Annotated in this window: 46 protein-coding genes and 1 pseudogene (1 of these 47 cut by a window edge); 11 read left to right on the forward strand and 36 right to left on the reverse strand. The window is 45.1% G+C overall.

What is annotated here, in order from left to right; genetic code table 11:
• The 5 genes from OB236_RS04160 to OB236_RS04180 form a co-directional block, all read right to left on the reverse strand.
• A protein-coding gene (locus OB236_RS04160; protein ID WP_262682902.1) for a response regulator transcription factor crosses the window boundary here: on the reverse strand, positions 1–1,583 show its 5' portion. It extends 13 nt beyond the left edge of the window; 1,583 of the gene's 1,596 nt are visible here — the first part of the coding sequence; its start codon is at positions 1,581–1,583; its stop codon lies beyond the left edge, outside the window.
• Positions 1,580–3,301, reverse strand: coding sequence for a histidine kinase (locus OB236_RS04165; protein ID WP_262682903.1), 1,722 nt, complete (start codon positions 3,299–3,301; stop codon positions 1,580–1,582). The genes OB236_RS04160 and OB236_RS04165 overlap by 4 nt, the downstream gene beginning before the upstream one ends.
• A gap of 126 nt (positions 3,302–3,427) precedes the next feature.
• Positions 3,428–4,537, reverse strand: a complete 1,110-nt coding sequence (locus OB236_RS04170; RefSeq protein WP_262682904.1) for a Ger(x)C family spore germination protein — start codon at positions 4,535–4,537, stop codon at positions 3,428–3,430.
• The gene (locus tag OB236_RS04175; RefSeq protein ID WP_262682905.1) at positions 4,534–5,595 is read right to left on the reverse strand and encodes a GerAB/ArcD/ProY family transporter; all 1,062 of its coding nucleotides are present in this window, start codon (positions 5,593–5,595) and stop codon (positions 4,534–4,536) included. The genes OB236_RS04170 and OB236_RS04175 overlap by 4 nt, the downstream gene beginning before the upstream one ends.
• Positions 5,588–6,934, reverse strand: coding sequence for a spore germination protein (locus OB236_RS04180; protein ID WP_262682906.1), 1,347 nt, complete (start codon positions 6,932–6,934; stop codon positions 5,588–5,590). The genes OB236_RS04175 and OB236_RS04180 overlap by 8 nt, the downstream gene beginning before the upstream one ends.
• Positions 6,935–7,151: 217 nt before the next feature.
• Between OB236_RS04180 and OB236_RS04185 the strand changes: the two genes are divergently transcribed.
• From OB236_RS04185 to OB236_RS04200, 4 genes are read left to right on the forward strand one after another with little or no spacing between them, the layout of a single operon-like run.
• On the forward strand, positions 7,152–7,814 hold the full coding sequence (locus OB236_RS04185; protein WP_076229622.1) for a helix-turn-helix transcriptional regulator: 663 nt from the start codon (positions 7,152–7,154) through the stop codon (positions 7,812–7,814).
• The gene (locus OB236_RS04190; RefSeq protein ID WP_262682907.1) at positions 7,811–8,944 is read left to right on the forward strand and encodes an alanine racemase; all 1,134 of its coding nucleotides are present in this window, start codon (positions 7,811–7,813) and stop codon (positions 8,942–8,944) included. Before OB236_RS04185 ends, OB236_RS04190 begins: the two co-directional genes overlap by 4 nt.
• 31 nt (positions 8,945–8,975) lie before the next feature.
• Complete coding sequence (locus OB236_RS04195) at positions 8,976–10,583, forward strand: N-acyl-D-amino-acid deacylase family protein (RefSeq protein ID WP_262682908.1); 1,608 nt, start codon at positions 8,976–8,978, stop codon at positions 10,581–10,583.
• A gap of 25 nt (positions 10,584–10,608) precedes the next feature.
• Complete coding sequence (locus OB236_RS04200) at positions 10,609–11,073, forward strand: RidA family protein (RefSeq protein ID WP_076229358.1); 465 nt, start codon at positions 10,609–10,611, stop codon at positions 11,071–11,073.
• A 127-nt stretch (positions 11,074–11,200) separates the two neighbouring features.
• On the opposite strand, the gene OB236_RS04205 is transcribed toward OB236_RS04200, so the two are convergent.
• The 11 genes from OB236_RS04205 to OB236_RS04255 all read right to left on the reverse strand — a co-directional run bounded on the left by OB236_RS04205 (position 11,201) and on the right by OB236_RS04255 (position 24,914).
• Complete coding sequence (locus OB236_RS04205) at positions 11,201–12,040, reverse strand: sugar phosphate isomerase/epimerase family protein (protein ID WP_262682909.1); 840 nt, start codon at positions 12,038–12,040, stop codon at positions 11,201–11,203.
• A gap of 51 nt (positions 12,041–12,091) precedes the next feature.
• Positions 12,092–13,153 (reverse strand): Gfo/Idh/MocA family protein, encoded by a 1,062-nt coding sequence (locus tag OB236_RS04210; RefSeq protein WP_262682910.1) that lies wholly within the window; start codon positions 13,151–13,153, stop codon positions 12,092–12,094.
• 37 nt (positions 13,154–13,190) lie between these two features.
• The gene (locus OB236_RS04215; RefSeq protein WP_262682911.1) at positions 13,191–14,396 is read right to left on the reverse strand and encodes an MFS transporter; all 1,206 of its coding nucleotides are present in this window, start codon (positions 14,394–14,396) and stop codon (positions 13,191–13,193) included.
• A gap of 18 nt (positions 14,397–14,414) precedes the next feature.
• Positions 14,415–16,028: a response regulator gene (locus tag OB236_RS04220; RefSeq protein ID WP_262682912.1), complete on the reverse strand. Its 1,614-nt coding sequence runs from the start codon at positions 16,026–16,028 to the stop codon at positions 14,415–14,417.
• Positions 16,025–17,815: a sensor histidine kinase gene (locus tag OB236_RS04225; protein WP_262682913.1), complete on the reverse strand. Its 1,791-nt coding sequence runs from the start codon at positions 17,813–17,815 to the stop codon at positions 16,025–16,027. The genes OB236_RS04220 and OB236_RS04225 overlap by 4 nt, the downstream gene beginning before the upstream one ends.
• Before the next feature lie 133 nt (positions 17,816–17,948).
• Positions 17,949–18,776, reverse strand: a complete 828-nt coding sequence (locus OB236_RS04230) for a carbohydrate ABC transporter permease (protein ID WP_076229352.1) — start codon at positions 18,774–18,776, stop codon at positions 17,949–17,951.
• A 34-nt stretch (positions 18,777–18,810) separates the two neighbouring features.
• Positions 18,811–19,683 carry a carbohydrate ABC transporter permease gene (locus tag OB236_RS04235; protein WP_262682914.1) on the reverse strand — a complete coding sequence of 291 codons (873 nt, stop codon included), beginning with the start codon at positions 19,681–19,683 and terminating at the stop codon, positions 18,811–18,813.
• 90 nt (positions 19,684–19,773) lie between these two features.
• Positions 19,774–20,907 carry a Gfo/Idh/MocA family protein gene (locus OB236_RS04240; protein WP_262682915.1) on the reverse strand — a complete coding sequence of 378 codons (1,134 nt, stop codon included), beginning with the start codon at positions 20,905–20,907 and terminating at the stop codon, positions 19,774–19,776.
• Positions 20,908–20,923: 16 nt separating this feature from the next.
• Positions 20,924–21,721, reverse strand: a complete 798-nt coding sequence (locus OB236_RS04245; protein WP_076229349.1) for a sugar phosphate isomerase/epimerase family protein — start codon at positions 21,719–21,721, stop codon at positions 20,924–20,926.
• A 70-nt stretch (positions 21,722–21,791) separates the two neighbouring features.
• Positions 21,792–23,108 (reverse strand): extracellular solute-binding protein, encoded by a 1,317-nt coding sequence (locus tag OB236_RS04250; protein ID WP_262682916.1) that lies wholly within the window; start codon positions 23,106–23,108, stop codon positions 21,792–21,794.
• A gap of 195 nt (positions 23,109–23,303) precedes the next feature.
• Positions 23,304–24,914 carry a gamma-glutamyltransferase family protein gene (locus OB236_RS04255; RefSeq protein WP_262682917.1) on the reverse strand — a complete coding sequence of 537 codons (1,611 nt, stop codon included), beginning with the start codon at positions 24,912–24,914 and terminating at the stop codon, positions 23,304–23,306.
• A 303-nt stretch (positions 24,915–25,217) separates the two neighbouring features.
• Between OB236_RS04255 and OB236_RS04260 the strand changes: the two genes are divergently transcribed.
• The 3 genes from OB236_RS04260 (at position 25,218) to OB236_RS04270 (ending at position 29,762) form a co-directional block, all read left to right on the forward strand.
• Entirely contained in the window at positions 25,218–26,057 is an 840-nt protein-coding gene (locus OB236_RS04260) for an SDR family NAD(P)-dependent oxidoreductase (RefSeq protein WP_262682918.1), read from the forward strand.
• Positions 26,058–26,101: 44 nt separating this feature from the next.
• Complete coding sequence (locus tag OB236_RS04265; protein WP_262682919.1) at positions 26,102–27,076, forward strand: aldo/keto reductase family protein; 975 nt, start codon at positions 26,102–26,104, stop codon at positions 27,074–27,076.
• 178 nt (positions 27,077–27,254) lie between these two features.
• Positions 27,255–29,762 (forward strand): O-antigen ligase family protein, encoded by a 2,508-nt coding sequence (locus tag OB236_RS04270; protein WP_262682920.1) that lies wholly within the window; start codon positions 27,255–27,257, stop codon positions 29,760–29,762.
• Between the two features lie 138 nt (positions 29,763–29,900).
• Here OB236_RS04270 and OB236_RS04275 read toward each other — a convergent pair whose 3' ends face one another.
• The gene (locus OB236_RS04275; RefSeq protein WP_262682921.1) at positions 29,901–30,914 is read right to left on the reverse strand and encodes an alpha/beta fold hydrolase; all 1,014 of its coding nucleotides are present in this window, start codon (positions 30,912–30,914) and stop codon (positions 29,901–29,903) included.
• A gap of 104 nt (positions 30,915–31,018) precedes the next feature.
• Here OB236_RS04275 and OB236_RS04280 point away from each other — a divergent pair, with 104 nt between their 5' ends.
• Complete coding sequence (locus OB236_RS04280) at positions 31,019–31,621, forward strand: TetR/AcrR family transcriptional regulator (RefSeq protein ID WP_262682922.1); 603 nt, start codon at positions 31,019–31,021, stop codon at positions 31,619–31,621.
• A 91-nt stretch (positions 31,622–31,712) separates the two neighbouring features.
• On the opposite strand, the gene OB236_RS04285 is transcribed toward OB236_RS04280, so the two are convergent.
• The 7 genes from OB236_RS04285 to nikA all read right to left on the reverse strand — a co-directional run bounded on the left by OB236_RS04285 (position 31,713) and on the right by nikA (position 38,489).
• Positions 31,713–31,871: a hypothetical protein gene (locus OB236_RS04285; protein ID WP_179097410.1), complete on the reverse strand. Its 159-nt coding sequence runs from the start codon at positions 31,869–31,871 to the stop codon at positions 31,713–31,715.
• Between the two features lie 195 nt (positions 31,872–32,066).
• Positions 32,067–33,251: a staphylopine family metallophore export MFS transporter CntE gene (gene cntE, locus OB236_RS04290; protein WP_262682923.1), complete on the reverse strand. Its 1,185-nt coding sequence runs from the start codon at positions 33,249–33,251 to the stop codon at positions 32,067–32,069.
• Positions 33,252–33,358: 107 nt separating this feature from the next.
• Positions 33,359–34,180, reverse strand: coding sequence for a nickel import ATP-binding protein NikE (nikE, locus tag OB236_RS04295; protein WP_262682924.1), 822 nt, complete (start codon positions 34,178–34,180; stop codon positions 33,359–33,361).
• Between the two features lie 35 nt (positions 34,181–34,215).
• Positions 34,216–35,031 (reverse strand): nickel import ATP-binding protein NikD, encoded by an 816-nt coding sequence (nikD, locus tag OB236_RS04300; RefSeq protein WP_262682925.1) that lies wholly within the window; start codon positions 35,029–35,031, stop codon positions 34,216–34,218.
• An 18-nt stretch (positions 35,032–35,049) separates the two neighbouring features.
• Positions 35,050–35,883: a nickel ABC transporter permease subunit NikC gene (gene nikC, locus OB236_RS04305; protein WP_262682926.1), complete on the reverse strand. Its 834-nt coding sequence runs from the start codon at positions 35,881–35,883 to the stop codon at positions 35,050–35,052.
• On the reverse strand, positions 35,880–36,824 hold the full coding sequence (nikB, locus tag OB236_RS04310) for a nickel ABC transporter permease subunit NikB (RefSeq protein WP_262682927.1): 945 nt from the start codon (positions 36,822–36,824) through the stop codon (positions 35,880–35,882). The genes nikC and nikB overlap by 4 nt, the downstream gene beginning before the upstream one ends.
• A 24-nt stretch (positions 36,825–36,848) precedes the next feature.
• Positions 36,849–38,489, reverse strand: a complete 1,641-nt coding sequence (gene nikA, locus OB236_RS04315; protein ID WP_262682928.1) for a nickel ABC transporter substrate-binding protein — start codon at positions 38,487–38,489, stop codon at positions 36,849–36,851.
• Positions 38,490–38,680: 191 nt separating this feature from the next.
• Between nikA and OB236_RS04320 the strand changes: the two genes are divergently transcribed.
• Positions 38,681–40,339, forward strand: a complete 1,659-nt coding sequence (locus OB236_RS04320; RefSeq protein ID WP_262682929.1) for an AraC family transcriptional regulator — start codon at positions 38,681–38,683, stop codon at positions 40,337–40,339.
• Positions 40,340–40,467: 128 nt separating this feature from the next.
• Here the strand turns inward: OB236_RS04320 and OB236_RS04325 are convergent, their stop codons facing one another.
• The 9 genes and pseudogenes from OB236_RS04325 to OB236_RS04365 form a co-directional block, all read right to left on the reverse strand.
• A complete protein-coding gene (locus OB236_RS04325) occupies positions 40,468–41,232 on the reverse strand; it encodes a sugar phosphate isomerase/epimerase family protein (protein WP_262682930.1) in 765 nt (254 codons plus the stop codon).
• A gap of 13 nt (positions 41,233–41,245) precedes the next feature.
• Complete coding sequence (locus tag OB236_RS04330) at positions 41,246–42,262, reverse strand: zinc-binding alcohol dehydrogenase family protein (protein WP_262682931.1); 1,017 nt, start codon at positions 42,260–42,262, stop codon at positions 41,246–41,248.
• Between the two features lie 39 nt (positions 42,263–42,301).
• Positions 42,302–43,936: a helix-turn-helix domain-containing protein gene (locus tag OB236_RS04335; RefSeq protein ID WP_262682932.1), complete on the reverse strand. Its 1,635-nt coding sequence runs from the start codon at positions 43,934–43,936 to the stop codon at positions 42,302–42,304.
• Complete coding sequence (locus OB236_RS04340) at positions 43,929–45,740, reverse strand: sensor histidine kinase (RefSeq protein ID WP_262682933.1); 1,812 nt, start codon at positions 45,738–45,740, stop codon at positions 43,929–43,931. Before OB236_RS04340 ends, OB236_RS04335 begins: the two co-directional genes overlap by 8 nt.
• Positions 45,741–45,842: 102 nt before the next feature.
• The gene (locus tag OB236_RS04345) at positions 45,843–46,688 is read right to left on the reverse strand and encodes a carbohydrate ABC transporter permease (RefSeq protein ID WP_262682934.1); all 846 of its coding nucleotides are present in this window, start codon (positions 46,686–46,688) and stop codon (positions 45,843–45,845) included.
• 11 nt (positions 46,689–46,699) lie between these two features.
• Positions 46,700–47,584 (reverse strand): carbohydrate ABC transporter permease, encoded by an 885-nt coding sequence (locus tag OB236_RS04350; protein ID WP_262682935.1) that lies wholly within the window; start codon positions 47,582–47,584, stop codon positions 46,700–46,702.
• A gap of 30 nt (positions 47,585–47,614) precedes the next feature.
• Positions 47,615–49,390 (reverse strand): hypothetical protein, encoded by a 1,776-nt coding sequence (locus OB236_RS04355; protein ID WP_262682936.1) that lies wholly within the window; start codon positions 49,388–49,390, stop codon positions 47,615–47,617.
• Positions 49,391–49,444: 54 nt separating this feature from the next.
• Positions 49,445–50,782: an ABC transporter substrate-binding protein gene (locus OB236_RS04360; RefSeq protein WP_262682937.1), complete on the reverse strand. Its 1,338-nt coding sequence runs from the start codon at positions 50,780–50,782 to the stop codon at positions 49,445–49,447.
• Between the two features lie 180 nt (positions 50,783–50,962).
• Positions 50,963–51,250 (reverse strand): annotated as a pseudogene (locus tag OB236_RS04365) (BlaI/MecI/CopY family transcriptional regulator); the annotation flags it as partial.
• 263 nt (positions 51,251–51,513) lie between these two features.
• Here OB236_RS04365 and OB236_RS04370 point away from each other — a divergent pair.
• Both OB236_RS04370 and OB236_RS04375 read left to right on the forward strand, forming a co-directional pair.
• On the forward strand, positions 51,514–52,215 hold the full coding sequence (locus OB236_RS04370; protein WP_262682938.1) for a hypothetical protein: 702 nt from the start codon (positions 51,514–51,516) through the stop codon (positions 52,213–52,215).
• Positions 52,212–52,688, forward strand: coding sequence for a PucR family transcriptional regulator (locus OB236_RS04375; RefSeq protein ID WP_262682939.1), 477 nt, complete (start codon positions 52,212–52,214; stop codon positions 52,686–52,688). The genes OB236_RS04370 and OB236_RS04375 overlap by 4 nt, the downstream gene beginning before the upstream one ends.
• 86 nt (positions 52,689–52,774) lie before the next feature.
• On the opposite strand, the gene OB236_RS04380 is transcribed toward OB236_RS04375, so the two are convergent.
• The 3 genes from OB236_RS04380 to OB236_RS04390 all read right to left on the reverse strand — a co-directional run bounded on the left by OB236_RS04380 (position 52,775) and on the right by OB236_RS04390 (position 57,670).
• Complete coding sequence (locus tag OB236_RS04380; RefSeq protein ID WP_262682940.1) at positions 52,775–55,066, reverse strand: helix-turn-helix domain-containing protein; 2,292 nt, start codon at positions 55,064–55,066, stop codon at positions 52,775–52,777.
• Positions 55,067–55,217: 151 nt separating this feature from the next.
• A complete protein-coding gene (locus OB236_RS04385; protein ID WP_076229330.1) occupies positions 55,218–56,726 on the reverse strand; it encodes an extracellular solute-binding protein in 1,509 nt (502 codons plus the stop codon).
• 62 nt (positions 56,727–56,788) lie between these two features.
• The gene (locus tag OB236_RS04390; protein ID WP_076229621.1) at positions 56,789–57,670 is read right to left on the reverse strand and encodes a carbohydrate ABC transporter permease; all 882 of its coding nucleotides are present in this window, start codon (positions 57,668–57,670) and stop codon (positions 56,789–56,791) included.
• Between the last annotated feature and the right edge of the window lies 1 nt (position 57,671).

Here is a 57,671-nt window from a genome sequence, read left to right on the forward strand (position 1 = left end):
CGCTTGCGATATTCCTGCGGGTAGATCCCTTCAATTTTTTTGAACAACTTGGCAAAATAGTTAGGATCGGAATAGCCGATCGCGTCCGCAATCTCATATATTTTAACATTGGGATCCTTGAGCATTTCCCTCGCTTTTTTCATTCGTATACGGATCATATATTCAATCATCGTTTCGCCGGTTTCTTTCTTGAACAAGGAGCTTAAATACGGTTCCGTAAAATTAACTTCCTTTGCCAAATCGGACATTTTAAAAGAAGTACTGTACTTTTCTTCGATCATTCTTTGCACGGCTTGAATTTCGGGGCGAGGCTGATGGACCGTGGTTGCGCGTACATACTCGAAGAAAACTGCAATCCAGCCACTCAACCAGATGCTGATCTCCTGGAAGGACTCCGAGGTTCTCACTACATGGTGAGGATATTTTCCTTCGTAGGGCATGATGGAATAAAGGTCTCCCCCTTTATGCAGCAGGAACACCTCGAAGAGATGTACAATTTGCAGGAAACGTTCCCTGACCAACTCAGGATAGGGGCGGGATATCTTGTCTTCCAAATAGGCATCCGCCATATTCCTGATGGCATTCTGGAGTGCATGCTGGTCCTGCCGGGCCATCAAATCGAGAAATACTTCCTGCGAAGAAACCGGTAAAGCTTGATCAACAAACATCTGCTCTCTGTAGTGAATGACACGATTCGAGTCATCGTAAAATCTCCCCAAAAGTGCTTCTTCCGCAAATCGGTATGCTTCATGCAGGTCGTATACGCGTTCAACAGGGGAATACGTACCGAAATAGACAGGCAGCTTCAGATAACGCTGGATACATTCCGTCATCTCCAGCAGCATCGGCTCCGCCCCCATACCGGATATCATCCCAAAACGCCCTCCATCCAGTTCCACAATGTGACCTTCCTTATATTTGCGCATAATTTCCCGAAGTATATTCATTACGGAAAAACGCAGCAGCTTTTCACTCTTAAAGCGATTCTCCTCGACAACAAACTCGTATCGGTCAATTTTCATTATCGAAACTGTCCACGGAAAGGGCGGAAGCAGCTTTTCATATTCCTGTGAGAGCTCATCCGCTTCCCGTGTAGAGTAACGAATGGTCATGAGATCACGCAAATGCTTTTCAATCGTTATTTCTTGACGAAATTGAAACGCAGTCCGGTTCAGCTGCAGCGTTTCCTCCTGCTTTTTACGTTCATCCTCAATTTCCACCCGGATCTGCTGCAGCTTGGCTTGAAGCTCCTCTGGCTGCATGGTCAGCTTCAATATATAGTCGGAAGCACCCAGCTGCAAGGCACGTTGAACATATTGAAAATCATTATAATTGGATAAAATTAAAATTTTAATGTGTGGATATCGTTCCTTCACTCGTTCCATCAGCGTGATTCCATCCATATTCGGCATGGAAATGTCGGTAATCAACAGGTCACACGGCTTGTCAGCAAGAATGGTAAGCGCATCCAATCCGTCTACAGCCTCACCGATCAATTCAAACCCGAACTCCTCCCAGGGAATAAATGTCTTGAGTCCGAGCCTCACCAGAAACTCATCTTCCACTAATAAAAGCTTTGTCATGCTGAATCTTCCATCCCCCTCCAAGGCAGCCTGATCACCGTCTCCGCTCCCGCATCCAACCTATTGTGCATAAATAGCCCATACGGTTCGCCAAAATGCATGCGTATCCGACTTTGTACATTCTCAAGCCCGATTCCGCTATATTTCCCTTGCCTGATGGGATCGGATCTCTGAGAATCGTCATCGGCAAGCTTACTCTCAGACAGCCCTTGCCCATTATCTGTAATGGTGACGAACAATAAGTCATCTTCATGATAGGCTGTGATGCGGATGACCAGCGGTATTCGATTCCCATGAATGATGCTGTTCTCCACTATAGGCTGCAGGGTGAATTTAAGCATGCGGGCAGACAACAAATTTTCGTCGACATCAATCGACAACTCTATATTATCATTAAAACGAATTTTTTGGAGTGCAAAATAATGCTGTATAAAATCAAGCTCTGCTTTCAATGTGACAACCTCGCTCTCCTGTTTCATACTGTAGCTCAGCATAATACCAAGGGAGGTAATCATATCCGCGACGTTTTTGGCACCTGAGAATAAGGCCAGCCACTTAATCGAATTGAGTGCATTAAACAGGAAATGAGGTGAAATCTGGGCTTGCAGGGCAAGAAATCTCGCTTCCTCTTTTAGCTGCTGCTCTTCCCGAAGCGTTGCAACCATTTCCTTCAAGCTGGACAGCATACGATTGAAGTGGTGGCTCAGCAGTCCGATTTCATCATTTCCTCCCGCCAGAGCTGGCTTTTCAAAATTTCCGGATGATGCTTTCCCCATGGCCTGCACGAGCGAACGAATAGGCTTCATTAATCGAAGCGTAAAGTAGACATAGATGAATAGGAAGCATGCGAATACAATGATAACACTCCATGTCGTCGTGGAACGTACGTTTTTCAATTGCTGCAGCCATGGTTCCTGCAAGGGGATCCACCGCAGCTGCCAGCCTGTTGCTTTTAAGGTTTGTGTAAATAGGGATTGCTCATTACCCGATTCAATCCGGTTCCACAAATCATCCTGTCCCCACAGCAAACGACTCCTATCGGATATCAGGAACTGGGCACGAAAATCCTCCTCTACACCACTGGACCCGAGAAACATCTCCTTGATGGGAAATGCGATAAAGACCAAGCCGTACCCCTTTGTCGTCTCACCCTTAATTAACCGGACCATGGTAATAAAGCCCCCCTCCTGGTTCCCTTCAAGACCTTTAACTTTCAATGAAGGATTGACGTCCCAGGCAGGAGCACCGTTTTTTTCTTTGGCTTGCTTCACGTAATCCGGCATTACTTTAAGAATCGTTTCATCCTGATTTGTCGCATAAATGCTGCCATCCAACCCATAAACTGCAACAACGGCATGGTTGTCCAGTATATAGGCGATCAGATTGTCCATCTTGCTTTGTAGACCAATGACCCTCTGATAGGTTGGGTAATCATCTAAATTAGACAGCCCCGAGCTTCTAAGCAACTGCAAAACATCATAATCGTTAATGAGCAGATTAGAAACATTTAAAGTACGGTTCAACATATCGTCAGCCCGATCCGTAACCCGCTTCAGCACCTGGGTTTGTGTATCGGTCATCGTTTCCATAAATATTTTGTCAGATTGAACGAAGTATAGGTACATCATCAATAGAACGGGAGCCACAATAAATAAGGTAAAAGCAAGTAAAAACTTCAAACGAAGCGAGAAAAATAACTGTCTCTTGTTTATGGTCATTGTTCTCTCCCCCTTTGAAACCAATGACCTCCTCCAGATTGGCAGCAGGCCCTCTATATTTAATATTATAACGCTCCCATTACAGGTATAACTAGGTGCTGTTTAATGATTTAACACGGTTACATTTCATTTACTTTCTGGTGAAGTACCAGGTCTTGACTTCATTTTATTAGTAGATTTAAAATAAATGTTGTTGAGAATCGTTATATCTACTGTGACTTCGTGCTTCATTTGTGGGAACCATTGCCTTTTCCAATTTTTCATCTGACTCTCCGTCATGATTCTTCGAAAATATTGTCCTATGCCAAGGGCATCGGCTTTATAGGTGTGCAGTCGGTTAATGAGCTTTTCTGCTTTTTTTTCGATATCTTCTTTAAGCAGCTTTGCAATATCATCGTCGGATAGGATATCTCTATTCTCTGCAATGACTACCTCCAATTTCAGCCGACTTTGCATACTGGGACCTACATCCGTCCACTTCACTTTATGGCTAATCGTTGCCTTCTTAATCAAGACACTGCTATTCTTCGAAACCTCTATCGTTCCTCCTGTATACTTTCTTTGAAAGGCATTGTAAATCAAGGTTTCATCCGGAGAAATATCACCCACCATTTTGTCCCTTCGCATAATGGCAGAACCTTCGAAATTATACAGAGTGTCGGTTCCTTTACTAAGAATAGGAATGGCCATATCCTGTGTATACGAATTAATATCACGAAATACTTCCCAGAGCCGCTTGATCGTATTGTCGGGAGTCCACCCCGCCTGTTCACTGAAAAAATCATAGGAAGACAGCTCCGGATTGGATTGGATTTTGTGATGCATCGTCTGCTCGAAATCACCTCTCACAATACCGACTAATCCTTTTACCGAAATATCGTTTGCCTGTACCCCATAATTGACAATGTCATTTATGTTACTTTTTGCCGTCTTTTCGCATATTAGAAATAACCTTAAATGAAGCAGGTCAACACTTTTTTCAGACTTCGTACGTATTTCATCTATTGCCTTGTTAATCGTCTGGGCTTCACCCTCTAAGAATTGAGACCCCTTCTTCTGAGGACTCGGAATCTGTAAAATAATTTTGTAGGGCTGATCGCCATTTTTGCAAACCCCCATGACAACAGGCATGAGTCTTTTGTTAATATCCTTGGTGTCCCAGCAGCTAGTAAGAATTCCGAGGCAACCCAGACAGCACAGAAAGAGTCCTATACGGATCATCAAGCGAGGTATCACGCGGAATTCCTCCTATACTTTGAACTCATCATCCATACCATCATAGGGATTACAAGAATACTGTACAAACAAAAGATCGTATTCCATGAATTCAGTCGATCCAGCCAATCCGTATTGACGATCATCGCACTAAAGACATACGACAAGATGCCTAAACCAATGATCGCCACTCCTCTTTTTCGGAAGGAAAACAGCTTTTGCAATAGGGTTGTCATGATCCAGAAGGATACGGCTGCTTCCACCATAGAGACGGCTATCGTAGAAATAATAAAAAATGTAGGCAGCCAATCAAAGATGACCCATTCCATATCGACTGTATCCGAGGTTAACACGACGGGATATCGCAAATAAATAATCGCTTCAGGACCAAAAATCAATAAGGGTACATAAACAGCGCACAGTCCAAAAAAGGAAAGCATCATTAAGACCGGAATGATATAACGCATGCTTACCTTATCCTTGAGACCTATCATCCCCAGAAACAAAAAACCAGTGTGAGCGAAAAGCGCCGAATAAAATTGTGTTTTACTGAAGAAAGTCATATGGGTATCTAACAAAGGGAAAATTTGTTGAAAACTAAAGTTTTTGATGCCACTCATCAAGGAAAAAAGGATTAATGGCACACCGAAAACACTCACTATTACCGCCCCTCGTGCAATAGATTGAATGCCTTTCCAGGCAGCGTAGAAGGGAATCCCATAAAGTAACAACAGAAATAACATCGGGGTTTTGGGCAGGAGTACAACGTTAACCGAATCCAATTCCATACGATGAGCAACGTTGAAATTTACAAACAGAAAAATGAAATAGGGAACAAGCATGGCTCTTGCTATCCATTTTCCCGAAACTCCAGTGAATATATCGACAATATCCTTACCTGGAAAAGCCGATAATCCCTTAAGATAGACGCCAGTAAGAAGTGCCTCCAACAGAAAACCGACCAGTATAGGTTCCCAGCTGCCTTTCGTTGCCGCTTCGATGATGTTCACCGGATACAGGTAAAAAAACAAAGAAAGGTGAACAAGTAAAAATAAAATTAAAACCAAATTTTTATTCATCAGATTTCCCTCTTTTTGCCGTATAACTCAAATAAGGGACGGAAAAGGTGGTAATACTCCCCAAATAGAAACACAATAGAACGAGGGAGGACATTAAACCCAAAATTCCATATAAAGCACTGAAAAAAATAACTACGTACTTATACAATCGAATCGAGAGTGAATTCATATACGTTCCCAATGAAAAATGCGCAATGGTGGTAGCCGCTACGATGATAATCAAAAAATTACTCATCAGTCTGGCCTGAACTACCGCTTCTCCAAGAATAATACCGCCTACCATCGTGATCGTTGGACCGATGCTTTTGGGAAGCCGAATACTCGCTTCAATGACCATTTCAATGATGATCAGCATGAGCAGGACTTCAACTAATACCGGGTACGGAACCCCTTCCCTGGAATCTGTAATAGACACCGCAAGTTGGATTCGCAGAAGCTCAGGATTGACAGCATTGAGGACCACATACAAGCCGGGCATGGAAATGGCTACTAATAGAGAAATTATACGTATAATTCGATATAAAATCATAAAAGGGACCGGATGGTCCTGATCGGTCTTCACTGCCCAGAAATCCGTTACAATAGCAGGAAACGAAATGGCAAACGGAAAATGATCCAATAAAATCACGACCCGTCCATCCTGCAGGTAGTGCTTTGTCGTTACGGGAAGCTCTGAAGTCACATAGGTTGGAACGAGGCTGAACCGTGGCTGTTTTAATGCTTTCAATAAATGCTGAATATCAGATATGTCCATCATTTTATTCTCATTTAAGCAATCCTGAATAAGCTTGACCATCTTAGGGTCGGCCTGATCCTGTAGATAAAGAACCGCCAATTCACGCGGGTAAGCAGATCCTAAGGAATGTGATTGAATGATTAAATCTTGTGTCATCAGTTTTCTGCGCATCAGACCAACATTCAGTTTCATATCTTCGGTAAAAGCATCCATGGATGTTTGGATGGGATTCTCATTTAGAGCTTCGCCGACGCTCCGGGCAATATTAGGATGTAAAGGTTCAAACACTACATGCTCGATCTCATCCTGTTTAAAAACAATCAACATACCCCGCAATACAGATTTAACCAGTTCATCCAGGGATAGATTCATTCTGACATTATAGGACAATGCTATATACCGAATTGGATCCATACCCTCTTCGGCATCGCTGAGCTGATTAACTAACAAATCCAGCGTTTCTTTAAAATTCACTAATGATTGCAAATAACAAATATGTACGATTGTATGATTCAATACCGTTTCTGCACATATGAAATCGTAGCTATTTTCGAATATTTGGTTAATTTGTAATTGTGGCGTTTTTTCACAGGATAATGACATTGGCCCCACCTCATCCTTATATTGTGGTTTATGCCATTTTTTTATACAGCCCACAAATTGTTCATAGAGCTTTATATGATCGTCAGATAAATCAAATGAATCAAACTTTTATTCATTCTAACTAAATTTATGTTTGAATTTATTTTTGTTTGTGTTACTATTTTTACAGGCGCTACTTTACATGAGTTATTTTCAAATAAGGAGACCGTGATGAATGATGGAGTCTATTCGTGAGGATTTTGAGTTCTTTAACGATCTGATCAAAGGTATTGCCGCTCAATTCGGGGATCAGTGCGAGGTCGTGCTTCATGATTTGACCGGGGATTACGAAAGTACCATTGTAGCGATTGAGAATGGTCATATAACCGGACGGAAGGTCGGCGACCCTGGTACGAATCTGGGATTGGAAATTTTGCGTGGTAGCCAGGTTAATGGAAATCGATTCAATTACATTACCCAAACCAAGGATGGCCGCATCCTTCGTTCCACTTCGTTGTACAAGAAAAACAGCAAGGGCGCAACGATTGCAGCCATATGCATCAATTATGATGTGACTGATCTGATGATGGCAAAGCGAACACTGGATTCACTCACGACTGGTGGGCAGCAGGTAGATGTGAAGGAATCGTTCGTCAGCAATGTGAGCGACCTGCTCGAAGCCCTGCTTCAGGAAGCTCAGGAGCAGGTAGGCAAGCCGGTAGCCGCGATGACGAAAGAGGACAAAATGAAGATGATTCAGCTGTTGGACCTGAAAGGTGCTTTCCTGGTAAAAAAGAGCGGTGAGAAAATATGCAGCTACTTGAACATTTCCAAGTACACGCTGTACAGTTATTTGGAAGAAAGCAAAACTCAAACTGAGAGGAATGAGGACCAGGAATGAGCGAAGCAGCAAGCAAGTCGACCGTAAATAAGGAACCGCAAACCCCTTTTATCCAAATAGATAAAGCGGCAATGGAGCGTAACATTCACAAGATGGCGGAGGTGGCCCGCAGCAATAAGGTTCAGCTTCGTCCCCACGCCAAAACACATAAATTGCCTTGGGTCGCCCATCAGCAGCTGCAAGCCGGAGCTGTAGGCATTACCGTAGCCAAAGTGTCCGAAGCTGAGATCATGGCACAGCATGGGATAACAAATATTTTTATCGCTTATCCGCTTGTGACGACTGACAAGCTCGAACGCGCAATCCGCCTCAGTCAACAAATCACATTGATTACAGCTGTAGATAGCCTGGAGGGTGCTGAACGTATGAACGAAGCAGCCGGCCGCATCGGCCACCAGCTTCAAGTAAGACTGGAGATCGATACCGGTCTGCGTCGAACTGGCGTGCTGTACGATCAGGCACCGGAGCTGGCCACACGTATCCATAGCTTAGAGCATTTGCGGTTGACGGGCATCTATACGTTCCGCGGAGCGATCTACAAGCAGAAGCCAACACTCGATTTGCAAACCGCAGGTGAGGATGAAGGCCACATCATGGCCGATTTGGCTGCGCGGCTGCGCGCGAATGGCATTCCAATCGTCGATGTGAGTGTAGGCTCAACTCCTACTGGCATGTATGCAGCGGCTGTGGAGGGCGTAACCGAAATCCGACCGGGTACTTATGTGTATCAAGATCGCATGCAGGCCCGTCTGGGCGTATGCAGCCTGGATGATTGTGCAGGCAGCGTATGGGTCACAGTCGTGAGCCGACCGTCAGAAGATCTCGCTGTTGTCGACGGCGGCAGCAAAACGTTTGCCACCGATGTACAACCGAATGTCGAACCGCTCATGCTCCAGGGCTTCGGCCATATCGATGGTCTGGACGACGCTGTACTGGAACGGCTCTCGGAAGAGCATGGTATGCTGCGGCTTGGCCCGAACGCGCAGAAAGCCAACCTGCAGGTCGGCAGCCGACTGCGGATCATCCCGAACCATATTTGCAGCACGGTTAATCTGCATAACAAAGTGTATTTCAATGACGGCGCTGCATACGAGGAAATGACCGTGCTTGGGCGCGGGATGTTGGAATAACTACCGAATCCGAACAGAAGGAGACGTTACTATGCTTGATCTCATATTGAAAAACGGTCGCATTGTAGATGGCACGGGCAATCCCTGGTTTTTGGGTGATGTCGGCATTAAGGATGGGCTGATTGCAGCTGTTGGCAAGCTTGATCAGGAAGCTCGCAGCACGATCGATGTTCATAGACAGGTCATCTCCCCCGGATTTATTGACGGACACTGCCATTCCGATCTGATGATACTGGACCATCCCCATAGCGAAATTAAAATCCGGCAAGGTGTGACAACAGAGGTCGTCGGTAACTGTGGACTCGCTCCTGCCCCGTTTTTCAAGCAGAATGCCGACCTGCTGCAAAGCTACGTCCAGCCTGTGCTTGGAAAAACCTCATGGGAATGGCCGTGGGAAACCGTCTCCCAGTATATGGATACGCTCGCACGTTCCGCTCCCTCCGAGAATATCGCGACTTACGTCGCACATGGAGCATTGCGGATTGCCGTGATGGGTTTCGCCAAACGCGATGCGACAGCTCAGGAGCTGCAGCTAATGAAGCAGCTTTTGGAGGAGGGACTTAAAGCAGGTGCTATAGGCTTCTCCATCGGACTGCTCTATGCTCCGGGCAGCTATACCTCCAAGGAGGAGGTTGCTGCGTTATGCTCCATATTGCCCAAGTACAATGGGTTATTCTCGACCCATATTCGCGGCGAAGGCAACAATCTGATCCCATCCGTCAAGGAAGTGATCTGGATTGCCGAGAAAACAGGCGTTGCTCTGCATATCAGTCATTTGAAAGCTGCAGGCAAGCGCAACTGGGGCAAGGTCATGGAAGCGATGGAGCTGATTGAACAGGCCCGTGCCCGCGGACTTGATGTTACCTGCGATGTGTACCCGTATAGCGCAGGCTCCACTACCTTAACGACTGTGCTCCCGCCGTGGTCACTTGAAGGCGGCGTCAATGGCGTTTTGGAGTTATGCAGAGACTTAAGTATGCGTAAACGTATCCGTGAGGAGCTGGGGCGTGAGCATGAGGATTGGGATAACCTGGTCTGCTCCACCGGCTGGCAAAGCATCTACCTGTCAGCTGTTCATTCCGAGAAGAACAAGGCACTTGAAGGCAAGCATATTGAGGAAATTAGCGAAATCAGAGGTCAGCATCCGGTTGATTGTATGCTTGATTTACTGCTTGAAGAGGACGGACGAATTTCAATTGTGTATTTCCATATGGCTGACGAGGATGTCAAGCAGGTAGTCGGCTATGAACGGTCGCTTATTGCATCGGATAGCCTGACGTGTGAAACTGGCAAACCGCATCCGCGACTTTACGGCACCTTCCCACGGGTATTTGCCAAATATGTACGTGACGAGAAGGTGCTGACTCTTGAGCAGGCAGTACGCAAGCTGACTTCCTTCCCTGTACAGCGTTTCAAGCTCGGCAAGCGTGGCTTGCTCGTTCCGGGATATGCCGCCGATCTGGCTGTGTTCGATCCGGAAACCATCCAGGATTATGCCACCTTTGAGGACCCCAGACAATATCCTCAAGGTATCACTCAGGTTATCGTTAATGGCAAGCCAACCTTTGATCAGGATCAGCATACACACGCAAGAGAAGGCCAATTGATTCGGGCGCAGCACTGCTGCACCCATCACTAATATACATTTATGGAGGTTCATAACAATGGCAAAAATTGAACAAAGACTACTCGAGCTTGGTATCGTACTCCCCCCATCACCTGAACCGCGATTTACTTATGTTCCCTGCGTTCAAACCGGTAATCTGATCTATTTGTCCGGCCAGGATTGCCGCATTAACGGTGAATTGATGTATGAGGGCAAGCTGGGCACAGATCTTACCATAGAACAAGGACAAGAGGCAGCCCGCCAGACGATCATCAACTGTCTAGCTGTAATGAAAGGCTATCTGGGAGATTTGGACCGTGTCGTGAAAATTGTCAAGATGCTGGGCCTTGTCAACAGCGCACCTGGTTTCGCCGATCAGCCTTACGTGATCAACGGTGCGTCTAATTTATTGGTAGACGTGTTTGGTGATAACGGCAGACATGCAAGATCAGCTATTGGAACAAACGAGCTGCCTTTCCATACACCAGTCGAGATCGAGATTATTGCAGAAATACGTGATTAATAGAAGCTAATAGCAAAGAGTAGAGCGTTGTACCACATGCTCTACTCTTGTTTTTATTTACATGTTCATGTTCGTGCTACACAAATAAAGCAGCGCTATCTGCGCTGCTTTAACATGAATCTTCCGCTTATTGTTCGTCCAAAAGCTGCTTCAAATGATCGATAGATTGAATGCTGCCTGCCTTCTGTTCCTCATTTCCTTCAAATTCGACGGTTAACCAGCCATCATAACCGTTCTCCTTAAGACGACTCAACAGGTGCCGCAAATCCACGTTGCCTTCTCCTATAATAGTACCGGCATACTTGTCTCCGGATAAGGAAGCATAGCTTTCGCCCTGAAAGTCTTCTCCAACCTTTATAAAATCCTTGCAATGAACATGCGCAACGACAGATTGAAGCTGTTCAAAAGCATCATTCGGATTCTCGTCAACCAGCATGAAATTCCCCATGTCGAACGTGCTGCGAAGAGCAGAGGAATCCACTTCCCGAATGATCGAACGCACCTGCTCCGATTTTCCTGCGAATAACCCATGGTTTTCCAGACATAAAACGACGTTCTTACTGCTGGCATAGTCGGCCGCTGCTTTCAGTCCCTCGATGATCCAGTGCCTGGCGTCATCGTACGCAACACCCTCCTGCTGATTGCCGGAAAATACCCTGATAACCTTTGCACCAAATCGGGCAGCAATATCGACTGATTCGATGATGTGATTCAATTGCTCCTGACGGTTTGCCGGGTCTGGTAAGGCAAAGTTATTACTGGCCCCAACGCATGCTACTTCCAGTCCTTCCTGCTGCAATGCTTTTTCAACCTGCGAGGTATCCGTTTCCGGGTCCCAAAAACGATGCAGCAGCTCGATCCCGTCCGCCTTCGTCTGTTGACCGACAAAATGAATGAAATCCGCATTTGTCCATGTTTTATCATAAAAATACTTGTGGCAGCTCCACACACTCAAGCTCGTTTTCATCCGTATCCTCCACTTAACTCAGATTATTAAATCCCATACGATCTTGCCATTCTAGTCGAAACGAACTTCTTTCCCTGTTTTCGCCGACTCGTAGACAGCACATAAGATTTTCATAATTTCCACACCATCCTCAACGGGGCTAAGAGTTTCATCCGTTCCCAGGCAGCAGCGAACAAAATGATTGATCTCATTCTGGAAACCGGCAACAAAATCGAACGTAAGCGTGTCAGCCTGAGGCAAAAGATTTAGCATCATGTCATGCTTTTCCGTTGCAATTTGCAGCTCCGGTTCCACCTGTGCCCCGCCCTTGGTTCCGTAGATGCTGATGGTGCCATCATTTTTGATGCCATGCAGGGTAAAGCTGACATCGACCATGATCGATGCACCATTCTCGAAGCAAATGAGCGCATTGGCCAGATCCTCAACATCATTCTGGGTTGCATCATAATCAGCAGCCTGATAAAACGATAGATGCTGTACATTTGCGCGGTTGCCCAGCTTGCGATACGTATTACCTTTTACCGATTGAACCTTCGGCTTGCCCATCAAGTACCAGCACAAATCGATCACATGCACACCAAGGTCGATTAGTGGTCCGCCGCCGGAGCGCTTGCTGTCAGAGAACCAGCCGCCGGGATTGCCCAGTCTACGCAAATAGCTGGCTTTGGCATAATAGATTTCACCCAAATCTCCAGCATCGATAAAGCGCCGCAGCATTTGTGTCGTATTCCCATATCGTCTGACAAAGCCTACCTGAAACACTTTGCCGCTGCTTTGGACAGCAGACTGAACTTCCAATGCTTGCTCAACCGTTTGACATAGCGGCTTTTCGCAAAGCACATGCTTGCCCGCGTTCACAGCGGCGATACTGAATTCGGCATGCGTATTGTTCCAGGTGCATATACTTACAGCTTCCACCTCGGGATTGGCCAATAGCTCCTGAACGTTCGAATATACGTGGGGAATCCCGTATTTGTCCGCTTTTTCCTGGGCTCTTTCCACATTCATATCACAAATGGCATACAGCTCAACTTCATTATTGTTCGCGTAAGCATCCATATGTAAGCTTGAGATACTGCCAGCCCCGATAATACCAATCTTCAACTTTTTCATGAATAAATCCTCCCTATAATTTCTTTAATAGTAAAAATTAAGTATGATGATGTGTTGTTGACTTGAAGGCATACATGTACATGGTGGCAAATCCGGCTGCACCCAGCAAAGCCATTAAGGTACAAATGCGATACATCGTAGGCGCCCCCAGATCCTGAAACATCCATCCTCCGATAATGCCCGCAATAATGCCTGCCAAGCCTCCCCAGCTTAAAGCATATACAGCCTGCCCGGAAGCCCGAAATTGCTGAGGAATCAAATAAGCGGTTAATTGGGTACCGACATAATAATAGCCTGCAAAGGTAAGGCAATGAAGCGTTTGCGTGAAAATGATCTGATAGGGCGTTACCGCCATCGACATCAGCAGCCACCGCAGTGCATACAGCAGACTGACGACAATCAGGCAGGCGATCATCGTCTTGTTGTTTCTGCGTAAATAGCGATCAAGCAGCAAATAAACCGGAATTTCAAAGATAGAGGAAAGGAATGCTGACCAGCCAATCAAGGCATTGCTTCCTCCCATATCCGATATATAGATCGATACAAAAATATTATTCATCGAATTGGGAATGGAGATCAGGATTCCGATAATAATCAAGGACAGGAATAGCTTGTTTCCGAGAATCTTACCGTAGCCGCCAGCAGATATCTTTTTAGCACTTACGGTAGGAACCTGACGCGGAAGCATACAACCGAGCACGATGGAAATCACGATCATCAAGCCGTATACGATCCAGAACTCCCGAATACCGAGCCATTCGAGAATAGGCCCCGTTACCACCGCCATGATTGCCCACCCTAATGCCCCCCATAGTCGAAAAGCGCCAAATTTGTGGCCTGTCCTTTCGACGACATCCAGTATCAGACTGTTACTTTGTGAAAATAATGGACTTTGGAAAAAAAAGTAGATCAGCATTAAGCCATAAATAAAGTAGGTGGAATGGACTGCAAAAACAGCTTGCATGACTAACCCGTTACCTACTAACAGCAGGATCAGAATACGTCTGCCATTTTGCAGCCTATCGCTCCAATAACCCCAAAAAGGATTGGACAGCAGTGAAATGAAGGGACCTCCAGCGAGCAGAAGACCGATCATAAAGTTCGACATCCCTATTGCTTTCAAATATAGTGGAAAAAAAGAACTGTAAATCGCAATAGCCCCATAAATAAAAAAGTTGAACCCTTTGATGACGCCAAAAGAACGTACGTTCACTGAAGAAGCTTCCGACATCTTTGTTGCCACTCCCTGCTTTCCTGCCTGCTAACGCTTACGCACCACCAAGGTTTCGGGAGAGCCTGATGGCGCTTGCGCAAGCTTCCGGTATTGGGTTGGTGTGATTCCTGTGTATGTTTTGAAAATCGAACAAAAATATTTGTATTCACGATATCCGACTTTTTCGGCAATCTCAAATACGCGCTCCTCTGACTCAACGAGGATGGATTTGGCGTGATTGATACGGACTTCATTCAAATATTCGGCAAATCCTTTGCCAAAATTTTGTTTAAAAATAATACTGAAATAATTCGGTGTAATTTTGAGCCAGGCTGCGACCTCCGAAGCCTTCAAATCCGTGGTGTGCCTGGAATCGATATAGGTGATGACCCGTTCGGTAATCCAGTGATGCTTGCCTTCGAGAGAGGAATGAATAATCGAAAACATCGACCACAGCTCACGACGGAGCAGCGATTCCAATGCCCGACTGGAGTTGTGCACCAGCAGGTCGATTTCATGGGCATTAAATAAATCGGTATGCCGCGATAAATCTATCCCGTTGGTACGCAGCTTACGCTGCAAAATGATGCTCAATTCCTTGATGGCCTGCAAAATTTCCTTTAGCAGATACCCTTGCTCGCGAAGCTCCTGCATAATCCTTTCGATAACATCATCCAATTCCTCATAGCTTCCATAAAAAAGCACTTGCATCAGCTGCTTTTCCAGCTCTAAAGGGGCAAATTGCTGAGGTCTCCTCTTCAGAACCTGTTCCTCATCGTAGAATCTGAAGCTTCCGAAGCCCGGAATCGCATCTAGCTGCAATACCGACATCGCTTCGGTATAACTGGCATACAGCTGCTTCAATGAGGTATAACCCGATGAAATTCCAAAATGCAGACGCGGACAATCCGACATCTGACCTTGTACCTCCGACAAGGCTACAGTCAAATCTACACCGCTTACTTGATGCGCCCCCATGCATAACGTTAACAGCAAATTGGGATGATGAAAGAAGGAGATAACCTCCTGATCGCAGCTCTTTAATGCAGCTGCAACCGCTGCCTCCCATTGACTTCTTGCAGATCGCCGAAGCTCCTCGGAAGCGTGCTCGGCCCAGCCTGCATAATCCGTAATTTGGCTGGCGATAAATCGGAAGGAATGAACATCACGAGATATAAAGGATGGCGTATCCGTATCCTGCTGTATGGTCCCTCCGCCTTGTATGAGCTCGGTGAACCACTTCAACTGGAGCTCCTGCTTGCGCTCATGCGCCTGCTCAGCTTCCAGTACGATTTCCTGACCGATTCTTTGAACCATCGCCATGAGCTCTTCAATGTCGACAGGCTTAAGCAAATAATCCTCGATGCCAAGGCGCAGAGCCCGACGTGCATACTCAAAGTCATCATAACCGCTAAGAATAATGATACGGATATGCGGCATCCGTTCCTTGAGTGTTTTGGCCAGCTCGAGTCCGTCCATTCCGTCCATGTTAATGTCCGTCAATACCAAATCAATCGGCTCCTTGGCTGCGAATTGTAAAGCCTCCAGGCCGTCATAGGCTTCACCCGCTACCTCCACATCGATGGTATCCCAGGCAATGGTCTCTCTCAGCCCTTGACAAATGATCGGCTCGTCATCCACAATCAACATTCTGATGGTCATGCTTCCGCCTCCTGTTCATTCATCCATAGAGGGATTCTTAGCCTTACGCATGCTCCAGCTTCCTGCTGTTGATCAGGTAGCTCGACTCCATATCCACTGCCGTAAACCAGCAAGGTGCGCTCATGAATGTTACAGATTGCATGATCCATTACAGCAGGGTCATCGCTTCTTTCAACAAGCGCCTGACGAATCTGTTCAATTTTATCCTTCGTAAACCCGACCCCTGTATCAAGGACTTCCATGATCATATCTTGTCCATCGCGATAGCAGCGTACATGAATCTGGCCGCCCCGTCGCCTGAACCCGTGCTTAATGCTGTTTTCTACAAGCGGCTGAATCACCTTTTTCAGCAGGACGGCACCCTCAAGCGACGCTTCCATATAGAGACTGAATTGCAGCTTGCTGCCCATCCGCTTCTGCTGCAAATTCAGATAAGAACGAACAAAATCCATCTCTCCAGCCAATGTGGTAAAACGCTTCTCACTGTTCAGACCCATTCGAAAAAATCGCGATAACGTCTCGATGAGCTGGCTCGTCTCGGGCGCCTTCTCCAGTCTGGCTGTCCAGCGGATCATGTCGAGCGTATTATACAGAAAATGCGGGTCCATCTGACTTTGCAGGATGCGCAGCTCTGATTCCTTTTGCCGAATTTCCAGCTTGTACTTGTTATCGATCAATTCCCTCATCGTGGTTACCATGATATTGAATTGCCTGCCGAGCTCCCCAACCTCATCACGGGATCGAATTTCCACCTGTGCGGAAAAATCGCCCTGCTTCAGACGGTGCGTCTCTTTCCTTAAGGCAAGGATCGGTCGGATAATCGTCAGTTCAAAGCCAATTAAAGCAAACAATCCAAAAACGAGGAAAACGAACAGCAATATTTGCAAGGATGCCTTGATCGCCCTTGTTTTTTCAACAATGGTCTTTTCCTTGATCATCGTTACTATGTTCCAGCCTGTCGCTTTCATTTGTTGGTTGAACACCACGTAGGAAATGCCATTTTCCTTCAACGAAAACACTTTGTTAATCGGCTTTGCCACCTTTTGCAGCAAGGCTGCATCGGGATAAGGTTGACCTACCAGCGTCGCATCCAGGTGAAGCTGAACGGTACCGTCAGCACGAACAATAAAAATCGAGCCCTGATCCTTGGGAACAGCATTTGATAATAAGTCTGTTATTTCCGATTCATCCAAACGTACGATGACCTCACCCACCGGACGTGAAGGATTTTCAAAGGAGTTAATGACACGAATCATCGAGACGACTCGTTTGCCGCCAGTCCAACCGCTCTCCAGCGGATAGGAATCCGTCCAGACAATACGACCTTTATTCGCTTTCGCCTGATCAGTCCAATTCGTTTCCAATCCCGTCACAGGCTCACCTATTTGCAGCGCGTTGCCGCCAATCCCCTGTAAGGACATTGATTTAATATATCGTTTTGACATCGTTTGGAAGGCAATAAAGCCTTCAATTGCGGTCCTATCCTTATTGACTTGCTCTCTGTACGCCGGAGTCGCCGGAGTTTCCATGAAATTACGAAAGTTATCCTGATAGATCATATAGTCGGATATATCTTCAACAGCCTTGATTTTTTCAGTCAGATTCAGCTCGATGGTGTTCAGGTTCTTTTCCATGGAGTCTATGAATTGCTGCCTTAATATTTCGTCATACCAGCTCAAGATCACGTAACCTACCAGAATAGAAGGAAGAGTGACCAGCAGCAAAAAGATCGCTACCGACTTCCTTCTTAAGCTGAAATTCCATAATTGCGTTCCGTTAGCTCTCATCTCGATCCTGCTCCCCCTGTCCGCAATACGCTTCCTCTCTACATTAAAGGAAAACCAGGGTTCGATGCTACCTAAATATTAAATCCATGTTATAAATAACCAGTTATGCAGGTAAAACGATCTTTATTGACGATTATCCTTTTACCGCGCCCGCTGTCATGCCTTGTATTAATTGCTTCTCCATCGCCAGGTAAAAGCCGACAAGCGGTACAAGAGCCATCGTTAATGCCGCCATCTGCAGCGTCTGGAAGCGGGTCTCGGTTCCGGCGAAGTTAGCCAATCCCAGAGGCAACGTCTTCAGAGCCGCTTTATTAATCAGAACAAGCGCGAACAAAAATTCATTCCAATTGTAAATAAAGTTAATAATAATGACAGTAGCCAGAGCAGGTCGGGTCATCGGAAGAATGATCGACCAGAATATTCGGTACAATCCAGCTCCGTCCATAATAGCGGATTCCTCAACATCCTTCGGAAATCCTCTCATGAAGCCTGCGAGAATAAAGATCGTAATCGAGAGATGAAAGGCCGTATAAGGAAGAACCAAAGAAAGGTGGGTGTTCAACAATCCGATTTTTTTCATCACGATAAAGATCGGAACGAGCGTAGCGTGAATCGGAATCGTCATCCCTATAATAAACAACCCGTATAGCCATCCGCGCATCCGAAATTCAAATCTGGATAAAAAGTAGGAGGCCAGTGCGCCGAGCAACACCGTCAGCAAAATCGAAGCTGCTGTCACGAGCACGCTGTTCCAGAAATAAGTACCCAGATGGGCAACCTTCCAGGCGCTCGTGTAATTGCTGAAATTCCAAGTCTTAGGCAGTCCCAAGGGATTCGTTGCAAAGTCTGCCTCAGATTTAAAAGAGCTGACGACCATCCAGACGATCGGGAGTATATTGATGGCGGACAATACTGCCAACAGGATATGAATAATTGTTTTTTTGCCAAGTGATGTTTGCATAGCTACTCGCTCCTCCTTCTGCAGCTTGCCTGGATTAATCGTTTCTACGGGTAATTAATTTGGCTGCATATATAGCAATCAGACTGAATATCAGAATCAGAATGGATACGGCGCTTCCAAGCCCAAAGTACATGTTCGAAAATGCATTGGTATACATATAAATGCTCATGACCTCGGTATTATGCGCAGGTCCTCCAGCCGTCATGACATAGATCAGGTCAAATACCCGGAAGCTGTTGCTGATCGAGAAGATGAGCGTTACCCAGATCGTTTCCTTCAGCATCGGGAGCGTAATAAACCACAACCGCGTCCACCCGGTCGCCCCATCCATAACTGCCGCTTCTTTGACCTCTTCCGAAATATTTTGCAAACCAGCCAAAAAGATAACCATAAAAAATCCGTAGTTCTGCCACAAATAAGTGATACTTACCGATAACATGCCCCAACGCGGGCTGCCCAGCCAGTTTTGCTTCCATGAATCCAGACCCGATGAGCTAAGGATACTATTGAGCAAGCCGGATTCCGTTCCGTACACCATGTTCCATACAAGGGAAACGATAACCGCCGATATAATAACCGGAAGAAATAAAACGGAGCGATATAGCTTGAGACCCCTCAACGACCGATTTAACAGCAGCGCGAAAAACAACCCCGCTGGCAATTGTCCCACAATTCCGCTTATCATCATGTAAATATTATTTTGAAACCCTTTCCAGAATATGCTGTCCTTCAAGGCGGTAACATAATTATCGAAGCCTACAAAAGTCATGGAAGACAAGCCATTCCAATCGAAAAATGAATAGTACAATGACATCGCAACCGGAACCAATGCAATGCCGATATAAATAATCAAGGCGGGCAGCATTCCGACAAATATAGTGATTCCCATCCGCTTCGTTACATTCATATTTAGCCTTCCTTCACTCTGAATTTAATGAGAGGATTACCAGGGACGAAGAGCAAGCTCCCCGTTCCCGGCAGGATGAAACGACAAGGCTTACATCCGAATCGCAAGTGACTGCGAGTTCGCGATAATTTCAGCCGCCGTCGTTTCGCGTCCCAGCGTATCCGAGAGGTAAAGCCCCTCGCTGATCAGCATGGTCGCCAGAGCGATATCAGCCGTCGGCAGCAGCTCTACCCTGCCCTGCAGAGCGGCAATCCAGTGCTGCTGTGACGAATCGTACGCATCCTCATTCTCTCTCATTCTGTGCCAACGGATATCCATCCGGTTTAAATCAATCCTGCTGTCCAGATCCATGTCGGCAACCGTTGTATGAAAGCTGAAGTCAGCCGTTTGTTCGGCTGAATGATAGGACGGAAGGCGAATTCCGCCCTTGGACCCAATAATACTGCTTCCTTCTACGCCACCCAAATGGACGGCCCAGGCTTCAAAAATATCCAATGTAAGTCCGCCCTCGAACGTAACGAAGCCGAGAGCCAATTCTTCCACGTCAAACCCGCTGTCCGCTTGTCGCTGCGGGTCCATTTCCATCTCCTGAATCAGCTTGCCGGTTACTCTTTGAACGGAGGTGACACCGAGCAAGTACAACATTTGCGCAATATGATAGACGCCCATGTCCAGCAGCGCTCCGCCGCCTGCACTTTGTTTTCGCGTGAAATTGGAGGTACCAAAGCCATCGACATAGGGTCTGCCCCGACGTCGAAACCCGGATGAGCGCGCATGAAACAGCTTGCCTAATTGCCCGGCGTCGATCAGTGCCTTCGCAGCCTTCGTTTCTTTTTTATACAGCAGGCCTAACTGGATATGCAGCATTTTTCCGCATTCCCTTGCTGCTTCGAGCATCTTTTGACCGTCATAATAAGATCCGGCTATCGGCTTCTCGCAGTACACATGCTTCCCTGCCTGTAGGGCAGCAATAGTCAAAGGAGCATGAAAATTATTGTGAAGACAGACATCAACCGCATCGATATCATCGCGTGCCAGCAGCTTCTTGTAATCGGTATACACATGGGCAATTCCATACTTCTCTGCGACCTGCAGAGCCTCACGCTCATTAATGTCACAGATGGCAACCACTTCAGCACCGTCGATTCCGGCGTAATTATCCAGATGTGCTTTTCCAATAATCCCAACGCCGATAACGCCAATTCTGATCTTTTTCCGTTCCATTGCTTACGCCTCCAGCTTAGCTTGTTAATCCTGCCGATACGAGCACTCTCTTCATGGAGCCGAGCGCCCACCCGAGCTCCGTATAAGGGTTCTGTGGCGCATTGTACTCCACAGCCCAATATCCGGTATAGCCGAGGTTGTTCAGAAGCTTGACCGTTTCTTCCGCTCTTGCCGAACCCACTGTACGTGCATCAAAGTGAGTATGGTTTACCCACGGAGCGACCATCAGATCGCCCTGCTGGTTCCCATCTTCCCAGCGTCCAATATGAAGCAAGATGCCGTAGCCTGGATGGTCTATCTCTTCGGCAATCAGCTTCATCCAGTATGGATTCAATGAAGCACCTGTATGATTCTCAGGACCTACCGTGAATCCGTAGTCGGAAGCAATCTGTGCATATTCCCGAAAACGCCCGACTGTATAATCAAACCGCTCCTCTGTCATGGCGCCCGGGCCCCGGCTCGTATCAATACGGACCGACTTCGCTCCCAGAATATGTGCTGCACGCAGATGCAGCAGCGCATTTTGATGTAATTGTTCTCTGACATCAGGATCGGGGTCCCATAAGTGGGCCCGATCCACAGCCAAATTGGCAACCGTCAGCTGTTTCTCATCCAGCGCTTTTCTTATTTTTCTCAGATAATCTTCGTCTGCCAAAGTCCAAATAGGAACATTGCGGTCACAGAAAAAACCATTCCACAAATCTACTGCATCCAATCCATAACGGAATTTGACGGTTTCGAGATATCCGAAGATGTCCATTTCACCTTCGCTTAACAGCTGATAGAAGGAAAATCCCCCGATTGAGGCTTTCACTGCTATTCCTCCCTACCCAACATGATTCTTAAAGAAGCTGTGCAAGTACTCCCCTATTCACCACGAGCATTTACTTTTTTATTTTTTCAATTGCAGCCTGCATATCCTGAGCAACCTGCTCTGGTGTCTTTTGTCCCATCGTAATGGCTTGCAGGCCATTCTCGATAACATCCTTAACAGGTGCGGGCATCACACTGTCAAATACAAGCGCATCGCCATTTTTCGTCAGCTCCAGCATTTCCTTCAGGTACTTGCTGGTATCTGCAGGCATATCAACTTTGGCCGGAACCACAATTCCTTTGCTCATCAATTCTTGATACAGCTCAGGTGCGTAGAAATATTTCAGGAATTTGAAAGCAGCTTCCTTCTTGGCTCCTTTTAATTCTTTACTGAGCCCGATTCCATATTGAACGACGCCTGCGCTTTTGCCTGCTGTTCCTTTTCCGCCATCAATAGTTGGGAAGAGTGCAACACCTATATTGTCTCCGCCTTCAGGATTGCTGACACGGAATTTGGTATCAATGGTTGAGCTTGTCATGGTGATCGCGGCTTTCTTTTGCAGGAAGTAATCCTGCTGCTGCACTTCATCCATCGTGTTCAAATCGGCGTTGAACGCCTCCAGCTTGTTCAGTTCGTCAAAGACCGTGAGCGATTTAATAAAATCGGGATCTGTAAATTTGGCTTGGCCCTGCTTCACCTTGGTGAGGAATTCCGTTCCTGCAATCCGATCCTCAACAGTCGAGAGAACGGTCGATTGCAATGGCCATCTGTTCTTATTACCGATGCCAATCGGTACCACACCGGATGCTTTCAGCTTTTTCACCAAATCAAGTAATTCCGTATAGGTTTTCGGGAACTGATTGTAGCCAACCTTGGCAAGCATATCCTTATGGTAATAAACAATATCAACAAAGGTCATTTTCGTTGGGATCGCATACTGCTTACCGTCTACGTTATAGCCAGCCAACGCCTGAGCGGGTAAAATGTTTTTCCAGGTATCCATAATCTCATCCAGAGGCATAAGCACCTTGGCATCGATGTACGGGTCCATTTCTATTCCCGGAAATAAGATAAACATATCCGGCATGCTGTTGCCTGCCGCTTCCGTACGCAGCTTGGTTCGATATTGGGCCGAGGGGATATCCTGCGCCTCAATCTTGATATCCGGATTCGCAGCCATAAACTTCTGGATCCGTTCCTTGTACAGCTGGTTGTCAGCATTCGGGCTTGACCAGTTGTACTCCATCGTAAGGGTCACATTTTCCTTTACTGCAGTCCCGGGAGTTGGGGTTGCTTCTTTGGTGTCAGCATTCCCACAAGCTGTAGCAGTAACAAGAGCGGCAGAGGCAACGACTAGTAATGATTTTTGGATGAAAGCATTTTTCATATAATCCCCTCTTTTCATGTTATTTAATTTAACATTCACCTTACAACAATATTATATAATGATGTTATGTGTTAGGGGTATCCAGCCAATTAATATAACATCCAAATTTTTAATGCAGTTATTATAAGCTTAATAATCCATCTTTTCGAAGATACATCCCCTATCCCTTAGAAATAAAACGGATGTTGTCGTCACTCACCACGCAGCTACTTCTCCATCAGCTCTTGGTTCCGTTCCACCTGCCAACACTCCGGTTACCGAATCTCGCCAAATAATCTGCCCCCTGCCAAACATGCCGGAATCGAGTGCCCGCTGCACGATATGACCCCGTCTTGCCAAGGCCTGAGCAATATGATCGGGAAACTGTGGCTCGACTTCGATCACTTTTTCTTTCACCCAACGCCATCTCGGTGCATCCAGAGCCGCCTGTGGATTCAAATGAAAATCAATCGTATTCATCACCAGCTGTACATGTGCCTGAGGCTGTATGGAACCGCACATCACACCAAAGGGTCCAACGGCCATGCCGTCCTTCGTAATAAATCCCGGAATAATCGTATGCCGTGTTTTTTTCGCAGGTTCAAGGACATTATGATGCTCTGGATCGAGCGAAAATCCCGCTCCCCTGTTCTGCATGCATATTCCGGTCCCTGGAATCACAACTCCGGAGCCAAAATCGCCTGAATGGCTCTGAATGAACGATACCATGTTGCCCTCTTCATCCGCAGTGGCCATATAAACAGTTCCACCTTTGGGCGGCTCCCCGGCCAATGGCAATATCGCCTCCGCACCGATTAATTCCCTTCTTTCCCGGGCATAATCGTCGGACAACAGCTGCTGAGTAGTAACCTTCATCTTGGTCGCATCCGTAATATATTTCAGACCGTCCACATACGCCAGCTTTACAGCCTCGATCTGTTTATGATAAGTATCCACCGTATCCTTGGCGTCAAAACCCATTCCTTTGAGAATATTTAATGCCATAAGAGCAACCAGCCCCTGGCCGTTCGGAGGAATTTCCCAGACATCGTAGCCTCTGTAGTTGACCTGGATCGGATCCACCCATTCCGGCTTATACGCGGCCAGATCCTCTTTGGTCAGGAATCCTCCGTGCTTACGGAAAAAACGATCCATCTCTTCAGCCAGTGCCCCTCTATAAAACGATTCCGCCTGCGTTTCCGCGATCGAACGAAGTGTGCGGGCATGTCCCTCGGAACGCCATATTTCTCCGGCATAGGGTGCGCGTCCATTTGCAGCAAAGGTTTCCATCCAAGGATCGTATAGACTGCTGTTCAAAGCGCTGATCGCCTCGAAGCCATGCTTCCAGTATTTCGCAATGGTCGGTGATACCGGGAACCCCTGTTCCGCATATTCGATAGCGGGCTGCAGCACTTCCGCCAGAGGCAACCGGCCGAATCGCTCTGACATCGCCGCCCAAGCTGCTGGCGTTCCCGGAACTGTGACTGGTATCATTCCATAAGTCGGCATAGCGCTGTGTCCAGCCTGCCTGACCTTGTCGACAGTAATCGCCGCTGGAGAAGGGCCGCTTGAATTGAGGCCATGCAGCTTCCCATCCACCCATATCAGAGCAAAGCAATCGCCGCCAATGCTGTTGGAATTGGGTTCAACCACCGTTAAGCAGGCAGCTGTAGCAATTGCGGCATCAATCGCATTCCCGCCTTTTTTCAGTATATCCAATCCTGCTTGTGCAGCTAAGGGCTGTGTCGTCGCGACCATACCTTTTCTGCCATAGGTCACCATTCTTTGAGAAGGGTATGGGTTAAATAACGAATCATAATTCAGCATAGTAGGATTCTCCTTGTTCATTCAAATTGAACATCAGGCCCTCATTGGAACCTGACTGTTCTTAGATGTTAATTATTATGCCACTAATGAATATCTGTCAATGTTAGCTTTATGGAACGAAATGGCTTTTGGACAAGCCAAAAGTGCTGACATCGCAGCTTCATTCTTCGGAATATCCCATCGTGGTTACTTCAAGGTAACTAATTGCATAATAAGTCAGTTCTTAAATAATTTCTTCTAATCCTGTATCATGAGGATCAGGAACGAGCTTTATTAACTTGTTCTTCAAGGAGGTATTCCATTATGGGAGATTCGGACAAGGTAGTCGTCATCACAGGTGCTACGAGAGGAATCGGAAAAAATACAGCCCTTTATTTTGCTGAGCGTGGGTATACCGTTGTGGGAACCGGCAGAAACGAACAGCTTCTGAATGAACTTGATCAGCAGCTGAGGGAGCTGTCACCTCGAAGCCACTGTCTGCATCTGGATGTTCAACAACGCAGTTCTGTGCAAAAAGCAATCGGTCAAATTCGAAATATCGTTAGCAATGTGGATGTGTGGATCAACAACGCTGGCGCGTTTGCCGCTATCGGACCCACATGGGAGGTAGACCCTGAGGTGTGGATCAACGATGTAAGCACCAATCTGTTCGGGGTGTTTCACTGTGTGCAGGGCGCTGTCCCCCTTATGCTTGAACAAGGCGCAGGAAGAATTATTAATGTCGTAGGCGGCGGCACCACTCGGGAGTTTAAATACGGCAATGGCTACGGTACCTCAAAAACGGCTATTGCCCGGTTTACAGAAAATCTGAATGCCGAGCTGCAGGATACAGGAGTGATGGCTTTTGCCTTAGATCCTGGCTTGAACGATACGGATATGACTAAATATCAAAGAGAAACAGAGGCTGGGCAAACCTATTTTCCGCGTATTACCCAGGCCTTTGCGGAGCATAGAGACGCTCCTGCCCACCTAGCTCCGACACTGGCTTATTTGGTGGGTGAAGGCAAGCTGGATGCCTATCAAGGGCGAATTGTTTCTATTCATGAGGATGCGGATAAACTGCAAGAGAAAGCCAATGAGCTGCAAAACGAGGATTACTTCAAGTTAAGGATGAAAAAAATCGAAAATATCGGCCGCCGCTAGTCTTGCTATTGAGCAGGTTGATGGATCAAACAGGAGGAACATACATGAAATATCGGAATTTAGGCAGAAGCGGATTAAAAGTCAGTGAGATTTCGTTGGGGAGCTGGTTAACCTACGGTACCGCGGTGGAGAAGCAGACAGCGATCGATTGTATCAAATACGCTTACGATAACGGCGTTAATTTCTTTGATACAGCCAACGCGTACAACCGCGGTGCTTCGGAAATCGTCGTCGGTGAAGCGCTTAAAGATTATGCACGTGAAAGCTATGTCATTGCGACAAAGCTGTATTTTCCAATGGGTGATGGACCCAACGATAAAGGACTGTCGCGCAAGCATATCGTTGAACAGTGCGAAGCCAGCCTGAAGAGGCTTGGAGCGGATTATATCGACTTGTATCAATGCCACCGGTTCGATCCGGAGGTGCCGTTAGAGGAAACGCTGCGCGCTCTGGACGATTTGGTCAGTCAGGGAAAGGTCCTCTATGCCGGAGTGAGCGAATGGTCAGCGGCACAGATTACTGATGCGGTCCATATAGGCAAAAGGTTGAACCTTAGACCGTTAATTTCAAACCAGCCTATCTATAACATGCTTGTCCGTTATATTGAGAAAGAAGTGCTGCCAACCTCCGTCAAAGAAGGCTTGGGACAAATCGTGTTTTCTCCACTGGCACAAGGCATATTGAGCGGCAAATACAAGGCAGGCCAGCCGATTCCATCCGAAAGCCGCGCGGCCAACAGCGATATCAACCGCTGGATCAGCAGCTATTTGCAGGACGATGTTCTTGGGTGCGTTGGCAAGCTGGATGTCATCGCCAAAGATCAGGGATTAACCTTGTCGCAGCTCGCAATCGCCTGGATATTAAGACAGCCGGGTGTCAGCTCAGCGATTGTGGGAGCCAGCCGATTAACGCAAATCGAAGAAAATATCCAAGCAAGCGGCGTTACCTTGTCTCCTGATGTGGTACAGGCCATCGATGCCGTTCTGGACGAAATTAACGGTTTCGTGCCTATCTGGTAGAAAGTAGTAAAAAACTCGTCTTGAGCCGATGAAGCCAAAGACGAGTTTTTTTTCGTTATTTAAGAATATAAATATTCCAGAAAATGAAACAAATGTAGGACTTGCTACGTCTAATGAAGTGGAAAATATTAGCTTATATGTGAATGAAAAAGTTGATTTTACAGGAAAGAGGTTAGGTATGGCAACATCATCAATACCCCATTCATACAAAAAAGACAGGGAGCGTGGAAACAAGGGCGATAAGGACAGGTCTCTCCTGTATTGGCTTTCACTCGCACTGATTACTGTTTTTTTATTCGTATGGTTGTTTCAAACCGGGCTTTTTTATGGTTACACGGTACAATATGAATATGCATTGAATTCTGCGTTATTTTGGGCGGGGATCATGCTGTTTGTACTTAGCATTTATCAAGCTTATCATTGGCAATTAACGGATGTCAGTGATGTCCTCGGGTTATGGATATGGACGATCCCCGCTGCTTACATCCTTGCATCTGTCCATGCGGTTTCAAGCCATTATGCTTCCAGTATGATTATGTTAAATGTGATGTACAGTATCTTTTTTGTCCTAGCCGTAGCTTTTGCCAAAAACAAACTCGGTGCACGAATTATCCAAAACGGTATCGTATTAGCTGGTTACGTCGCTGTCATTTATTGTTTTATGAATATGTTTGGCAATGTCTATTTTAGGGATGCGGTGATGCTATCCGATCAAGGACTGAGGTTAACTTCGGTTTTTCAATATGCCAATGCGTATGCTGCTTATTTGCTTGCCATTCTACTATCTGCTTTGTGGTTGTTAATGAATGAGCGTAAATGGTATGTTATATCGATTCATGCGGTTATGATAGTGCCGCTGCTTGTGTCGTTCCTACTCACACTTTCCAGAGGTGGACTGGTCGTATTGCCTCTGATTGCGTTGGCCATTTTACCTTTTTTCAGATTCGCACAGCAAATTTGTTTTTTTGTGTACGCGATGATCGGAGCCGTCGGTGCGCTGCTGATACTTGAGCCTGTCAGAAGTATTACGACCCGTATCTTTCAGCAAGTAACGGCAGGTGACCCCCTTCAACCCGCTCTACTCAGCCTGTTTGATACTGAGTCGTTAAAGGGCTGGCTGATTGTAGGCTCCGTATCGATACTAGCGGGTCTGATCATTACGGTCATCCAACGATATGTGGTGCCGAAGCTGGAGCAGCGAACGCTTGCGATTAACAAGTATCGTATAGCCAATCTTTTTATTCCGATCATTCTGATTGTAGCGGGTTTGTTCGGGGCTATACTGCTGTCGGGAAACAATTTTGTTTCCAGGCTCCTGCCTGTGGAATTACAGACTCGCCTGCAATCGATTAATTTCCAGCAGCATAGTGTTCTGGAACGATTGACGATGTACAAGGATTCTATGAAATTGGTGGGTGATTACCCGATTATTGGAGCTGGGGGTGGCGCATGGACGATTTTATATCAACAGTATCAAAATAATCCCTACATCGTTAAACAGGTACATAATTTTTTCCTCCAATATTGGGTTGAAACCGGCTTGATTGGATTACTCGTACTGACGGCCCTGCTCATTACTATTTATTATTTATATATCAGGCAATACTTCAAACAAAACATTGAAGATCGAGGCAGCTATCAGGTTTTCTATATCGTGTCGGTATCGATTTTGATCCATAGCCTACTTGATTTTGAAATGAGCTATGCATATCTGGCTTCGGTTGTTTTTCTTTCCCTTGGTGGTTTGGCTGCAGGTTTGAGGTTCGTCCCATCCTTAATTAAGGAAAAGACTTGGATCGGGCGAATAAATCAAGGAAAAACACGCTTGATATACCCGTTAGTGATCGGTGTTGTCTCGATTGTTGTCATGATATCTGGACTTAAAGAATTAAATGGTAATCGGCAGTACATGGCTACACTAGAAAAGCTGCAGAGCAGCGAACAGGTTCGTTTTGAAGATGTTATGAAACCGATGAATGCAGCCCTGGCAGCGACACCTGCTCATCCGGATTATGTGAATCTAAAGCTAAGCCTGCTGTATCAAGCTTATAATCAATCTAAAAATGCTAACCTGTACGAAGAGGCCAAAACCTATTTGGAGCTGTTGAAACAGAAGGAGCCTTATAATAAAGAAAGCCTTGAGACCGAGTATAACCAATACATTACGGAAGGGAAGTTAAACGAGGCTTTAGCAGTGACAGAGAGAAACCTGCGTAATAATAGCTGGGGTATTAATATCCGGCAAGGCGGACAGAACTGGTATGAACGTGCGATTGGTCTTTATGCTGAGCTGGGTGATCGTGCGAGAACGGACAGTAACAAGGAATTGAATGTCAAGCTATGGAACCAAGCTATGGAGACTTACCAGCAGATGCTGACCCGTAAGGAGTCTTTAAAAAGCCTGCCCAAAGGACAGATGCAAGGGGAGCCATTTGATGTTACTCCTGGCATATCATTGGCCATAGGAAAAATTTTCGCGGAACGGCAGGATTACAAAGGGGCGGTAGATGTACTGCGAGTGAATGCTGGCCTTCAATCGGATGCTCCCATTTCACGTATGATCGTGAGATGGTACTTGGCAGCCTTACAAAAATTAGGACAAAATGATCAACAAATCTATGATTCCTTTACCGCTAAGTTCCCGGAGGAGAAATCAGAGATTGCCAAATTGGCAGCTTCGGTATGATACTTGAACCCAGTTGCCGCGGTGGCAGCTGGGTTATTTTTGTGCCTCGTCTATAGCCGTAGTCTTTCAGATAAACCACAGCAAGTACCGTCAATAGTACATGGAATTCATTTTCCACTTCTCCTTGGTGTCATAATTCTAACGCTCCAATAAACTGAGAATGGTCTCTACCACAAGGGAGGGCTCATCGTGAATGACCATATGACCGCTCTTCTTTGCTACGATAAGCTGACTGGAGGTGGAAATTTTCAGTAGTTCTCGCTGTCCGGCTTGCCAGATCTCCTCAAGCCTTTTACCGTTATCTTCCGAAACGCCAGCTTTGGCATAGTCTTGAGGTACCCCTCTGGCAATAATTCTCACAGGTAGCGTATCCAAGTTCTGTCCTCGAATTGCGTCTTCTGTGCTGTTCGCCAGCTTGCCCTCTTCTTCTTTGGCTTCAAAAAAACTGGGTTTGGCCATGACATTAATAAACGAATCCCTGTCTTCCTTCGCAACCAGACCTTCTAGCAGAACATCCTGGAACAGTCGCAAGCTTCCTGACATCTTCAACAGCTTTAAAACAGTCGCTGGTGGGTTTCCTGCAAATTTCTCCTGCTCGTAAATCGCCCTTGTATCCCGTTCATCGTTTTCGGGTCTCGCGTCAACAAGCACTAAGCCAGTGACTTCATCTCGATAGGCTTGTGCAAATAACCGGGTATACATCCCTCCAAGCGAATGACCGACAAGTATATAGGGCCCGTCGATACCCTCTTTCTTCAAAGCGGAATGCAGCTCTGAAACGATATTGGCTCCTGTCCGTTCTCTATTCGCTTTCTCGCTCCACGCGTATCCCGCGCGATCATAACTCACAACGGTTGCGGATTTGGCCAACTGATCAGGAATATCTCTCCAGGATAAACTCGTTTCTCCGCTTCCCGCTTCAAGAATAATCGTGGGGGAACCGGTGCCGATTTTGTGGATGTGCAGACGGTATCCGCCCACATCAACTAGCTTACCCTGCGGTGGAAAATTCGCTTCAGCTTGCTTAGATGAAATCCATTCATAAATAAATCCTGATCCAATGATAAATATAATGGCAGATACAAAGATCAGTAGTATCCTTTTCCACTTTATGATTTTGGATGATTTCTTTCGTAAACTAACTCTACTCATTTGGCAATATTTCCTCTCATGGTTATCTTTTATTTAATACATTGTATTATTTAAATGATTATAGCACACTGTATTATAAAAAAGAAACCATGTATAATGGAGCTATGCCAAAAATCGTAGATCATGAAAAACAGAGACATATCGTCGCCGAAGCAGCTTTAAGAGTCATCGAAAGATCGGGCCTTGAACAGGCCACCGTACGCAATATCGCAGAGGAAGCCGGGTTATCCGTAGGATCAATGAGACATTACTTCTCCACACAGGTGGAGCTGTTTGCCTTCTGTATGAGCATTTTTGTTCATCGTATTCAGACGCGCATTGAAGCATGGGATTTTGAAGGACCGATTCTGTTGGATTTAAAACGTTTGCTTTTGCAGTTTTTACCCGTGGACAAGGAAAGAATAATGGAAATGGAGGTTTGGTTTTCATTTAATGCCAAAGCATTGATTTATCCGGAATTGAAAAGATTGAGCGAGGACATGCAGGATGGCTTGTACAAAGCTTCGAAGTTTGTGATCGATACGCTGGTGGAGCAGCAGCTGATAAGGCCTGGGTTGGATGCGGAATTGGAAACGGAGAAATTGTACGCGTTAGTCGACGGATTAGCCGTACACCAGCTTATGCAGCCAAAACGGCTGACAGCAGACCGCCTTGAAGCTATCATAGACCAACACTTGGCTGCGTTATGCAAAAATGAGAACCCCTGACCCTATCAAATATGGGAAATATCTGATAGAATCAGGGGTTCAAACTCACTAAATTGATTGTTCAAGACTCATCTATTAGGTATCATTTTCTTCAATTTACGGGTCCTCCAGATACCAGTGGCACATTGCCAAGCGCCCAGCTAATTAGAAAATAAATCAACGGGCCGAACGTAATTACACCCATCAGGAAAATAACAAGGCCAAGTCCGCTAAATTGGTTTTTCGGTTCTGAATTTTTCATTAATTCCATAAATCATACCTCCACCTATTCATTATTAACTTTAGCTGCTTATAGTAATGATTATAAGTCGTTAGGTTAAGAACGTAAGTGATATAAATCATAGAAAATTAATAAAAACGCTGATATTGAAGCGTTTCGAGAAGCCGCTTGTCCTTGAGGAAAATCTAACCCTAAATGGCAAGCTCCATCCAAATTCGCAGATTGTCAATATCTATTCAAGCGACGGCCACTTACGTACACAACTCCAGCAGCGGCAAGCAGCATGCTGGCACAAACGCTATACATCAACGAATATGACCAATGGTCAGCGATGGGTCCCATTGCCATATTGCCGAGCACGACGCCGAAGTCTGACACCGCAATAAATACACCGATAAGCGTATTGCGGGAAGCTGCTGGTAGCACAAAGGTTAAATACGTCATCAACGTTGGATACAGCAGTGCCATACCAAACCCGTTTAATACAGCCGACGCATACATAAGGGCAGCTCCATAATGTATAGACATGGCTAATAGCTGAATGCCTACAGTTAAGCACAGCAGCAGGCCGATAACTAAAGGCGCATGCCAATTCCCTTCTGAAGGCACTTTTTTGCGAAGAGCAAATCTGGATAATACGATGACGCCAGCCTGAACCATGAGATAGAGGCCAGCATTGCCGACTCCGCTTTGTTGTGTATACAGCACAATGAACGTTACAACAGCGCCAAAGCCTGCGGAAGCAATGAGCATAGCCATACTACATACAAGAAAGGCGCGATTACTCCATAATTGGCTGAGCTGGGCCATCATGGAGCTTTTTGGCTTCATGTCATCGTTGCTGATCAAACGGGACGGAAGCGGCGAATGGTATCCTATAATGCTGGCTGCAAGGCCAATAATGAGCATGGCAGAAGCGAACGCCTTCATCCCGCCCCAATCCCACAAATATAAAGCGGCTATGGGTCCGATTACGGTAGGCAGCATGCCTGCTAACAAATACAGCGAGATGCCTTGCGAACGTTCTTTTTCAGGTAACGTGTCGACAATGCCCATTTGCAAGGCTAAGGAGAAAAAAGCTGTCGTAATGCCTTGCAGCGCACGAAGAACGAAATACCACTCCAGACTGAATTGTGCATACAGAACCAAAATAACAAAGTTTGCAATTAACAAAATACGCAGCACGAATAGTGGGCCAAAGCGGTGGACAACGTTGCCCGCCCATGGGCGGAACAGCATGCTGGTCATCATATAAGCGCCCATCATGATACCAATTTCGGTATTGCTTGCCCCTTCGGCTTCGCCGCGCAGCGGAACAACAATATTAATAATGGGATTTGCACTGAAAAACAAAAACGTAATGACATAAAGTCTAATAAAAGGCGAGGATACGGACATATTTGTGCTCATTGCAGGATATTGGCTCCTTTCAAATACGGAATAGTGGCTAGAGGCATTCACGTAAAAAAAGTGTGGGCCCCCCACGTTGAATCGCCTCGTGGTTATGCCTCACACACTTAAGTAAATTGCTGCACGTTTCTCACTTTCCGATTGCCAGGATGGTCAGCTAGAACAGATTGCAGCAGACTTTGTACAGTAGGATGTGGCGATGTTAAGATTTGTTCCTTTTCCTCAAACATTTCAACTAGCTCGCCACGGTCTAACACGGCTAACCGATCTGACAGAAAATAGGCGGCTTCCAAATTATGTGTTATAAATAAATAAGAAAGCCCGAATGAACGTTTTAAATCGTTTAACAAAGCTAAAATTTGGGTTTGAGTAACCATATCGAGGCTGCTTACCGACTCATCAAGCACGATAAGCTTCGGCTTTAAGGCAATCGCTCGGGCAATATTAATTCTTTGCAGCTGTCCACCACTGAATTGATTCGGATATTTGGCCATATCCTCCGCTTTTAAACCGACCATTTCCAACAGCTCACCAATTACATGCTTTTGTTTACTGGGTGACCTGATTTCGTAGTTATCGAGCGGCTCTCCAATGATCTGTTCTATGGTCATTCGTGGATTTACCGAGGAGTAACAATCCTGAAAAACGACTTGCAAATCTCTTCTGGCCTGCTTTCGATCAGAAGCACTCATGTTGTAAAGATCTTGTCCTTGAAAAATAATTTGGCCGTGTGATGGCTTCTCTAAGCCCAAAATAACTTTGCCGAGTGTACTTTTCCCTGCACCGCTGCTTCCAAGCAAACCGAGACAAACGCCCTCATCAATCGTTAGTGAGACATTGGAGAGGACAGGAATGAGTCGACGCGGCAAGCCGAACAGTCCGGTTTTTCCATAGGCAAGGGTGATTTCTTTTACATGCAGCAAGCTCATATGGTTCTACCCCGTTTGCTAAATTACATTTACGGTCATGTCCTCATTGTCAATGAAGCAGGCAGCTTCAGCCTGGCGTTTAACAATGTTTTCGTATACTCATTCTTGGGAGCATCGAACAGTTCAAATACATCGGCTTGTTCAACGATTGACCCTTGATGCATGACGATAACTTCATCCGCCATCTCCGCAATGACGCCCAAATCATGGGTAATTAATAAAATCGTTGTACCACATTCCGATCTCAGCCGTTCAAGCTGCTTTAACACCTGAAGCTGGTTGACCACATCCAAAGCAGTCGTTGGCTCATCGGCGATTACGACGGCAGGCTTCAGACACATGGATAGGGCAATCATGACCCGCTGAAGCATTCCCCCGCTCAGTTGAAAAGGATACAGCTTCATGAGCCTTGAAGGATCAGGCAAGTTTACATTTTCCAGACAAACCGCTACCAGCTCGAATGCCTGCTTTTTGCTCATTTTGCAATGCACACGGATAGTTTCCATAAATTGATGGCCTATCGTATACACGGGGGTGAAGGCATTCATCGGATTTTGCATAATAAAGCCAATCTCTTTGCCTCGAATGCGCTGCATCTCTTGCTGAGGCAAGCCGTTCAGCTCACGTCCGTTTAATTGAATGCTTCCTTCCCTGATAGCTTGTTGACTTGGCAATTGCAGCAAGGAACTGCAGGTTACGGTTTTGCCGCTGCCGCTTTCACCGACAAGACCAAGCACCTGACCTTGCTTTAAATCAATATGAATATTTTGAATGAGCGGGAGCAAGCCCTGCTTCGTTTTCATTGTGACGTTCAAACCGCTTACCTGCATCACTTTGCGAGGCTCTTCCATCGTAGGTCTCATTCCTGTTCAAAAATGTTTTTTTACCCCAAAATGACTGGATAAAGCTTCTCCCAGCAAATTGAAATTAATGACAACAAGCAAAATAAGCAGTCCTGGATACAGCATTAATTCGGGATGGCTGCGAATAAAAGCTTTGCCTTCATGAATCATGGCTCCCCACTCGGGTGTAGGTGCTTGAATGCCCAGTCCGAGAAAGGATAGAGCAGAGATATCCATAATCGCCCAGCCCATTTCCAGAGTGCCGATGACGATAATAGGTGGCAGTACATTTGGAATTATATGTAATCTGATAATCTTCCATGAAGAGGAGCCGTTAATTCGGGCAGCGGTTATAAACTGGCGTTCTCTCAAGCTGACAACGAGTCCACGAAACATTCGCGCATAATATACCCATTGCACAAACAGGAGGGCTAGCACGACTTGCATAATTCCAGGGCCAAAAATACCAACAATACCCAATACCAGCACAAGATTTGGAAAAGCCATAACCCCATCGCAAAACCGCATGACAGCATAATCGATCCAGCCGCCTCTGTAGCCTGCCGCCGTTCCAACGAGAAGACCCATTCCTAATGAAGCCATAAAGACCATGAAAACAAGACCCAATGATATTCGGGCTCCAAACAGAAGACGAGATAAATTGTCGCGTCCTAAGTGATCGGTTCCTAATAAATAGTCGGATGAAGGCGGCTGCAGCTTAAGCTCCAGATTGACCTTAACTGGATCATGCGGCGAGATCCATGGCGCTAGAATCGTAATAAGAAAGCAAAGCAGCAGTACAGCGGAGCATACCGCAATTGTCTTCCTTCCTTTGAAGGTATTGTGAATGGTTGCAATCAATGAACGCTTCTTCCCTTCAACGAAATTCTCGGGTCCATATACATTTGCACCAAATCAACGAGCAGATTGCTTATAAGGAACAGACAGGCTGCGAGAACTACGTAGCATTGAATAACGGGAATGTCCCGATTAAAAATGGCCTCTACGAAATACCGTCCAAATCCGGGCCATGAAAACAACTGTTCTACGATAATCGTTCCTGTCAGCAATTTGCCTAAATTCATGCCAAGACCGGTAATGACGGGGGAAATCGCAATTTTCATAACATGCTTCAAAATAATCGTTTTTTCCTTCATTCCCCTTGTCCGGGCGTACAGCACATAAGATTCCTGCAATTGCTCCAATATGCTTTCCCGCAGCAGTCGAGTATAGATGGCGATGAGTCCCAAAGACAACGTTAAGGAAGGCAGAACGAGATGTTTCCAAGTGCCGATTCCGTCTACAGGCAGCCAATCCAGCTGAACAGAGAAGAAGAAAATCAACAAATACCCAAGCCAAAACTGTGGGATCGAAGCACCGAAATACGAAAGCAATCTGCTCAAATAGTCCACCCAGCTATTTTTATAAATAGCCGATCCATACCCAAGCAGGACGCTGACCACAATCGTTAAGCACATACTGCTTAAGGCAAGCTGCAGCGTAGCGGGCAAGCGAAGCCTCACTTCTTGCCAGACAGGTTTACCCGAAAGATACGATGTGCCAAAATCAAGCTGGGCTATACGTGCCACAGCATGCCCATATTGCACAAACAGCGGCATATCCAGCCCCATCTCATGTCGTTTCTCGGATAGCAGCTCTTCGGTCGGTTTAATATGTGCTGCGGAAAAATAAGCTTCCGCCGGATCGACCGGCGAAAGATGAATGAGTATAAACGTGATGAGTGTCGCAAAAAGAACCATGGGGATAATTGCCAGAAATCGCTTCCCGATATAGCTGCTCATAAAATGGAAGGGACCTCCTGTTCGTTACGGTTTGATTGTAATTCCATCAAAGGGATGATCCCAACGGCTTGCCGGAAATTTAAAGTTTTTGATTTTTTTCTGGTAAACTACCGTTTGTTTAATATAAGAAATAGGCAGGATAACCGACTGCTCATGCAATGTTTTCAAAATAGACGTGTACAGCTCCTGGCGTTTGGTCTCATCAGTTGAAGCCAGTGCCGCATGAATTTGCTGATCCAGCTCTGCCTTCATCGGGATACGGCTGTGAGCTTCGGAAATGCCGAAATTCGGCTCACTTACAGAATTGATCAACGAGTGCGGATCATATGGTACACCATAATTGAACCAGAAGTGGATGTCGAATTGGCCCTCTCTCAACCGTTTGGGTATAACGGCTAACTCAACGCTTGAGAGGTTCAGCTTAACCCCAATTTCTCCCCATTGAGACTGAATCGTTTCTGCCATCGTTTTTTGAATGAGATCGCCCTTATCATACATTAACTCTAGTTCCAGCCTTTGTCCGTCCCTTTCCCTTACGGTTTGGCCCGCCTTCAGCTTCCATCCGGCTTCTTCCAGATAGGCCTTAGCTTTATCAACATTATAGTTGATCGGCTGGGCGTTGATATTGGAGTAAGGATAGTTTTTGGACAAAATGTTGTCTGCCTTTTCCTCTACGTCTCCCGTTATCCCTTTCACCATGGCTGCTTTGTTGAAGCCGTGCTGAAGAGCAAGCCGCACCCGGTGGTCTGCCAGCTTTTCATTTAATGTATTTAGCAGCAGGCTTCTTGTACCTACAGGCTCGGATAATTCGGTTTCATATTTGCCCGAAGCTTTCAATTGCTGGAAGGCATCCATGCTAATGACCCCTTCGCCAAAAATCAGATCCAGCTCTCCCTTCTCAAAAGCCAGCACTCGCGTTTCGCCATCCGGTATGATTTTAACGGTTATCTTGTCAATTTTGGGAGCCTCTCCCCAATAATTCGGATTTCTGGTGAATACCGCATATTGATCTTGCTTATAATCGGCAAGCAGCCACGGTCCAGTACCTATTGGTTTCTTTATGTCTTTGGTAGTGTTCCCATCATCCGGGAATCCAGCTTCGGCAAGAAAACGGAAAGGCCGCACGATCGCCAAATCCTGCAAGGTCGGATAGTAAGGATCAGTCAAAGTTATTTTAAACGTATGTTCGTCCACAGCTTCCGTCTGTTTAAGCACTTTTACTAATCCAACCCAGCTATGAACGCTTTTGTTTACCATGATTGCATCGAAATTCTTCTTTACAAGGAAAGCATTAAATGGCGTTCCATCTGAAAATTTGACATCTTGGCGGAGCTTGAAGGTGTATTCTTTGCCGTCTGCTGAAATGGTCCATGACTCAGCCAAATAGGGCTTAAGCTGACCGCCTTCTTTATAGCTGACCAGTGGCTCGTACAGCATGGATTGGGCAAATAATTGCGATGGATAGTAAACATGAGGATTCAAGGGTCCTATATCTCTCAGCCACGCAACGGTGATCGCTTTATTCGTTTGGGCTGTATCGCTTGTTACCGTCTCCTTGGTGTCGGTCGAAGCAGCATTTTGCTGTGTGCATCCCATTGCCAGCATAAGTAAGGCTAGAAGGATGGCTATCTTAGGGATGAATGTGTTTCCTTTTATTCTGAACATTTAAGTAGGTACCCCTTTTTCTATTGAGAATGATTATTATCATCAATAATACTATGAATTCTCTTCGATAATAACAATAGAGAAATGTCTGATTTTTTTTTGGACAAAATGAAGAACAAGGCTAATTTCTTGATAGGCTATTTATATTCCGATATACTATTATAATCATGATGATAAAAAGGGGTCCGCTGATGAATGACTATCCATTGTTAGAACCATATGAAACATCGGCTTCCCCGCTACTTCCTTATTTGTACGTTCCTGTGAAAGTTCATATAATAGATTCAGCACTCAGTTCGTCCGCCAAGTCTTTACAGCGGTCGGGCCATCGTATCGTCGCCTTTGTCCAGAGCGAAGGCAAGCTTCATCTAGAGGGCCATTCCATCCATGTCGATAAAGGAGTGTGCCTTCTGCTCGCACCAGATGCGAAAGCAGAAATTGAATTGAGCGGCAAAAGTGATTATTTGGATGTGGTGTACGTCATTTCATTCGATGCCTACCGTCTGGGAGAGCAGCAACCGGCTAATGAGATCGGATTAAAGCTGCCTTATGAGACGAAGATCGATGTGACTTCCATGTCCCGTTTTGTTGATTTGCTGGAACAAATGGCAGAGGTGGCTTCAACCGATCAAAGCCATCAAGAAGTAGAGAAGCTCAAGCAGCAAATTCGCCTGCAAGAGCTGCTTGTTATGCTTATGGACAATGTCACAGCTTCGACTTCCGCATCAGATGCGACACTGGCTGTTGAGCACACCGTAGCCTATATGGCTCAGCACTACCGAGAGGAAATTACCGTTGAACAGCTATCCAGAATGTCCGGCGTAGCCCGCTGGCAATATAGCGCTTTATTTCAGTCTTTGACAGGCAAGAAGCCTCTCGATTATTTGACAGAGCTGCGAATGAATCGTGCGAAGGAACTATTGCTGCTGACCGACGATCCTTTGCGGGAAATTTCCCGCAGGGTCGGTTATAAGGATGAATATTATTTTGCACGCAGGTTCCGGCATACGATGGGCTTGACGCCGAAGCAATATGCGAGGACTAGAAGCTACAATCAACCGGTGAATGACCAGGGCGCTAATCCCTTCTCAAGAGTAGTTGCGGTTGGTTATGTACTTGGGGATTTGCTTGCTCTGGGCATCAGACCCGTTGGTGCGGATATGACCGTTATCGGTAAGAAGGTTGTTTATCGCAATGAACTGCACAACATTTCAGATATTGGCTTATTAGGGGAACCAGGCAAAATAAAGGCGCTGAACCCGGATTTGATCCTATACAGCAGCTTTCGGCAGGATGAGATGGAGGATCTGTCCAAAATTGCGCCTACTGTTTCTATTGACAGAAATGAACCGACTTATACTCGGATTCTCCAGGTAGCTAAGCTATTCGGCAAGCAAAACCTTGCTCAGCAGTGGATTGAGAGTCATAAGCGGAAATCCGAGGAAATGTGGCGTCATCTTGCTGCCCATAAAGGAACAAGGGAAACAGCTGCAATTTTCGTCTATGCGGAAGGCAGATTATTTGTGATGGGGATGAAAGGAGTCGCTTTGACGCTCTATCACCCAATGGCGTTTGAGCCTGCTGACAAGGTGAGGAGGATGATCGAATCGGGAATTCCCTTTCATGGAATAGAATTAGAGCAAATGAGCGATTATGATGCTGATCGTTTGTTTCTGCTAGTGGATGAGAGCGAGCGTTCCAGAAAAGAAGTAATGCGTGTAATGAATAGCGCCTACTGGAATTCGTTTGACAGTCAATACGTTTATGTGACGGAAGCCAAATGGAATTTCGACGATCCTATTACAATGGACAAGCTTCTCCCGGCATTACCGCGTATTTTTCGAATGTAATGATGTGTGAAAACAAAAACGGAGCTTCGCGCAGTTACGCGAGCTCCATTTTGGAATCTCCAATGGCTTGCCATATCGAAAAACATAAAGCTATGAAACTGACCTGGTTTCTCGACAAGTATCCCCATTCAGGCTTTCATCCCTAACTGATGAAGCTTATGCCAACTCCGCTGCAGACATTCAAAAGGGTTGCTTCCATAGCATTGATCCTGCTCTACAGCTCCCCATTCCACACCAATTTCCTTACATGCATCCAAAATACGAACAAAATCCATATTGCCTTCTCCAATTTCAGCATACCGCTGCTCACGATCACTTGTGACCGTCATGTCTTTGAGATGGACAACTTTCATGCGGCCATTCACTTTTCGTATCCATTCAACCGGATCTGCACCACCCGCCTGCACCCAATATACATCCAACTCAAAATCAACCGACGGATCTGTCTCTTCGATCAGAATCTCCATGCCTGTTGTGCCGTTAAATTTGGCAAACTCAAAATTATGGTTATGATATATAAACTTCAAGCCTGCGCTTTGCAGCTGCTGTCCGACGTTGGAAGCCCACTTTGCAAAAGTAAGGTAACCTTCCTTGGTGTAACGAAGCTCCTGCGGCATCGCGCCGATTCCAACATATTTGCAGTCCCATAGGAGATGTTTCTCTATAACATCATCGAGCTTTTCTGCCAAATCATCATAATGGATGTGGGTTGCACATATTTCCAAGTCTTCCCTGTCCGTCATTTCTTTTAAAGCTCCAGGGTCAATAGGACCTAATCCCGAAACCTGGACTGCGTTGTATCCCATTTGTTTTACTTTTCGAAGTGTCGTTTCTATATCCGCAGGAGTTTGAAGAAACTCGCGAAGCGTGTATAACTGTACAGCCATTTTCATATGGTAATTCCTCTCAATCCAGATTGACTATTGCTTTAATTACGCCAGTCTCAGGCTTCAGCCACGAGTCATAGCTTTCTATCATTTGCGCAAAATCTACGCGGTGGGTAATATAGGAGTCGGTATCAATGTGCCCGTTACGGATATTGTCCATAACTTGCTGGAAATCTTCTCGCGTCGCGTTACGGCTGCTAAGAATGCTCATTTCCTTTTTGTGAAACTCAGGATCATCAAATGAAATTCTCGATTTGACCAAACCCACATATATCAACCGTCCTGTATGAGCAACATATTGAGCCGCCGATTCCATAGATGCTGCATTGCCAGTTGCATCAAACACAACTGTTGGCAAATTCCCTTGTGTAATCTGCTCAATAGCCTGAATAGGATTGTTCATGGCATTAACGGCTTCATCGACAGGAACCCATTGCTTGCAATACGCAAGACGTTCATCATTAATGTCCATCGCTATTACTTTGGCACCGGCTAATTGAGCAAATTTCATGACACCCAGACCAATAGGCCCGGCACCGATGACAAGAACGAATTCGCCAGGAACTATAGTTGCTCTGCGCACTGCATGTGCACCGATACATAGACATTCCGTAATCGCTGCTTGCTCTGCGGTTAATCCGTCTGCTTTGATCAGCAAATTATGAGGTACGACAATATATTCACGCATTCCCCCATCTTCATGTACACCAAGCAGCTTCAAATTCGTGCAGCAATTCGTTTTACCTTGTTGACAAGCTATACAACTGCCGCAATAACGGTATGGAGATATAATCGTCAGATCACCTTTAGACAATCCCATATCGTTCGACCCGATCTCTACAATCTCACCAGACATTTCATGACCCAGAATACGAGGATAGGTGAAAAAAGGCTGATTGCCTTTATAGGCATGAAGATCGGTGCCGCATATCCCGATTCGCTTGATTTTTATCAGGGCTTCGCCTTCCTTCGGTACCGGTATTTCGGTCTCTGTTACTGCGAAACGATACGGTTCCTCACAAACGATGGTTTTCATCACAGCCCACTCCTTGTAAAAAGTCTGATTTATTTTGCTTTACAGGGCACTGTTGTCCCTTAATCTGTGCTTATAATCGGATGGCAGCATTCCAGTAATTTTTTTGAAGGTTCGAATAAAGTAGCTTTTGCTGTCAAAACCTAATAGCTCGCTGATTTGCTCCATATTTTTGCTGCTGTGATCCAAATATTCACAAGCTTTTTCCATCTTGAGTCGGATGACATGATCAACAAAATTTTCGTTTGTTTCTTTTTTAAACAGCCTGCTAAAATAAGCTGCATTAAGGTTAAGATGATCGGCAATCTCGGACAACGTTATTTTTTGGTGCAAATGATGAAGGATATACCGCTGAGCTTCAATAATTTCATATCGCTTGGAGCTCGCGTTCACATTATGGATGACCTGCAGCAGCTCTGACAGATTGTCCCACATCATATCTTTGAAATGCTCAATGGTTTCGGCATGCAGCAAATTTTGATGAACGACTTCTTCAGAAAATTTGGTCTCAAAATGCAGCAGTGACTTTATTTTCACACGCAGGTCGAGCAATATTTTTAAACCCCATTCTTTAATCACTCGCGGCCTATATTTCTCTTGCCCCAGGGTATATATCCATTGGTCCAAAGCGTCCTTGAGATCGGTCTCATTTTCTCTGAGAATAATGTCCTGAAATTGTTGGGTGGCTTCTATATATTTGGCAAAAAGATCTTCCCTTGAGAATGAGTATGTCACACTTGGCAGCTTAATAATGGAGCCTTCCTCCAGATAAAAACTATGCTCGTTATACTCCAGCAGCTGTTTCATATAGGATTTCAGTTCCAGAGAATTCCGGGCGATCTGTCCGACCAGAACGGTTATAGAGAACTTCAAATACATGGTTAACGATGTGTTGATGGTTTCCAGTATTCTATTCATCGTCTCATACACATTCGTTTTCAAAAAGTCCTGGATTGGAAAAAGCAGTACGGTTTCTTTGCCATTATAGGTAAATTGTAAAATCCCTTGATTATTTTCCATGGCCACAATTTCTTCGATCACATTTTGAACCAGAAAAGAAATCAAATGATCCGTTATATATCTTTTTTGGGCATCGTGATACCTGTTAATGTAACAAAGGACCGGAATATAGCTGTTGTCTTGAAAATCCAAGCCTATGGAGCCGGCCTGCTGAACCCAGGTATCTTCATCCAGGAGTGGATTATTCATTAACGATGAAATCCATTCTTTTTTTAGCCTGTTATTTTTGTCATTTGCAAACGATGCCGCTTCCTGGATCTGCTGTTTGATCTTGTGATCCTCATCCAGATTGTGAATAATCTTTTGCAGTATTTCGATCAGCATCTGGGGGTCCAGGGTCTCTTTCAAAATATACTCCACAACATTCAACTTAATAGCATGCATAGCGAACGCAAATTCATCGTGGCATGACAGAATAACGGATCGCAGGTTATCCTTCTGTGCCGTCAAACTGTCAATCAGCTTTAATCCATCCATGACTGGCATGCCGATATCCGTGATCAAAATATCCGGCATCTCCGTCATAGCCTTGTTATGTGCCTTCTGTCCGTTATCAAATCTGCCGATCAATTGCAGGTTCAGGCTATCCCAAGGTATAACTTTCTGCAAATATTCCAGCACAGGGAAATCATCATCCACCAACATAACCTTATACATATGGATCTCCCCCTTTGTGCAATGGAATGCTCAGCTTAATACGTGTACCTTCGCCTACGGCGCTTTGGATATCTACCCGAAGCAGAGGTCCATAGACCAGCTTCATACGTGCATATACATTTTGCAGTCCGATACCGGATAAACCGCTGCTGTTCTTTTCTATCTCATATTCATTTTTCACCATGTGCTCAACTAGCAGCCGACATTGCTCTTCCGTCATCCCCTTGCCGTTATCCTCTATGCTAACGATCAAATGGTTGAGAGCCTGATCCAGCTGAGAGGAAATCGTGATTTTCCCTCCTCCTTCGTTGAAGCCATGAATATAGGCATTTTCGATCAATGGCTGGATAAAAAGACGAGGGACCTCCTTGAGCAATGTATCCTCAGCTAAACATACCTCGTATTCAATCGGATCTTGCTGCCGCATATTCATCAGTTTGATGTAATTGGTAACAATTTCAACCTCCTGAACCAACGGGATAAATTCATTATTCCTGTTAATGGTCATCCGTAAAAGAGTAGAAAGCGCCTGAATCAAGGATGCATTCTCTGAATCGTTGTTCAACAAAATCTTCAAACGGATAGAATTCAAAATATTAAACAAGAAGTGCGGATTGATTTGCGCCTGAAGCATTTCCAATTCAATCTTCCGTTTGTGGGCTTGCTCCAATACAGTTTGGCGCAGCATCTCTTCAATACGGTTAAGCATCTTGTCGAATGACCTGCTTAGTCTCCCTATTTCATTATTGCCCTTGATGTCGGATCGGATGGATAAATTACCGGATTCGATTTCGGCGGCAACTCTTCCCAATCCCTTTAACGGCTTCGTGATTTGGCGGACGAGAAAAATCAAAATGACCAAAAAGAACGAAAAAAACAAGATCTGAATCAGTATATTGGTGCGTTGAATAAAATTAATTTTTTCCGTTGCTTCATTATAACGGGTCAAAGTGATGAGTGACCAATCGGAGAAAGGTGTTTTGCGGCTGGCTACCAAATATTCTTCTCCATTGATCTTAATAATCCCGGCATCATCATGAGCTAAGGAAAGGCTGTTAGTGTAGGGAAACTGCTGTCCGATTCGGGACGGGTCCGTATGCGACAGAATGGTACCACTCGCGTTCACCATCATGATTTCATGGTTTCCCGACACTTTTCTAAACGCTTCATTGAAATCTTTTTCTTTGGCACTAATAATGACATACCCAAACGGGTCCGATGAATATTGAACCTTTCGTGCTATCGTGATCAGGTATGGGTTGTTTTTTTGACTGGAAAGAATATAGTTAGGTTGGCTGCCGAGCCAATACGTCTCATAGGCATTCAAGCTCTTTAACTGGTCAAACCATGGCTGCTGATAGAACTGTCTGGAGTCATAATTAAAAAGCGGGTAATTCGTATAGCTGTTTTCAATACTACTGTGATCTCCAATTAAAATCGTAATATATAAATCATTTAACAAATTCGTTATGCTCCCGAGCTTGGCCGTAATTTGCGATTGAATCAATGCCTGATCATTCGGGTTGGATATATCTTTACTTTCTTTGAGCAATGAGTTCATTTCACTGTCAAATTGTATGTAATTGTTAATATAGAGCAGGTTGTTCATATAGTTGGATATATGTAGTTCAACCATCTTCAATGTCTCTTGAGAGCTGCTGATGGCATTGTCCCGAAGAACATCTTTGGCCATGTAATTGGATATCGCTGCTGTAATCATCAACGGGACTAGCAAACAGAATACCGATGAAATAATCAATTTTTGACGAAGAGATGTTTCAGAAAAGTTAACCCACATTCTCATATATGCTGCACGATCCTTTAGATGAAATGAGGACAGAGATAAACCTCTTCATCTATCATAACATGTAACTATCCTACCCGGAGGAAAAATTGCAGTTGAGGGCTAACCCTTGACCCCACCCACTGATATCCCGGCTATGACATGCTTTTGAGCTAAGATGAACACAAGAAGCAGCGGAATAATCGCCGATACCGCACCGGTCATCGTAAGCGCGTAGAATTGACCCTCTGCATCCGAAAACTGCCGCATACCAATCTGAATCGTATAAAGCATCTCGCTGCGAAGGAAAATTAACGGTGTTTGATAATCATTCCATGTCCATATAAAACGGATAATCGCATAGGTTGCAATAGCCGGCCGAACGAGCGGAAGCGCGATACTCACAAAGGTTCTAAAGTAGCCGGCACCGTCCATTTTGGCCGATTCGATGTACTCCGGATGCACATTCATGAAAAACTGTCTCAACATGAAAGTACCGAATACGCTAAAGCAATGTAAAACAATCAGCCCCAAGTGACTGTCATATAAATTCAGCCATTTGAAGGTAATAAACTGCGGAACTAAAATCGCTTGAGACGGGATCATATACATCATTAATGTCAGGACGAACAAAAAGTTTTTGCCTTTGAATTCAAGCTTGGCAAATCCAAACGCAGCCATGCTTGAAAAAACAACCGATGCCAGCGTCGTTAGCACAGATACTTTAATAGAATTCAAGTAATACAAGTAAAATGGATATTTCCCAAGCCATACTTCCTTATAATTCTCGACCGCGTTCCAGGTGCTGGGAACCCATTCAATGGGAAAGTTGAATACATCCTTCTCCATTTTAAACGAGGTCACCAGCATCCAAAGGAACGGCAGTAGAAATACAATGCCCACGACTAGCATAACCAACGTCAGGATTAATTTTGGGATCTGGATTTGCTGCATAAATTGACTTTTCATTGGTGCTCCCCCTAATAATTAACCCATTTTTTTTGGCCATACCATTGAATGAGGGTTATCAAAAAAACAAACAGCAATAACACTAACGCGATGGCCGACGCGTAACCGGACTTCAGATTTAAAAAGGCAGTTTCATATAAATAGTACACGGTGACCGACGTTGAGTTGGATGGACCACCTGACGTTAACACAGCAATCAGATCAAATACTTTAAACGTGCTGATAATCCCGGTAATAAGCAGGAAAAAGGATGTTGAGGAGATCATCGGCAGTGTGATATGTCTGAATTTGCCCCAAGCGTTAGCCCCATCAATATCTGCCGCTTCATAAAGATCCTGCGGGATATTTTGTAGGCCTGCCAAGTAAATAATTAATTGAAAGCCGATTTGTATCCAGACCAGAATCATCATGACAGACGGTAGCGCAAAGTTCACATCAGAAAGCCATTTGGGAGGATGCTCGATCCCTATGGATATTAAAAACTGATTGATGGGTCCATAGCTCGGGTGAAATAAAACCTGAAATACAACTGCTACAGCAACGACACTCGAAATGTAAGGCATAAAGTAAACGACTTTAAAAAAATCTTTAAAGTATACTTGCTTGTTAATTAAAACCGCCAGCAATAGCGATATCGACATGCCGATAGGGACAACAAGCATCAATATCATATTGTTTTTGATCGAAACCAAAAAAATATCGTCCTGAAACAGCTCCTTGAAATTGTCTAAACCGATAAAATTCACATTATCAAGACCAGCTACGAAATTCCAGTCTGTAAAGCTTAATATGATCGTTGTCATGACCGGGAAAAATACGAGTACCGATACCCCAAGTAACATCGGCCCGATAAACATATAAGCGGCCAAATTTTCTCTTAATGCTGCCTTGCTCATTATCATTCACCCTCTTTTGACTTCCATTTGCTATTGTACAGAGATGCTTACTGTAAACTCATAATTGCCGGGAAGCACATTTTCCATGGTCCATTGTACAGGTGTGCACATGACAGCAGGAAAAACAGCAGCAATCGTGGCTCCCTCTTGTTCAGTGTTGAATATAAACGGTGAGCCTTCGCCCTTAACTGTAACTGTAGTACCTGATGTTTCCATCACGATTCCGCTGTTATCTCTTGCTGTTGAAGTATCGGATTGAATAACGAACGGTTCGATGATCGACAAACGATCCATAGGAAACTGAACATCAAAACGATAGGTTTTCTCGACCTTCTGATCGTAAAAACGGTAATGAATAGAGTAGGCTGCTCGGCTGTCGATTTGAATAGGCTGCTGCAGTGGCTTCAATCTGCCATATACGTGAAGGGAAGTCCGGTCCTCGTCCGCAGCAATTGCGGCTTCGTATTCATATAAGCTTCCATAGTTCGTTCCTTGAATAACAGCTTCAATTCGCGGAGTCGTCGTTCCTCTATACGTTCCCGGGTATTCAGGCATATTAAAAACTTCAGACCGTTCGTAGGTTGTAGCCGATCCAATCTGCAGCGGCCCCAGCGTGTTATGCCATAGATAGGAGATACTGCCACCGGTAGGTGCGTTATTGGCTCCAAATCCGGTAACCGTGGCCATGAGACTTTCCGTACGAGCATGATACGTATTCAACGATGGGAATTGTTTGAGCCCAAATATATGGTCGGATGGAATCAATGATGATTCCGGAATCGGCTTTCCATAAACGAGAGCAACAGCAAAAGCATCCGCGCGATTAAACGTGGTATGAATACAGCTTTTGTCGAAAATTGCTTCATGGTGCGGTCCATATCCAACCATTCCGTCTTTATTCATGCAGCTCGCCACATAGTGCGCGTTTCTGTCAGCAGCCTCGGCAAACGCCGGATCTTCATCACATAACATCATCAGCGCCATTTGACATCCATGTGCTGTTTTACTTCCATAAAGCGTCCATTTGTAGCCCCGACTTCCGAAGGAATTATCCATCGAACCATCCGGGTATATCATTTGAATATGTGCTCTCAGCACTCTCAGCGTTGCTTCTTTAACCTGAGTATCCCCTGTTAATAAATAATACTCCGCCATTGCACCAATGCTCATATCAAAGTTATATCCGATATCAATGTTGTCATGAGGTCGATTCGTGTACTTGGCTTCACCTATAATAAACCCGTCTTTATTAATTTGTTCAAGAGACCAGTACATCAGCTTCTTCGCTTCGCGCGCATAATCGGCGTTGTTTAATATTTGTGAGCACCACTGTAGTACAGCGCCAGTCGTAATAAAATAATTGACATTAGTTTGAGCAATACCCCCCTCGCAGAAAGCCCAAGTGATCCATTTAGCCGCTTTTTCGATCATATCCAGTAATGCTGCAGCTTCGTCTGCTTCATCATTATCATTTAAATAGTCATAGGCATGACATAAGGATAAGGTTTGAAAAACCGTAGTTCCTTTCCAGGTTGACGGCTCATCATTTAACCAGGACCCGTCAAATAGCTGATTTCTTTTCATAAACTGAACCAGCTTTTGAGCGGAATGCCTGTAGCGTTCCTCTCCTGTCTCGACTGCCATGTAATACATTGGGAAAATAGCGTCTCCGCATCTTCCATGAATTCTTTTGCAGGATGGACAAATAATACCACCTTCCCACGATTCTACTAAATGATCCACTTGATAGGTTATTAACGTATCGCACAGCTGTTTGACCCGCTGCTTCATATGTAGATATGGCATGGAATCTGCTCCTTTATTGAACAGAGGGGCACAACGCCCCTCTTTCATTTTGTTCTATTTTTTATTTGAGGTCATGATTTTTTGGACCTTTTCTTGAATTTTAGTCAAGGTAGTATCTACATTTTGCTTATCAAACAAATACAATTGTGCTTCATCCACAAACGCTTTTTCCACTTCAGGTCCGTACGCAGGCGGAATAACGATTTTCGACCCTACAGATTTACCTAATACGTCCATTAACGATTTTTTGTCGACAGCTTGGGGCGTTTTCGTACCCGCAATCAATGTATCAACCGCTTTGGCTTGATCTGCCTGCTTCCAACCTGGCAAGCTTAAGCCTTGTACAACAATGCCTTCCGTGCTGAACCAGCGAGCAAACTTATAAGCGGCTTCCTTATGCTTGGAGCTCTTGGCTACACCGATAATATCACCGGATGTCCGAGCGTAGTACGCAGGGTCGGATGGTGAATTTTTCGGATAGGGAGCCCATGCAATTTCGAAATCAGGCTTGAAATTGCCCCATTCTGAGATCATCCAGCTTCCTGCGATAAGCATATTGGCTTTTCCGGTAAAAAACTGCTGACGATAATCCAGTTTTTGGGAAATGGTGTCTGACAGCGGCACAGATGACTTGTCTATATTTTCCATCTGGTTGCGCAGCTCCAAGGATTGTTTGAATAAAGGGTTCGTTATATTGGAGGAGCTGTCGTCTTTTATGATATAGCTATCCTGCGGCAGCCCGCTCATATTAAGTGTGTAATGCAAATATTGATCGCGTAGAAACGCTCCATAGGTTTTGGTAGGGCCTTCTCCTTTAGTCAGCTTCTTGGCATATTCGGCAAATTCCTTCCAGGTCCAATCCTGTGGAATTGGCAAACCGGCTTCATCCAACTGTTTTTTATTCAACATGATCATGGCAATAATGTATTTAGCCGGCAGTCCATAATACTTTCCGTCAATTTTCGGATCAATCAGGTATTCCTTCGAAACATCGACACCATCCTTACTTAGATAGCCGTCAAGCGGTTCCATCATACCGATCTTTACGCGTTTTGCAAATTCTCCGGCATCGTGGAACATTACGACATCCATGTACTCGCCAGAGGCAGTCATCAGATCCAGCTTCTTTAAGTATTCTGGCGCACTTACATTGTCAACCAGCGGCTTGGACTGTACTTTGATCCCCGGATTCTTCTCCTCAAAAGCCTTGATAACCTTACTCCAGTTACCTGTTTCTTCGTTGTACCAATGATAAAAATTAATCGTGACGGCATCCTGATTTGCTGTACTTGCCGGGGGTGTGGCCGCTTTTTTTTCTGGGCTACATCCTGCCAACACGGCTGTTGCCGCAAGTGCAAAACATATTGATACTACGAGCCCCTTCTTTCTCATGTCATAGCCTCCTAAAGAATATATGAATTCTTAATCTAGTCTAGCATTCGCAGTTTCCTGACAATAGTTCACTCTCTCTACTTTATTGAGATTTTTTTGACATTATCAATATCTATTCAGCCATAAATTAAAAAAAGTCGCAAGGCAAGCGACTTTTCATGTCAATGATTTTTGGATCACTTACCTTTTCGGGAATGTGAATGCGACTTGACCTGACATATCAACAGAGCCATATGTAAAATTGACATAATAAGCTCCTGCCTTCAAAGGATTGAGGGTAGCGACAGCTATTGTAAATCGTATTGCGCTTTCAAGCGCACTCATTAATCCGGATACAGAACCTTGATGAACCTCTTTAATAAATTGCTTCGTTTCGATATTCAGATACCCCTGTTCAGTGATACAAGGTTCATAATGATTCGCTTTTCCGATCCGAGTGGCTGTAATCATGTTTTTGTCCATAAGCCGGGCTAAAAAAGCATAAAGTAGGGTGCACCGGACTGGCGCTCAAAACGAAACGTTTTTTGCAGGAAATTCCCCGAAGGGTTATTAGTGAGGCTAACCGAATTGGTTTTCCTATTATTAAGCTTCCGTTGGATAAGACGCTAGGAGAGATATCCAATGAATCAATAAGCCATATTCTGGAGTATAAAACCGAGGAATTAAGATACGCGCTAGAAAGTCACCATCACTTTTCGGACATCATATTACAGGGGAAAGGTCTGACTGCAATGATTAACGCTCTTTCAACCTTGCTTGGCAAACCTGTTATGCTGTTCAATCAAAAGCAGGAATTGCTTGCCAAATCGACTCATTTCCAAAATCCTCCTTATAAAGACGTCAACCTGCAAATATTAAATTTGCTTCCTGCTTTGCTGCTTAATACTACCGTATCCGAGCTAAGCCTATTAAGCCCTGTTCCGCTTAGAGGTCAAAGTATGACGATCTATCCTATCCATTCTTACCAAGCTCACGGTTTGTTAATTGTCCTTGAACAATCAGAGGAAACACTAAGCATGCATTCACTCGCAATTGAGCAGGCAGTCAACGTAATCCGTTTCGAAATGCTTAAAACCCAAGCCGTAAAAGAAAGGTCCCGTCGTTACAAAAAGGAATTTTTTACAGATCTGATCGAGGGGCGGTACTCATTGGAGCAGGAGGTGATTCAGAGGGGAGGCAGGTACGGGTTGACGGAGACTATTCCGACGTTATGTGTAATTGCAAAAAAAGATACTCCTACTTATCAAGAAGGAATGATTTGGCCGCTGGAAGTCAATGAAGAATTGAGTTTATCAGAACTTGATCATTTGTACAATTACCTGAAAGTAGAGCTGCGCAAACGCGGAATGCCCTGTATCCTGTTCATGAAAACCGATGCTATCGTATTATTATTTAAATTCCGGAGAATCATTTGGAGGTGGAGGAAGCATTGACCGAAATTGGAATGAAAGCGGCACAGCAAGGTGATCCAATTTCTTTCGGGGTGGGCAGGCAAGTTGGCAAGCTATTAGAAATCTCATTAACTTACCGCGAGGCGATGGAATCGCTGGAGTACGGTTACCGCTGTAAAAAAGAACGGTTCGTGCAGTTCTATAATGGCCGGGAGCCGATCGATTTGTTCAGAGCAGTAAATGAGAAGGAACTGCTTGCCTATTATTTGCAAACGATGCACCCTTTCAAGGAACTGGGAGAAAATGAACAGCTCGATCTGCTCCAAACTCTTCAAACTTATTACGAGATGCACTGCCACCTGGGGGGAACCGCTAAGCGGCTTTTCGTCCATCGCAACACGGTCATTTACCGGTTAAACAAATGCACTCAACTGATCGGCCGAAATTTAAACTCCGCCGATGAAAGCCTGCGTTTTCGTATCGCCTTCATAATCAAACCCCTTCTGCAGCTATAAAATGTAAACCTTGTAGACAGTGCAGCTTGCCGATAGTGTATGTAAGATATCCGGCCAGCTGCACTGGTCTTTGTTCTGATAGAGTACTAGCCTTCCTCCCGGTATTGTCCCGGAGTCATACCTACAGTTTTCCGAAAAGAGCGAATAAAATTGGCGGAGTTATTGTATCTTAACCGCTCTGCGACTTCAGAAATTTTCATGTCGGTTGCCTTCAGCCATTTCTTCGCTGTTTCCATTCGATATTGAGTCAAGTATTCACCAAAATTAATGCCAGTCTCTTGACGGAATACGCGACTTACATAATGAGGGTGGTAATTAATGCGTGAAGAGCACCCTTCAAGCGTTAGCTCGGAGTCGAATTCTCTATGAATTATATCAATGATAGCTTCCGAAATATGTTTAAACTGAGATTCCCTTCTGCTGCCAAGCTCAAGTATGAATGGGGCTACGAACGTGGTCCAAAACCATTGTTCAATCTCCTCAATGGATCTGAGATTAAATAAGGTTTGAATTAATGTAGCCTCGTCTTGATTAATAAGACCTGTCGGAATTGAAAATTCCTGACCAAATCGAATAATATCCACCAATAACCGAAGTAAGGATAACTGATAGTCCTGATGCTGTATGCGATGCTGAAACAACTCCCCCATAAATTCCTTTAAGGACCGTTCAGATTGCTCCAGATTGCCTGTCCGCATAGCATCAAAAAGCGATTGCTCGCGCTCCTGCGGAAATAAATATAAATTGCTTCTTTGCGGCTGAACGTCTTCGATAAAAAGTATCGACTCCTGTCCGAGCCCGACTCTGTACTTCAATGCTGTTACGGCTTCGTGAAATGCCTGCGGCGTTTCGGACATCGTAGTAAAAGGGCGGCTGATCCCCATACTTACCTTAATTTTCAAGTATTGTACAATTGCTTTTTGAATCGTGTCGGAGAGCGAAAAAATTTGCTCTTTGAAATCGGCATCGCCTTCCTGCGATCCGATTATCGTGACTTGGCAATCTGCCGTTACAATAGGTACAAGCCTTTGCTCGGCGGGGATCAATTCACCGACGATATTGTTAATGGCAAACATGAGCAGGTCCCGATCCGTCTCTTCAAATCTGGTATCTTTAAGCGTGTCAATTTGCACAGCAAGAACGGACATGACAGGCCAATGACGCTTAAAACCGTACAAACTCAATTTTGCCTTGAATTCGTCAGACTTGATAGTGCCATTAAACAATTTTTGCATAAAAAATTCCTTAAGCTGAACTTGCTGACCCTTCAGCTCATTCATCAGCAGGGATTGATTCTGAATTAAGTAATCGACGCGTTCGCCAATGAACTGAAGTTCGCCTCTCTTGTTTTCGGTAGAAGCCGCAAAGGGTTCTCTTGTAAGAGCCGTATAGATGGATTGAATGGGGCTATACATTTTTTTCGACCCTAACCATGCGAGGATCAGTGTGACCAGCAGAATGCCCACGCTGACTAATAGGGTAAGCCAGCCGATAATTTTGTTGTGTTCATTGATTTCCTCAATTGAAGCGATAGAGACATATTTCCAGCCGTTGTATAAGGACTTCCGGTAAGTAACGGTAACTTCTTTACCCTCCTTGGAGGTTCTGTATTGCCCATTGGCATCATCGGTTTCCACAATGGGTTTTAAGTAAGCTTCGCCGGACAAGTTGTTCCCCAGCATCGCACGATCATGGTGTCCAATGATGTTGAAATTTTGATCCAAGAGAAACGTGCTGCCTGTCTTTCCGTTATGTAACGTAACAAGCTCTTTAATCGTATCCGGCAAAAGCTCAACGCTCATTATTCCTTTCGGGTTAATGGCGTTAAAGGGAAATTTTTTCACAAAATAAATAGAGTGTATCGAGCCTTGGGAATCTGCGCTATTATAAGCAATGTCCTTATTCAGGCCGCTTGTCCAGAAAGAGCCTCCCGCAAGCCGAGAAAATGCTTCCATCTGAGATCTAGCACCTGGGACGCTGTATTCATTAACCCCGCTTCCATTAACAATCCATTTTTGGGGTAAGCTGTATAGAAATACATCCTTGGTACCGAGCTCATAGGTTTGAATTAGCGAGATTCCTTTGAACAGCTCGCGTACTAATTCGAAATCCTTACTGGAAATCTCATTATCAAAGGCAGATGTGACAACTGGTGATTGCAGCAGCTGCGTAGCGGAAGCGTCTATCGTCTTAAGAATTTGCTCAACTCGCATTTGGGTTTGCTGCAGCAGCTGCTTATTGCTTTCGTTTACTCTTTCTTGTACCGTCTGGGATGAGTTTAAGTAAGCAAAGGTGCCGAGTACAACAACGGGAACGGTTCCGATCAGGACAGAAAATAACATAAGCTTGATTAAGTATGAGGGGGATCGAAGTTTCATAATGCCTCCATGTATTGGTTCCTTGAGTATACTTAAAAACGCTATATTATACCACACTATTAGTGAGTGCGTGTTCAAAGACGGCGTTCCAACCTCTTTTAGGAACATGAAAAGGAAGAAGGAAGAGTCTTATGACCCTTCCCGGTAAACCCTACTTTTTTGCTTGTTTCGCATGCTCGGCGTTCATTTCTTCAATGACTTTATTTCCGCCACTTTGCTGCCACTTATCAAGCGCTTGCTTCCAACCAGCTTCGTCTATTGAACCCATGATGTATTTTACTACGGCATCATCGATAATTTTGGAAATCTCTTTACCCTTCTCTACTTCGGTATTGGAGATATACGGAGCAGCAGGATTTGCAAGGGCAATAGTCGCATTGTCTTGAAAGAGCTTATAGCTGAGCTTTTCAAGATCATTGCCGTAGCTTATAACTTCATTTTGCATAACCATAAATTGGTTGCCGTCCAGGATTTCCGTTTTCAATTTGGGATCGGTGCTTTGCTTATAATTTCCATTTTCTACGGTGTACTGCTTGCCTTCGAAGCCATATTTCATCAGGTTCTGAATTTCTTTACCCGATACTTTATCGAAATATTCAAGGATTTGCTTGAATTCCGCTTCTGTCTTCACACTCGTTTTTGGAATCATGTACATTCCCAGATAGCCGGCTCCCGCGCGGGTTTGCTCACCTTTCGGACCCGAGATGCGATTAATCAAATTAATTTGGGCTTTCGGCTCAATTTTCTTAATATTATCATCGATCCCTTTACCGTCGAACATATTATCGATCCAAACACCTGCTTGACCCTTATTTATCACTTGCCTACCGTCTTTCACGATAGCAAAGTCTTGATTGATGATTTTTTCGTCATACAGTTTTTTGTAAAAATTTAGCGTATCCAGGTAAGCAGGAGTCATATGGGCCGGAGACAGCTTACCATCTTTCAACTCCCATTCATTTGGACCACCCATATAAACAAGAATATCTTTGAAACCTGCTATGGTATTGCCCTGCATCCCAACGGCAAGCCCGATCGTATCTGGTTTGCCATTCTTATCCGGATCACCCGTCGTAAAGGCTTTCAGCACATTGTAGAACTCATCCATATTCTTCGGCGTCTTTAATCCCAAATTATCGAGCCAATCCTGACGAATCATCAGACCGAAACGAGCGAGATCCCGTTCACGGTAAACGCCATAGATTTTGCCGTCTATGGATATGTTTTTAAGCACGATATCGGACATTTTGCTCAAATTCGGATAGCTTTTCAGATAGGGACCAACTTCCCAAAACATACCCGAACGGGCGGCGTTTACAATAAACGAGGCTTTCGGCTCCAACGCAACGAACGTCTTGGGTAGCTCTCCGGATGCAACCGTAGCGCTTAATTTATCAGTGTAAGATGACGAAGGCACCCATGAAACTGTAATTTTGGTGTTTGTCTTTTCTTCGAGCTGCTTCAAGACCGAGCTGTCTGTCGGCATTTGTTCGGGATTGTAGGTAGGTAACATCATAGTAAGATTAAGCGGTCCCTGCTGCCCGGCAGCTTTTGGATCTCCTTGAGGATCCTTCCCGCCGCATGCCGTAACGGCTAAAGCTACTATCGTAAGTAAAACGGCGGCCTTTATTCTGGTTTTCTTCTTGTGACTTCTTTTCATTTTAATATCCCCCTAGAGTTTTGTTTCAGTAAAACGATCCTTATAACCAGTAATTATATCTTCTATCCTTTGACTGAACCAAGTAAAACTCCCTTGGCAAAGTGCTTTTGCAAAAATGGATATACAAGTAGAATCGGTAAAGTCGATACCACAATAACAGCCATTTTGACGGATTGCTCAGGGGGAGCGACATAAGTCGCATCCATCTGGGCCGAGTCACCGACTCCACCTGAGGATAATATTACGATCTGTCTTAACAGCACTTGAATAGGCCACTTGGTGTTGTCGTTGATATAGAGTACTGCATTGAAAAACGTGTTCCAATGTCCTACCGCATAAAATAATGAGAATGTAGCGATAGCAGGCAAGGATAGAGGCAATACGATCCGAAAAAAAATGCCTACGTCGTTACAGCCATCGATTTTCGCTGATTCCTCTAAACCATCCGGCAGCTGCTGAAAAAAGTTACGCATAATAATTAAGTTAAATGCGCTGATCGCGCCAGGAAGTAGTAAGGACCAATACGAGTTGATCATCCCAAGCTGCTTTATAACCAGAAACGTTGGAATCATCCCACCGCCAAATAGCATCGTAAACAGAACGAGCATGATGATGGGTTTCTGGAAATCCATATCTTTCCTGGCAAGCGGATAAGCCATCAGACTCGTAAAGAAAATGTTAATAAAAGTGCCTACAACCGTAATGTAAACGGTAACCCCCAAGCTCCTGACAAGAGTTTGCGTAGAAAAAATGTATTTGTATGCATCAAGCGTAAACTCTGTGGGAAACAGGATGAACCCTCGTAGCAGCAGTTCTTTCTGGGTGGCAAACGAGCCGGCGATTATGTAAATAAAAGGGGCAACGGTCATTATGGCAAAAAGGGTCAGCACCGTAGTGTTCAGGCTGTCGTATATGCGACTCCCCCAGGTTGGTCTGTGAAGCATG

This window comes from Paenibacillus baimaensis (assembly GCF_025567575.1).

Coding starts and splice junctions, on each gene's coding strand:
- OB236_RS04250 (WP_262682916.1), bottom strand. CDS start 23,108: ATGAAAAATGCTTTCATCCAAAAATCATTACTAGTCGTTGCCTCTGCC.
- OB236_RS04285 (WP_179097410.1), bottom strand. CDS start 31,871: ATGGAATTAATGAAAAATTCAGAACCGAAAAACCAATTTAGCGGACTT.
- OB236_RS04355 (WP_262682936.1), bottom strand. CDS start 49,390: ATGCCATATCTACATATGAAGCAGCGGGTCAAACAGCTGTGCGATACG.
- OB236_RS04380 (WP_262682940.1), bottom strand. CDS start 55,066: ATGAAACTTCGATCCCCCTCATACTTAATCAAGCTTATGTTATTTTCT.
- cntE (WP_262682923.1), bottom strand. CDS start 33,251: ATGAGCACAAATATGTCCGTATCCTCGCCTTTTATTAGACTTTATGTC.
- OB236_RS04230 (WP_076229352.1), bottom strand. CDS start 18,776: ATGCAAACATCACTTGGCAAAAAAACAATTATTCATATCCTGTTGGCA.
- OB236_RS04345 (WP_262682934.1), bottom strand. CDS start 46,688: ATGAAAAGTCAATTTATGCAGCAAATCCAGATCCCAAAATTAATCCTG.
- nikD (WP_262682925.1), bottom strand. CDS start 35,031: ATGGAAGAGCCTCGCAAAGTGATGCAGGTAAGCGGTTTGAACGTCACA.
- OB236_RS04235 (WP_262682914.1), bottom strand. CDS start 19,683: ATGAATGTAACGAAGCGGATGGGAATCACTATATTTGTCGGAATGCTG.
- OB236_RS04385 (WP_076229330.1), bottom strand. CDS start 56,726: ATGAAAAGAAGTCACAAGAAGAAAACCAGAATAAAGGCCGCCGTTTTA.
- OB236_RS04265 (WP_262682919.1), top strand. CDS start 26,102: ATGAAATATCGGAATTTAGGCAGAAGCGGATTAAAAGTCAGTGAGATT.
- OB236_RS04240 (WP_262682915.1), bottom strand. CDS start 20,907: ATGGAACGGAAAAAGATCAGAATTGGCGTTATCGGCGTTGGGATTATT.
- OB236_RS04350 (WP_262682935.1), bottom strand. CDS start 47,584: ATGAGCAAGGCAGCATTAAGAGAAAATTTGGCCGCTTATATGTTTATC.
- OB236_RS04205 (WP_262682909.1), bottom strand. CDS start 12,040: ATGAAAACGAGCTTGAGTGTGTGGAGCTGCCACAAGTATTTTTATGAT.
- OB236_RS04260 (WP_262682918.1), top strand. CDS start 25,218: ATGGGAGATTCGGACAAGGTAGTCGTCATCACAGGTGCTACGAGAGGA.
- OB236_RS04270 (WP_262682920.1), top strand. CDS start 27,255: ATGGCAACATCATCAATACCCCATTCATACAAAAAAGACAGGGAGCGT.
- OB236_RS04175 (WP_262682905.1), bottom strand. CDS start 5,595: ATGAATAAAAATTTGGTTTTAATTTTATTTTTACTTGTTCACCTTTCT.
- OB236_RS04330 (WP_262682931.1), bottom strand. CDS start 42,262: ATGAAAACCATCGTTTGTGAGGAACCGTATCGTTTCGCAGTAACAGAG.
- OB236_RS04190 (WP_262682907.1), top strand. CDS start 7,811: ATGAGCGAAGCAGCAAGCAAGTCGACCGTAAATAAGGAACCGCAAACC.
- OB236_RS04185 (WP_076229622.1), top strand. CDS start 7,152: ATGGAGTCTATTCGTGAGGATTTTGAGTTCTTTAACGATCTGATCAAA.
- OB236_RS04320 (WP_262682929.1), top strand. CDS start 38,681: ATGAATGACTATCCATTGTTAGAACCATATGAAACATCGGCTTCCCCG.
- OB236_RS04325 (WP_262682930.1), bottom strand. CDS start 41,232: ATGAAAATGGCTGTACAGTTATACACGCTTCGCGAGTTTCTTCAAACT.
- OB236_RS04180 (WP_262682906.1), bottom strand. CDS start 6,934: ATGTCATTATCCTGTGAAAAAACGCCACAATTACAAATTAACCAAATA.
- OB236_RS04255 (WP_262682917.1), bottom strand. CDS start 24,914: ATGCTGAATTATGATTCGTTATTTAACCCATACCCTTCTCAAAGAATG.
- nikB (WP_262682927.1), bottom strand. CDS start 36,824: ATGAGCAGCTATATCGGGAAGCGATTTCTGGCAATTATCCCCATGGTT.
- OB236_RS04360 (WP_262682937.1), bottom strand. CDS start 50,782: ATGAGAAAGAAGGGGCTCGTAGTATCAATATGTTTTGCACTTGCGGCA.
- OB236_RS04370 (WP_262682938.1), top strand. CDS start 51,514: ATGATTAACGCTCTTTCAACCTTGCTTGGCAAACCTGTTATGCTGTTC.
- OB236_RS04165 (WP_262682903.1), bottom strand. CDS start 3,301: ATGACCATAAACAAGAGACAGTTATTTTTCTCGCTTCGTTTGAAGTTT.
- OB236_RS04335 (WP_262682932.1), bottom strand. CDS start 43,936: ATGTATAAGGTTATGTTGGTGGATGATGATTTCCCTGTGCTGGAATAT.
- OB236_RS04280 (WP_262682922.1), top strand. CDS start 31,019: ATGCCAAAAATCGTAGATCATGAAAAACAGAGACATATCGTCGCCGAA.
- OB236_RS04195 (WP_262682908.1), top strand. CDS start 8,976: ATGCTTGATCTCATATTGAAAAACGGTCGCATTGTAGATGGCACGGGC.
- OB236_RS04200 (WP_076229358.1), top strand. CDS start 10,609: ATGGCAAAAATTGAACAAAGACTACTCGAGCTTGGTATCGTACTCCCC.
- OB236_RS04210 (WP_262682910.1), bottom strand. CDS start 13,153: ATGAAAAAGTTGAAGATTGGTATTATCGGGGCTGGCAGTATCTCAAGC.
- OB236_RS04275 (WP_262682921.1), bottom strand. CDS start 30,914: ATGAGTAGAGTTAGTTTACGAAAGAAATCATCCAAAATCATAAAGTGG.
- OB236_RS04225 (WP_262682913.1), bottom strand. CDS start 17,815: ATGAGAGCTAACGGAACGCAATTATGGAATTTCAGCTTAAGAAGGAAG.
- nikA (WP_262682928.1), bottom strand. CDS start 38,489: ATGTTCAGAATAAAAGGAAACACATTCATCCCTAAGATAGCCATCCTT.
- nikE (WP_262682924.1), bottom strand. CDS start 34,180: ATGAGCTTGCTGCATGTAAAAGAAATCACCCTTGCCTATGGAAAAACC.
- OB236_RS04340 (WP_262682933.1), bottom strand. CDS start 45,740: ATGAGAATGTGGGTTAACTTTTCTGAAACATCTCTTCGTCAAAAATTG.
- OB236_RS04390 (WP_076229621.1), bottom strand. CDS start 57,670: ATGCTTCACAGACCAACCTGGGGGAGTCGCATATACGACAGCCTGAAC.
- OB236_RS04220 (WP_262682912.1), bottom strand. CDS start 16,028: ATGACCATCAGAATGTTGATTGTGGATGACGAGCCGATCATTTGTCAA.